Origin of the sequence: Bradyrhizobium sp. Rc2d (genome assembly GCF_900099855.1) — a bacterium.
Classification (GTDB): domain Bacteria; phylum Pseudomonadota; class Alphaproteobacteria; order Rhizobiales; family Xanthobacteraceae; genus Bradyrhizobium.
This window is the reverse complement of record NZ_FNCU01000054.1, coordinates 1-55289: the sequence shown is the minus strand read 5'-3', so window position 1 is coordinate 55289 and position 55289 is coordinate 1. Positions and strand designations below refer to the sequence as shown.

Here is a 55289-nt window from a genome sequence, read left to right as displayed (position 1 = left end):
CATCACCTCGATATTGCGGCACGCCTCACGTTCCAGGCGGCGACTGGATTGCACCCGATTGAGATAACCGTAAATGTAAAGCTTCAGAAGGACTGCCGGATGATAGGAGGGCCGGCCCGTCTCCTTGGCGATCACACGCTCAAACCCCATTCCATGCAGATCGAGCGCCTCGACGAACACGTCGATCACATGGACCGCGTTGTCTTCGCTTACCCAATCCTCCAAACATTCCGGCAAGAGCGTCAGCTGGGATCTGTCCGCACCTTCAACGAAGCGTCCCATCCGTATCCCCCATCAGGAAACGGAGGAATCGTAGCTGACTCGTGGCTTTTCACACAGCCAGGGCCAGAAGCGGCAGTTAATTCGTCCAAGCTTCTCTGACTCTAAGGCATTCCGACTATCATTTACGGAACTTTAGTGCCTTGCGACCCACAACCAGGGGATGTTGGTATGCGGCAGTCTCATACCGGCTATTACTCACCGTCGGTCGTTGGAAAGACGATGGCTCAACATCGCGCGAAATGGCTGATGGTCCTCTGCCTCTTGAGCAGCACTTTAACGGGGTGCGGCAACTCGCTAAGCGAGACAATCCGGTACAGATTGACGTTCAACGTGGCCGTGGATGGCAAACCCGTCAGCGGGTCTGGGATCATTCAGGTCAAACAGTCTGACACGAGAGCCCTCTTTGGATCTATGGGAGGTTTCGGCAACGAGGTGACTGGGGAAGCTGTTACAGTCGATCTCGGCTCCCACGGCGAGTTCTTCGCTCTACTACGCGGTCCGAGAGTTGGCCTTGGCAGGCTCGGCGATCCCGCGTGGTTGCTGTTTCACGCATTTGGTGACCTACTCAAATCGGAGACCGATCCCCTTCCACAAGTGCGACTTTTGAAGGAGCAACGGGCGCGTCGAGTTTTGCATAGCGATGAAACCCCGATGTTGGTCCGCTTTCGTGATCTTGATGAGCCGAAGTCGGTCGAGCAGATTGATCCGGCAAATCTAGCCGCAACTTTCGGCACTGGAATTGTACTTCGTGAAGCCGTCATTGAGGTGACAGAAGACCCAGTGACGGCCGGTATTGAAGCGAAGCTGCCGTGGCTCAAGACCATGAAAACTCAGCTTGACGGCGATCGACTGCATTCGGGAGCTACGCTTGCCAACGAGCTGAATGCCTACGATTTTTATCGAAGATAGCGAATATGGCTGGCGTCCCGCTCGCAATTGAAATCTTGTGGTTAGCCCTTGCGCTCTTGGAAGCATGGTCGGCATTTCATTCAGCGCGACGTGATCCACGCTCCACCGCATTCATGAAAATCGCCTTGGCGGGCCTTCTACTGGCCGCGACTTGCACAGTGCCTTTCTGGCTACGGAGCGATGTAATTGGAGAGGGGGTATTCGCGCACTTTTTGCTCATCGCGTTCTGGACGATGATCACTATTGGCGTGCCTATATGCCCTGGGTTGATGGTCGGCACATTGCTGGCGATGTACAAGAAGCGGTAACCTCCGCTACGGGTCTTGGCCGTGTAGCGTTTTCACACAGCCAGGGTCGCAAGCGGCGGTTGGAGCATTTCGCCGGGCAACACGCCTCGCGGACACGGGCCCCATACACGGCAAGCGATTGCCTGGCCGCCGTTGCGGCTTTTGATTTTACGAAATCTGGTTGACGTGTGGGGCAAAACAGGGGCAGGATGGCATCGTGGGGCGGTGGCCCAGACGTCCATCAACACTTACCGCCTCACAAGTCTTGGTGATGCGGTGCCGGCATGTGACGCGGAGGGCAAGAGAGCTCTATGCCTAGGGGTTTTTCGATTCTGGTGACGCTGCTAACAAGCTTGCTGATCGTTCATGGTTCTCTTTGGATCAGAGGCATCAAGCCATCGCCTCGACCGAGCCTCTTGGAACATCTAACCTGGGAAACTTTTCCAAGAGACGATCAACAACGGCAATATCTGAAGCAACGTTTTTTAACGGGGATCGTGGTGCTTCCAATAGTAGCATTCCTCGTCCACGCGCTGTTTGAACAGCTGGCCGGATAGGATGGGTTGAGCTCTTGCCAAACCCATCGCTCAAATTGGCGGACGCAGAATCTAGATGAGCTCGATCCGATTTGTGAGGATGAAGCTTGATGGGTTTCGCTTCGCTCTACCCATCCTACGAGCTGGCTGCCACAAAGCTTGTCTCCAACGGCCTTGGCAATAAGCACCGCGACGAATAATCTAGCCGCGCTTATACTGAAACAGGCGTTTATTTTATTATTCTGGGGGAGATCTCAATGAAGCTCGCTCACATTTTGGCGTCGATTGCGCTGGTCACAATCGTCGTCGTGAATCCTGTCGCTCTCGCACAAGAGCCTCCGAAGCTGAAAGTGACTCCATTGCAGAAGGAGCCGCTGACGGGGCAATCGGACAAGGAAGTTATCTCCCTGATCGTCGAGTGGCCGCCCGGCTCTGGCACCGGCCTTCATACCCATCCCGGCGACGAATACACGACCGTGCTCGAAGGCGAGGTCATCGGTCGAAAAGAGGGCAGTGAGGCCAAGACTTATACGGCGGGACAATCCTATCACAATGAACCCGGCGTCGTTCACGAGGCAAACAACAAGGGAAGCGTTCCCGCAAAAACATTCAACGTCTTCATGGTTGAGAAGGGAAAACCAGTAACTGAACCAGTGAAGCGGTAACGATTCTCGAATCGCGAACCGACTGCAAGAACGACCCGCGAGTTAGCTTGCGGCTTGGCTTCGAAAACGCGATTTCCGTTCTTGGACCTCTATCGTTGGCACCTCTGCCTTAAGTTGGTCCAAGGGGCTTTCCGAGGTCGCACGCATGAAACGGCGCGAATTCATTACGGCCTTTGGCGCTGCGGCAATGACTTTGCCATTGCCCGCTCGGGCACAGAAATTGGCAATGCCGGTGATCGGCTCTCTCAATCGCCCGAGCCCCGGGTCGGAGACGTTCGGAGAGGCGTTTCGCCGCGGCCTCAAGCAAATGGGATTTGTTGAAGGCCAGAACGTTTCCATCGCGGGTCGTTGGCCCAACGCCAATGAAGAACTACGAGACGCCGCAGCCGACTTGGTTCGTAAGCGCGTCGCTCTGATCTTTACCGCCGACAATGGCGGGGCATTGGCCGCCAAAGCGACGACCTCGGAAATCCCTATCGTGTTCGTGGTGGGCCTCGATCCAGTCGCTATGGGCCTGGCTGCCTCCATCAATCGCCCGGCCGGTAATGCCACTGGGGTTGCGTTCCAGGTGAGCGCGCTGGAGCCGAAGCGGTTCGAATTGCTGCATGCTCTACTACCCCACGCGTCTTTGGTGGGGGTGCTGGTCAATCCGGACAATCCAAATGCGGATGTAACAGGCCTGCGATCAGCCGCATCTTCCTCGGGACTGCAACTGCTTGTTCTGGAGGCGCGAAACCTCCCCGAGCTCGAACAGGCGTTTGCGACATCGGTCGAACGTCGAGCAAACGCGCTGCTTGTAACCTCCGACCGCCTCTTCAATCTTGAACGTCGTCGTGTCGTTGATCTAGCGGCGCTTAGCGCCATACCCACGATGTACCCGTGGCGCGATTTTGCTGACGCCGGCGGCTTGATGAGCTACGGCAACAGTCTGACCGACGCCTTTCGGCAAGGCGGGATCTATGTCGGCCGCATTCTGAAGGGGGACAAGCCGGCCGACCTGCCGATTTGGCAGCCCACCAGATTTGAGTTCGTGATCAACCTCAAGGTCGCAAAGACGCTGGACCTCGAAATCCCGCCCGGTCTGCTGGCGTTTGCGGACGAGGTGATCGAATAAGACTAACGTCCGCTTGGGCCATACCGGACAATGAAATGAGCTAGTCGATGACCGGTGGGCTCGACCCAAATCGCGTAGGATGGATTGAGCCCTTGCGAAACCCATCACCCCAATGGGCGGACGCAGCATCTAGATGAAGCTCGATGGGTTTCAAGCGTCTTGGCGTTTTCGCGCAGCCAAGACCCATAGCGGTCACGCGAAGTCGGAGATAAAACAGCGTTCTGGAAACTGGACATAAAACCAATGGCTTTTTGGACAGCGGGCGCGGTTGGGTTGGTGATCGCCTATCTCCTCGGGTCAGTCCCCACGGGCTATCTGGCGGGGAAACTGCTCAGGGGCATCGACATTCGAGATCATGGCTCCAAGTCCACCGGGGCAACGAATGTCTTGCGGACCCTCGGTAAATGGCCTGCCTTGTTCGTGCTCGTGGGCGATGTGCTGAAGGGCGTGAGTGCCATCATCGCCGCACGTTGGTTCTGTCCTTGGCTTTATGCAGAACTATCCCCGCCGCCGACAGCGTCTGATCTGCAAATCTGGGTGCCATGGGCTGTTTGTCTGGCTGGAATTGCCGTGCTGTTGGGACATAGCCGATCGATCTGGCTGAACTTCACCGGCGGCAAGTCTGCTGCGACCGGGCTCGGTGTGTTGCTGGCGATGTCGTGGCCCGTGGGATTGGGGGCTGCAGCCGTCTTTGGCGTTGTGCTGGCTATGACCCGGATCGTTTCCTTGAGCTCGATGCTCGCGGCGTTGACGGCAATCGTTCTCGTCTGCGCGGTCGAGCACCCATTGCCGTATCGGTTGCTCGTTATCGGAGGCGGCTTTTACGTGATCATCCGCCATCGCGCCAACGTTCAAAGGCTTTTGGCGGGAACGGAGCCGCGTCTGGGTCGAAATGGCCGGGATGCGAAAGCGGAAGCGCAGGTTTAGCAAAGGACCTATTTGGGGCCGCTCGTGGCCCGAAGGCGAAGATCGCGATGGCGCCGGGCACGTCAGCAGCCGGGGCCAGACCGGACGTGGTGGTGACGCGGCCAAATCGACGAAAATGCCCCCAAACGGACCTCAACTATCATCCACCAGGCTCCCGTTTAGGTATCCAGAGCGCACGAACGATTACCGGGACCCCTGCACGGCAACGTAAGAATTGTGAGGAACGGATCGACCTCATCCGACTTTGTCGTCACGTACCCCTTCCGTGGTAGCGCCCTCGGAGCGTTGATTTACCCCCTGCGGACCGGCCCGACCGATCGGGCGATAGGTGCGCAAGTGGATGATCCTCTTCGCAACAAGCTCTTAGCCCTTCTTCCCCGACGGGACCTCGAGTCTGTAAAGGAGAGGTCGTCGGTCGTCGGATATGCCCAAGGCGATGTTGTTCAAAAGGAGGGGCAGGAAATCACGGCCGTTCACTTCCCGCTATCGGGCATGTTCTCGCTTTTGGTCGTGCTGAAAGATGGTCGGACGGCCGAAACGTCCGTCGTCGGGCGGGAAGGCATGATCGGAGCCCGTGTGGGCCTTGGGCCGCCGCGCACGTCCCTCGTTCGCGTCGTCGCCCAGCTACCGGTTCAAGCCTTGAAAATTTCAGCGAAGGAGTTTCGGAACTTGGTGACGCACAGCGCGCCTATGGCGAAGCTGTGTGTCAGGAGTGCTGACGTGTTGCTCGACCAAACCAGGATGACAGCTGCCTGCAATTCGCTGCATGGCGTCGAACAGCGCTTCTGTCGGTGGTTGCTCCACACGGCGGACCGCGCAGAAAGCGATCACTTCGTACTGAAACAGGAGCTACTGTCCGAGATGCTGGGCGTGCACCGCACATACGTCACGGATGTCGCAAACAGGCTGCAAAAACGAGGAGCCATTGCCTATTCGCGGGGAAAACTTCAGATCCTGGATCGCAGCCTCGTGCGAGATTTATCGTGCGAGTGCTATGGCCTTCTCAAGCGAAATAGTTCCTAGCATTTCTTTCGAGCTCGCGAATATTTACGTCGACAACCAGACATAACGGGTATCTACTTCTTCGATCACCGCACCGTCCTTAAGGCAGTTATCGGTGAAGAGAACGCCGGTTGCGCTCCCGCCCCAACTTAAATGGAGCAGCGCCGATGCGACGCCGTTTCAAACAAACCAGCACCCTCGAACAGCGGCTGCTCGAACAGGCAGAGCGTCTGCGCCAGCGGGCCCAAGCCACTCCGCCCGGCGTTGAACGCGAAGGACTTTTGCGTCGTGCGCGCCAAGCCGAGACCGCTTCCCGCGTCAACGACTGGCTTCGCCCAAGGAATTGCGGCCGCCAACCTAGCGCGGAGCAGCAATTCAATATGGTCGGATACCGAGCATTTATTATCGGCGAGGATGGTCACATCTGCGAGGCGCGGGTGATTGAGGCGGCCAGTGATGAAGCCGCTGTCAAGGCCGCACGGCGCTTGATCAACCGCCACGGCATCGAGATATGGCAACTCGGTCGCAAGGTCGCGATCCTTGACGCCGATGATGCAGCGCAAAGCGCTGCCGCCACGCTCCCGCCTGTATGATAGCGAAGCCATGCTCATTCTAATCGACAACCCGGAGCGCCGCGCCGAGCTGATCTCGCGAGTTCGGGCCCGTATCGATTGCGAAATTGAAGAGGTGAGCGAAGCGCTGTGCGAAGGTCGCCCAGCGACCCGCGCCTTACGCTTGCTTGAGACGCTCACGAAAATCCTGGCAGAGCTGGAGGTGCAAAAGTAAGCCGCCTCGGTTGGCGACCTTTTTCATTTCGAACGTCACCTGTTGGCCCTTCGCGACATTGCACTGCCGCGCGATCCCGGTCGCTAACGGGGCATAGGATGTGCAGAAGACTCAGTCGTTCAGAGATGAGCACGCGGCAATAGCCATCCCATGATCTTCTGATACGGATCGCGACGACTGCGGACGAATGCGTTCTCGTTCTGCTGAGCGGCGGCCCTGGCGAATTCAGAAATCCCCTCCATAGACTGCCGTTTATCCTTCGGAAGCTTCGCCCATTGGCGAATGATCTTCCGGCGGGCTTCGCGTTGCTTTTCCCTTACGTCAGGCATCGGGATGCTCCTTGAAGAGGATTTATTCCGGTCGACCTAGTATTGTTTGGGCTCACTAGAACTTCAACGTCCAATCAAGAACTCTTAGCCCCTCTGATCGTGCGGCGCTATACACGGGAGCGAGTCTCATATTGGCTTTGCAGGCCCGCCGGCCTAGAATTGCGGCGATCGCAGGACGGGCGAAATGCAGTATGTTTGCGACGCGCCGAAGGGCAAGACCTGGTTCCGTATCGAGACGGAAGGTGAAGCGATGCATGAGTCGCGCCTGATGGGTCACACAGTTGAGAAATATTTCCGCCGCGAGCGGGAGAAGGCAGTCCAGTCCTGGCGTCCCGAGCGGCCCAACGCGATCGAGCGCGACATCGGCCTCGAGGCCCATATACAGCGAGAGATGCCGCTTTTCCTCACGCTGCGCGACAGTGAGGGCAATGCACTGACGACAGCGATGCTGCCACCCGGTGGCAAGGATCGCGGCGGGTTCCGGATCATCATCGTTGCCGCATCCAATGCCGATCCTTATCCTCAGCAGGACGCGGCTATCGCTGCACTGGGAGCGCATTTCGGTCTCACACTCGATCGCAACCGCTGCTTCCCCTACGGCCGCTAAGGAGCCTGTCAAGTATTGCCGCTTGATTGGAGCGATGTCGGCTCATGTGAAGGGTTTCGGATGCCGGCCGCTTGAGGGACGTCGCCGCGCGCTCGGCGGCCGGCGTCCGAAACCCTCTCACACAAGCGGCGGTCGAAGCGAGCGCGGCCCCGCGTCCGCTCTACCGACAATAGCCGACATCACAACAGGATCAGCGTTGTTCGGCTAAGGGGCCAACAGGCGACATTCGCAAACTGAAAGAGGCCGGCAACTGAAGCGGCCTTAGTATCGCTCCCAAATCCTTCGGCTCGGGCGCTCTTTTGTGAGCGCCGGGGGTCACTCTCTAGTCCGGTACTGCTAATCGCAACGGCGGACCCTGCGGACCGAACCGTCGTCGCGCTCGATCGTGACGGTGCGGCATCCACCGCGATATCCGCGATCATATCCGTAAGCGCGATAAGCGGGTCGATCGTACTCTCGGTAGTAACGCCGCTCCGGGCCCACTCTCACGCCGCCGAGCGGAGTTTCAACGGCAACTTGAGCTGACGCGGGCGCAATGGAGATCGGCGTGGCGATAGCGAAACCAGCAACCGCCAGTACACCGGCCAATAACAGAGTTCTCATACGAGTTCCTCCTGAGTATTGCAGTTGCTTTCCAACATCCCAGGTAGGGCAAGGTTCCTGCACGACATTCATCCAAACGGCGGGCGGCTCAGACTTAGGTCGCCCGCCTCGGATGGAATACGGACAGTGCTGGCCCGCCGCGCATATTCCTGAACCAAACAAATACCGACCGGAATGCCTGTTGAGGGTCAGACTCCGAAGAACTCGCTTTCAGCACAACGAGTCAGCTTTACTTCAATCAGCTGACATCAAGGCGGAGTTTGCAGAGGTCTGCGTCGAGCCAAAGCGGCGGTGCATTTCTGCAGCTACACAAGAGGACGAAAGGTCCGAGCCCCTGGCGGGAATGCCGGCTAAACATTCGCCGCGGTCGGCAAACTGCATTGGCAAAAATCGCGCACATCCTCGGATTCTCAGAAGGGGTGGCGCAAGTTGACGATTCGACCAATCAACTTGATCCCGTCTCTACAGTTGCCCTCGGGATGCCAACTGAGGTGTTTCAGCGGCCGGGGCGCACTGGCTCCTAGACGATCTGAAGCAAGTCAGGTCGAATAGGAACAATTGGTGAACTCCGCCGTTCGTAGCGCACCGGCCGATGAACGTTCCAGGTCAGCCAAGAACGCCGTGCGGCGTGAAGGAGGCACAATGTCGACATGCGAAACCTGCGGCAATGACTATGACAAGTCTTTTCAGGTGGTGATGAACGGCCAGGCGCACACGTTCGACAGCTTCGAGTGCGCAATTCATGCCTTGGCGCCAACGTGCAAGCATTGCGGAACGCGCATCGTGGGACACGGCCTGGAAAAGAGCGGCACCTATTATTGCTGCGACCACTGCGCCCAGAAGGAAGGCGTGACCGACCTCCGCGATCGTGTGTAAAGCCAGGAATAGACTCGGCGGCGTTGCACGCACCTTCCTCGGGAATTTTGGCGCCCACGCGGGGGAGGTGAGATGAAACCGGCTGCCGTTGCCAGCCGCTTTCGCGAGAATAGACGACCGACGAGCCTGCGGTCTCCGCTGGCTTGAGACGATCTCAGTACGAGTTGCGCTATGGCGCCCGCAAATAATCGCCTTGTTACGGTGTTCGGTGGAACGGGGTTTCTCGGCCGCCGCGTTGTTCAACATTTGCTCCGGGCGCCCGAGTTTTTCGTTCGGATTGCATCAAGACATCCCGAACGAGGCAGACAGCTTTTTGGTCACGACGACCCACGCCTCCAATCCGTGAACGTCGATCTACGCGACGAGGGTTCGATAGCCGCTGCTGTTGATGGCGCATACGGCGCCATCAACACTGTCAGCCTCTATGTTGAACACGGACAGGAGACTTTTCATTCCGTGCATGTGGAATCAGCCCGGCGATTGGCGGCCAGAGCACATCGAGCTGGCGTCAAGCGGCTCATCCACGTTTCCGGAATCGGCTCTGATGCCACGTCGCCGTCCCTCTATATTCGCAAGCGTGGCGAAGGCGAACTCGCGGTCCGCGCAGTATTTCCTGAGGCTACGCTGGTTCGCCCGGCGGTCATGTTCGGCCCGGATGACGCGTTTCTCACCATCATCCTCAAGCTGCTCCGCCGATATCCGATCTATCCGATGTTCGGCCGCGGATCGACGCGATTGCAGCCGGCCTATGTTGACGATGTGGCCGACGCGATCACAAGAGCGCTTCTGAACACCGAATCGAACGCAATCACGTATGAATGCGCGGGTCCTCGCATCTACACCTACGAAGAGCTTCTCAGAACCGTCGCGCACGCAGCCGGCCGCAGCCCCATGCTCATTCCAGTACCGTTTGCTGCTTGGCATGTGGCGGGATGGATTTCGGAGCTGCTTCCAAGGCCGCCCATCACACGGAATCAGGTGGAGTTGATGCAGATCGCCAACATCGCGTCGGTGGGAATGCCAGGATTTTCCGAGCTTGGAATCCCGCCGCAATCAGTCGAACAAATTGTACCAACAATGCTACGGGAAAGCTCATAGGATGGGTTGAGTTCTTGCGAAACCCATCGCCCAAATGGGCGGACGCAGAATCTGGTAATGCTTTGTTAGCTCGATCCGATTTGTGAGGAAGAGGTTTGATGGCTTTCGCTTCGCTCTACCCATCCTGCGAGCTGGACTCTGGTAGCTCCAAGGAGTTCTAATGTGTGTCTTGCTCCACATTACCGTGGGAGGAACTCACATGAAAAAGCTCTTGGTGATAGCGGGCTTGGTGGCGTTCTCATTCCCAGCGACCGCGCAAGACACGCCGACGCGGGTCACCCCTGATGCACTTGCGTGGAAGGAGAACCCGAGCTTTCCCAAAGGTGTCCAGCTCGCAACGCTGGTTGGAGACCCAACAAAAGCGGGGGATGTGGTTGTCTTGCGTATCAAATTCCCCCCAAATTTTCAGATGCCGCCGCACACTCATCCCTATTCCGAGGTCGTGACCATCATAAGCGGCGATATTGGGACTAGTCACGGCGCAACGTTCGAGAAGAAGGGCGAGTTGTTAAAGCCAGGCTCATTGTGGGTATATCCGGCAAAGCACCCTCACTACGCCTGGACGGGAAACGAGGAGGCCGTTCTCCAAGTTCAGTTTGTCGGTCCTGGAGGCATCGATTACATCAATCCAGCCGACGATCCGCGCAAGAAGTAAGCGTGGTCCGTACCGTCTTCGTGACTCCCGATCGGATGGAACGAAGCGGTTGGATGTGACCTTGATCCTCGCTACCAAATAGAGGACCATCGCGTTCCTGACCGCTCACGGCAGAATGGGCGAGGAAACGCAGCAATGAACGCAACTCCCGGAGTTGGCCTGGTCGAACGTGCCCGCGCCATCGCGCCGCTGATTGCGAGCGAAGCGAATGAGATCGAGCTCACGCGGCGGCTGACGCCCGCGGTCGTCTCCGCGCTGATCGGGAACGGGCTCTATCGCGCCCTCCTCCCGCAAAGCCTCGGCGGCGCTGAAGCCCCGATCGAGATCTTCATGCAGATGCTGGAGGAGATCGCGAAGGCGGATGCCTCGACCGCCTGGTGCCTCGGCCAGTGCAGCGTCTGCGCGATGATCGCGGCCTCGCTCGACCATGACACCGCGCAGGAGATCTTCAACACGCCGCCCGGCATCCTCGCCTGGGGTGCGATCGCGCATGAGGCACGCGCGGTCGAGGGCGGCTATCGCGTCACGGCGCGGTGGGATTTTGCCTCGGGCTCGCGGCAGGCGAGCTGGCTGGGGGCGCATGTGCGTATCGTCAATGCCGACGGCACGCCACGGAGGAATGCCGACGGGTCACCGGAGGTGCGTACCATTCTGTTTCCGGTCGCGAGCGCCGTGCTGCACGATGTGTGGCAGGCGATCGGGCTCGCGGGCACCGGCACCGATTCCTACGAGGTCAGCGACCTCTTCATTCCCGAGCGCTTTACGGCGTTTCGCGACGTGCCGTTTGCGCTGCGCGAGAAGGGTCCACTCTACAAGGTCGGTACCGGCTCGACCTTCAGCCTTGGCTTTGCCGCGGTCTCGCTCGGCGTCGCGCGCGCCACGCTGGATGCGGCCATCGCACTGGCGCGTGGAAAACATCAGTCACTCGCGACCAGCGCGATGCGCGACAACGGCGCGGTCCAGGGGCTGATCGGCCGCACCGAGGGGGACTTGCGCGCTGCGCGCGCGTATCTCTATGCGACCGCGCATGCGATGTGGCGCGATCTCTGCGCGACCGGCGAGTTCAGTGCGGCGCATCGCAGCGCGGTTCGCTTGGCCGCGACCTGGACCCTCCATCAATCGGCAAAGGTGGTCGACGCCGCCTATCACATGGCCGGCGCAACCGCGGTGTTCCGCAGCAATCCGTTCGAGCGGCGGTTTCGCGATATGCACGCCATCGCGCAGCAGATCCAGGCGCGCGATACGCATTATGAGGATGTGGGGAAGGGGATTTTGGCGGGGGGCTGATGGCAACCGCAACGGCGCTGCGCTCCCTCCCCCACTAGCGGGTCGCGACGAGCTTCGCTCGCGCTGAGAGGGTTGGGGAGAGGGTGTCTCCGCCGTGAGACTCCCCGAGAGGAAAAACCCTCACCCGACGCTTCGCGCCGACCTCTCCCGCAAGCGGGAGAGGTTAGCGGAGAGAGCAGCGCGTCCCTTACATTCCAAAGAGGTGAGCCTCACGCCACCAGCGCAGCGTCCTCGTCCGCGGCGTCGATGCCGCGCTGCGCCGCCAAGAGGCTGATGATCTCCGCATTCGGCCTTGCCTTGCTGAACAGAAAGCCCTGGCCCTCATCGCAGCCCTCGGTGCGGAGACAGCTGAGCTCGGCTTCGGTCTCGACGCCTTCGGCGGTGATGGTGACCCCCAAGCCCTTGCCGAGGCTGACGATGGAGCGGATGATCGCCTGGGCTTCGCGGTTGGCGCCGAGATCGCGCACGAAGGACTGGTCGATCTTGATCTTGTCGAACGGGAAGCTGCGCAGATAGCTGAGGCTGGAATAGCCGGTGCCGAAATCGTCCATCGAGATGCGTACCCCGAGCGTGCGCAGCGCATGCAAGATCGCCAGCACCTGCGTGCTCTTTTCCAGCAGCAGCGTCTCGGTGATCTCGAGCTCGAGCCGCCGCGGCGACAGGCCGGAATGTTTCAGCGCGTCCGTCACCATCGACAGCAGATTGCCGCTGCGGAATTGCAGCGGCGACAGGTTGACGGCGACACGGACGTCGTCCGGCCAGGCCGCCGCATCCAGGCACGCGCGGCGCAGCATCAGGCCGCCGAGCGGGTTGATGAGGCCGGTGTCCTCGGCGACCGGAATGAACTCGGCCGGCGAGACCATGCCGCGCTCGGCATGCGGCCAGCGCACCAGCGCCTCGAACCCGGTGATGCGGCCGCTCTGGAGGTCGATCAGCGGCTGGTAATAGGGGCGCAGCACGTCGTTCTGGATCGCGTCGCGCAGCTCGACCTCGATCTTGCGCCGGCTCTGCGCTTTTGCATCCAGCGCCGCCTCGAAGAAAGCGAAGGTGCCGCGCGAATCGGCCTTGGCGCGCGACAACGCCATGTCGGCGCTCTTGAGCAGCTTTTCGGACTCATCGCCGTCGCCGGGCGCCATGGCAATGCCGATCGATGCGCCGATCACCACGGAATGGCCGTCGAGCAGATAGGGATCGGCGATGGCCTCGAGCAAGCGCTTTGCCAGCATCACGGCGTCCTCGGGACGTGCCAGGCCGCTTTGGACGATGGCGAACTCGTCCGAGTTCAACCGCGCCAGCGCGTCCTCCTCGCGCAAGGTGGAGCGCAGCCGCTTGGCAACGCCGCGGAGCAGCTTGTCGCCGACCGCGTGTCCCAGCGTGTCGTTCACCGCCTTGAAATTGTCCAGCCCCAGCATCAGCAGCGCGACCTTGTCGGTGCTGCGCCGCGAATGCAGCAGCATCTCGTCGACCTGCTGGCGCAGCAAATTGCGGTTCGGCAGGCCAGTCAGCCCGTCGTGCTGGGCCATGAAGGCGAGCCGCGCCTCGGCGCGCTTGCGCTCGGTGATGTCCATCAGCGCGAGCAGCACCGCGGGCCGCTCGGCATAGGTCAGTTCGCGCGAGTAGATCGCAAGGTCGATCAGCGCACCGTCGGCCTTGACGTGCTTCCAGGTGCGCCCGGCCTGCTCCGCGCCGGTTGGATCGATGGTCCAGGGCGGCTCGCTGTCGAAAGCCTGCAAGGAGCGGATCTTCAGCCGCTCGAACTCGGCGCGGCTATAGCCATAATGCGCGATCGCGGCATCGTTGACGCCGAGGATGCGTTCATCGTCCAGCGCGCAGACGATCATGGGCACGGGATTGCCGTCGAACAGCAGGCGGAACGAGGCCTCGCGCTGCTTCAATTCGGTGATGTCGACGCGCAGGCCGACGACGCCGCCGTCATCGGTCAATCGCTCGTCGATCAGGATGACGCGGCCGTCGGCGAGCTTCTGCTCGTGGCGCGCGCCGGGCTGATAGAGCTTTTGCAGCCGTTCGGCGATCCACTCGTCTTCGTGGCCCACAGCCTCGGGATAGTCGCCGCGGGCGACGCCGATACGCAGCGTGTCCTCCAGGCGCGCGCCTTCGACGAACAGATCGGCGGTCTTGCTGTAGATCTCGGCGTATTTCTTGTTCCAGAGCACGTAGCGGCCGTCGGCATCGAGAAACACGATGCCCTGCGGCAGGATGTCGATAGCCTGACGCAGGCGCTCGTGGGATTTGCGCGCTTCCGCGATCGCGGCTTCCGCCTCGGCACGGCTGCGCAAGAGTTCATCGCGGTCGGCAGGCGGATGAGGCGTGCGCGCGAAGCGCGGCTTGCGCGGCTGTCGGCCGGCTTGGGCAAGCACGTTGCGCTTTCGCTTTCTTGTCTTTCGAGACCCCAAACTCAACTTCACTCGTCCCAGTCACGCCCAGTGACCGCAAGCTTGGGGGCAAGTGTCTGAAAAAAAAGTAATCTTGCCCGGCTGCGGCCCGCGCGAGGAGGCCCCTTGCTGCCTGTTTGCGAGGCGCGACTGCGTCGATGGGCGCCGCCAACCTCATCCCGACGCCGCGGTGACGGACCGATCTGGCGCAAAATTACGCGCGCGCTTGAATCATTTCCGAAATCGCGCGCGATTGCATGCGAACCGCGGTTATTCCTCACGTCGCGCACGAATTTTGGTCAATGCAGAACAGGGTTATCGCGCGATTAAGGATCGACCATCGCGCGTGCGACTTTGGGATGACGCGACGGATGTTGGCCGGCCGTGTGATCGATGCATAGCGCTCAATTCTTAACCCTGACGCGGCGTTGGGTTATAAGGATTCGGCATGAGTCCCCGCCGCCTCGCTCCTCTCCTGCTTTTTGTGACATTCCTGGCTGCCGGTAGCGCGCTGGCCCAGGACAAGGGCAGCGTCACCCCGAAACCGCTGCCGCCGCTCGCCAATCCGAACGACCCCTCCCTCGCCGCCAAGGAGCTGTTCGCGCGCAAGCTGCTGCCGTCGAAGGGATCGGCCCATGTCATCGGCTCCTACACCAAGGGCTGCATCGGTGGTGCCATGCAGATGCCGCTCAACGGCGACAATTGGCAGGTGATGCGGCTGTCGCGCAACCGTAACTACGGCCACCCCGACATGATCGCACTGATCAAGCGGCTCGCGGCCAAGGCGCACAAGGACGCCGGCTGGCCCGGCATCCTGGTCGGCGACATCGCCCAGCCGCGCGGCGGGCCCGCGCTGTCAGGCCATGCCAGCCACCAGATCGGTCTCGATGCCGACATCTGGCTGACGCCGATGCCGGACCGCCGGCTCTCGCGCGAGGAACGCGAGGAGATGTCGGCGGTGATGATGGTTCGCCCCGACCGGCTCGACGTCGATCCGAAAGTGTTCACGCCAGGCCATGTGCTGGTGCTGCGCGATGCGGCGCGGGAGCCGGCGGTGCAGCGCATCTTCGTCAACGCCGCGATCAAGAAGGCGTTGTGCCGCGAGGCCAAGGGCGACCGCGCCTGGCTATCGAAGATCCGCCCATGGTGGGGCCACGATTATCACTTCCACATCCGCATGCACTGCCCGGCGGGAGCCGGGGAATGCGAGGGCCAGCCGTCGCAATCCGAGGACGAAGGCTGCAAGGCCTCCGATCTCGCCTATTGGTTCTCGGATGCAGTGCTGCACCCAAAGCCGCCGCCCGAGCCGCCGAAACCGAAGCCGCCAATCACGCTGGCCGACATGCCGGCGGCCTGCAAAGCCGTGCTGCATGCAGCGGATGCGAAGCCGTAGCCTCTCAGCCGTCGTCCTGGCGAAAGCCAGGACCCATTACCCCAGGGAGGAGTTGCGGCGCGAACTGGTCAGTCTTCGCCAAACTGCATCTTGTGGTAATGGGTCCTGGATCGGCGCTCCGCTGGTCCAGGACGACGAACCGGGTTGGTTCGCGCCACCGAAATACGTTACAATACGTCGCCGCGCTGCCGTAAGCGTGCGACACCCGTCGGGACGCGCATCCCGCTCCAGCCGATCCCATCCGCATGCGCGGCGATATCGCCGTGCGCCAGCCACCGCGAGAACTCCATGCGCATCAGTGCACGCAATCAGATCAAGGGCAATGTCGTCGAGGTCACAAAGGGCGCCACGACCTCGCATATCCGCGTTGACATCGGCAACGGCACGATCGTGACGTCCTCGATCACCAACGAAGCCGTCGACGATCTCGGCATAAAGGCCGGCGGCAAGGTCACCGTGGTGATCAAGGCCTCCGACGTCATGATTGCGGTGGATTGATCATGAAATCGTCTCTCCTCATCGCGCTGCTGCTGCTCGGCGCAGCCCCCGCCTTTGCCGAGGAGCCCAGCGGCTGCGACAAGTTCAAATGGCCGATCGAGCGCGACCGCGCTGCGCTCATCGCGCCGGACCGTGCCAAGCTCGTCTCGGGCAGCGAACAGGCGGCGGTGCCGTCATCCGCCATCACGCTGGGGCTGGTCGCGCCCGCGGACGCAAAATTGCCGACGCCGCCTGAGCGCGCGCCCAAGGACGGCACCTTCGCGGGCTTCACCAGCATCAAGACGCCGAAGGCCGGGCTCTACGCGATTAGCCTGTCCACCGGGGCCTGGGTTGACGTGGTCCAGGATGGCCATGTCCTCAAGCCCGTGGCTTTTAGCGGCGCGACCGATTGCGACGGCATCCGCAAGACCATGAAATATCAGCTGTCGGCACAGCCCTTCGTGCTCCAGGTCAGCGGCGCCAAGGACAATTCGGTCTCGATCGCGATCCTGCCGGCGCAATAGCTCGATCCGTAGAGGCAAACGGCCGCCTTTGACCTGAGCCACCAGCCTGCTATCTTCGCGAGCAGCGATATCCCTGCCGGCCGTAAGCCGTCGCAAGGCCCGTGGAACAGCGCGTCCGCCCGTCGCATCAGACCCACCCAACGCCAGATTTGCGCGCCTCACCGCGCGCGAGCTCGCACGGAGCGCTATCCATGTTTCGTATTGCCGCACTTGTCACCGTCTTCGTCATCCTCGCGGGCGCAAGCCCGTCGCCCGCCGCCGAGGACAAGACCATCACCGTGTTCGCGGCCGCTTCGATGAAGAACGCGCTGGACGAGATCGACGCGGCCTACACCGCCAAGACCGGCGTCAAGTTCAGCGTCAGCTATGCCGCAAGCTCGGTGCTGGCCAGGCAGATCGAGCAGGGCGCGCCGGCCGACATATTCGTCTCCGCGGACACCGACTGGATGGATTACGCGGTCGCCAGGAAGACCATCAACGAATCCACCCGCGTCAACCTGCTCGGCAACAGCATCGTGCTGATCGCGCCGAAGGACTCCAAGGTCGACAACGTCACGATCGCGCAAGGCTTCGATCTCGCCAAGCTCGCCGGCGACGGCAGAATCGCGACCGGCGACGTGAAATCCGTGCCGGTCGGCAAATACGCCAAGGCTGCGCTCGAGAAGCTCGGCGCCTGGCAGGCCGCCGAGCCGAAATTCGCCATGGCCGAGAGCGTGCGCGGCGCGCTGACGCTGGTGGCGCGCGGCGAGGCCGTGCTCGGCATCGTCTATGCCACCGACGCCAAGGTCGAGCCGGGCGTGAAGATCGTCGGCACCTTCCCGGCGGATTCGCACCCCCCGATCATCTATCCCGTCGCCGCGACCACGACCGCGAAGGGCGAGAGCAGCGACTATCTCGCCTTCCTGCGCTCGACGGCCGCCAAGACCATTCTGGAAAAATACGGCTTCAAGTTCCTGATCAGCCCCACCACGTGATATCTCTGGCTTGATGTCTGAGATTTCACCCGCCGAATGGACGGCGATCCTGCTTTCGATCAGGGTCGCCATTGTCGCAACGCTGGTGGCGACGCCGTTCGGCATCGCGCTGGCATGGCTGCTCGCGCGGCGCGATTTCTGGGGCAAGTCGCTGCTCGACGCTACCGTGCATCTGCCGTTGGTGCTGCCGCCTGTGGTCACCGGCTATCTGCTGCTGCTCAGCTTCGGCCGCCGCGGCCCCGTCGGTAGTTTCCTCGCCGACCATCTCGGCATCGTGTTCTCTTTCCGCTGGACCGGCGCTGCGCTCGCCTGCGGCGTGATGGCGTTTCCGCTGCTGGTGCGGCCGATGCGGCTGTCGATCGAGGCGATCGACCGCCGGCTCGAGCAGGCCGCCGAGACGCTTGGCGCGGCGCCGTGGAAGGTGTTCTTCACGGTGACGCTGCCGCTCGCGCTGCCCGGCGTGCTCGCCGGCATGGTGCTCGGCTTCGCCAAGGCGATCGGCGAGTTCGGCGCCACCATCACCTTCGTCTCCAACATTCCCGGCGAGACCCAGACGATCTCGTCCGCGATCTATTCGCTGATCCAGACGCCCGACGGCGACGCTGCCGCAGGGCGGCTCGTCATCGTCTCGATCGTGCTCGCGCTCGGGGCACTGATTGCGGCAGAATGGTTCGCCCGCCGCGCCACGGCGCGGCTGCACGGGAATTGACCATGCTGCGCGTCGATGTCGAGAAACAGCTGGGTGAGTTTTCGCTGCACGCGTCCTTCACCAGCGAGGGCCGCGTCATCGGCCTGTTCGGCGCCTCGGGCGCCGGCAAGACCTCGCTGGTCAACATGATCGCGGGCCTGTTGCGGCCCGACCGCGGCAGCATCGTGATCGACGGCGAGACCGTCGACGATACCGCGGCCGGCGTCCATGTGCCGGCCTGGCGCCGCCGCATCGGCTATGTGTTCCAGGACGCGCGGCTGTTTCCGCATCTCAACGTGGCGCAGAATCTCGACTATGGACGGCGGATGAACGGCCTCGCCGCCGATCCGGCCCAGCACAAGCGCATCGTCGATCTCCTCGACATCGGCGCCCTGCTCGGCCGCCGTCCCGGAAAGCTCTCCGGCGGCGAGCGCCAGCGCGTCGCGCTCGGCCGCGCGCTGCTATCGAAGCCGCGCCTCCTGCTGCTCGACGAGCCGCTCGGGGCGCTCGACGAGAGCCGCAAGCTCGAGATCCTGCCCTATCTGGTGCGGCTGCGGGACGAGGCCAACGTGCCGATGGTCTATGTCAGCCACGACGCCGCCGAGCTGCGCCAGCTCGCCACACAGATCGTGATGCTGAAGCAGGGCCGCGTGACGAGTTTTGGCGGGGTGAAGGTGTTGACATGAAGACGTAGCCCGGATGGAGCGCAAGCGTAATCCGGGGCGGTGCAGCGGGTGAGAGCGCACCCGGATTTCGCTTCGCTCCATCCGGGCTACGCGGCTGCATCATTCAGAGCTACCACCCGCGCTCGACGTTGCGCACCTCGCCGGTCCTCGCGTCGACATAGACTTCCATCCAGCGGCCGACACGATCCCGTCCATCAACCTCCCATTCGTCGCCGAGGAAGTTGGTGTGCGAGACCGTCACGACGCCGAGATCTGTCGCGACATCGAGGGCGGCCTGCATCGAGATCTGATCGCCGGTGTCAAAAGCCATCGCCGGTGCGGCAGCGCCGAGCGCAAGGGCCGTGAGAATCGGAAGGATGAACTTTCGCATTGCATACTCCTGTCAGTCCAAGCGGTTACGCGCCTTAGAACGAGCGGCATGGCGGAGTGTTCCGGGTTTCAAGGTCACGAAACCGCGCAAATCTTCGGCGGTTGCGGCGATTTGGTGGCGGTTCCTCTTCGTGGTCGTCCTGGCGAAAGCCAGGACCCATAACCACCAACTGCGGTTTGGCGAGGACTCGTGGTTGCCACTCTCGGCAACAACTTGTTTCTGGGGTAATGGGTCCTGGCTTTCGCCAGGACGACACCCCAAACTAAACCCCCGCCACCGACGCCCATACGTCGGCGAGCTTGCGCCGCAGCGCTTGCGTGCGGGTGAGCGGCGCGGGGGTCTCGTCCTCTTCCGGCAGGCGCAGGCCGACGACGTTGACGCGGCCGCCGGAGATCGAGCGTGCGACCAGCACGATCGTGTCCAGCGCAAGCTCGGCGCCCTCCTTCGGCGCGCGGTCGAGATGGACGTCGAAATAATCGGCCAGCGTCAGCTTGCCGTCGTCCGCGCCGAGCTTCACGCCGTAGATCTCGGCGAGTTCGGCAAGCGTGTGCTCGCCGGAGACCACGAAGTCGCCGAGCAGATGCGGATCGGGCGCCGAGCTCGGCTGCATGTCGACGAAGAAGCGGTCGAGGGCCTCGGCCTTTTCCGGCGGCGCCAGCAGGTAGATGTAATCGCCGGGTGCGACCGGATCGGCCTCCGTCGGCGTCAAAATGTTCTCGTTGCGGATCACCAGCGTCGGCTTGGACCAGGATGGGATCAGGCCGCGGCGAAAATACAGGCTCTTCGGCCGCACCGGATAGCCGACCAGTTGCTGCTCGAGCTGGCCGGGCAGATCCAACTCGACGCGGCGCGGACCGCGCTCGGCGCGCGGCAGCGCCACGTGCAGCTTGCGCGCGGCAGGCGCCAGCGTCCAGCCTTGCAGCAGCAGCGAGATGATGACGACGACGAAAGCGACGTCGAAATAGAGATAGGCCTTGGACAGGCCGACCAGCATCGGAATCGACGCCAGGAAGATCGCGACGGCACCGCGTAAGCCGGTCCAGGCGATGAAGACCTTCTCGCGCCAGTTGAAGCGGAACGGCGCAAGGCACGCGAGCACCGCGAGCGGCCGCGCGACCAGCATCAGCATGAGAGCGACGGCGACTGCCGGCAGCACGCTGGCACCGAGCCGGCTCGGCGAGACCAGGAGGCCGAGCAGCACGAACATCACGATCTGCGCCAGCCAGGTCGCGGCATCCAGGAAGGCCACCACCGAATTATGCGCCCGCGTCGGCCGGTTGCCGATGATGATGCCGGCGAGATAGACCGCGAGGAAGCCTGATGCGTGCATGATCTGCGAGCCGCCGAAGATGACGAGCGCGCCTGTCGTCACGAACGGCGCATGCAGGCCCTGCGGCAGCGCCACCTGATTGAGCGCGATCACGACCAAGCGTCCGCCGATGACGCCGACCACGGCACCCAGCACCGCCTCCTGGACGAATTCGATCAGCACATGGCCGGGCGAGCTCGAGCCCAGCGAGATGTACTCGACCAGCATGAGCGTGAGGAAGATCGCAAACGGATCGTTGGTGCCGGATTCCGCCTCCAGCGTCGCGCCGACGCGCGGGCGCAGGCGCAGGCCCTGGGTGTGCACCAGCAGGAACACCGCGGCGGCGTCGGTCGAAGCGACCACGGCGCCGACCAGCAGCGACTCCGTCCAGTTGAGATCGAGCGCGTATTTCGCGAATGGCGCCGTGATCAGCGCCGTCAGCAGCACGCCGATCGTCGCGAGCACCACGGAGGGCGCGAGCACGGTGCGGATGCTGGCAAAGCGCGTCCGCAAGCCGCCGTCGAACAGGATCAAGGCGAGCGCGACCGAGCCGACCAGATAGGTGGTGCGGACGTCGTCGAACTGGAGTTGCCCGGGGCCGGAATCGCCGGCGAGCATGCCGATCGCAAGGAAGACGAGCAGCAGCGGCGCGCCGAAGCGCAGCGCAAGCAGGCTCGAGAGGATGCCGGCCATGACGAGGACAGCGCCGAGCAATATGGCGAGACTGACGGAGTCGAGGGAGGCCATCCACCTTCCGGGTAAAAATCGCTGGAATTGCATCCTTATCGTCGGCGGACTCGCGCGCCAACCCATTTTCTCCCGCTCGCGGCAATCTGGCCGCATTTTGCGGCCTTAACGCGCATCACTTCGCGGTGTATCGATGGTCCGGCGGTGCCCTTTGTGGAATTCTGCGGCTCCCTCGAATCAATTCCTCCCGCCTGCTTCCCGACGAGACCGACCGATGGACATGGACCTCAAGGATTTCATGGAGTTCGTGCAGACCACCGCGCGCAGCGTCGGGGCGGAAATCTCCTCACCCTGGTTCTACCTGCAGTTCGGTCTCATCCTGACTGCGGCCGGCATCGCCTATGCCGCGGAGGCGGCCATTCGCATCCGCGTCGATATGACGTCGCTGGCGATGCGCTGGCCGCTGCCGCTCCGGCACTTCGTCCGGGTGATGGTCGCCAGCGCCTCGACGGCGGTGTTCACGCTGCTCGTGATCATTTCGCGGGTGGTGATGTACCATGCGACCTGGCCGAGCCGCAGCTATCTGTTGATGGTCGCGGCCAAGCTCGGGCTGGCGTGGCTCGTGATCCGGCTGCTCACCTCGGTGCTGCGCAACGCCTTCATCGTCAAGCTGGTGTCGATCACGGCGTGGTTCGTCGCCGCGCTCTCCATCCTCGGCCAGCTCGATGCGACGGTCGAGCTGCTCGATTCCTTCGCCATCGTGCTCGGCGGCCTGCGGCTGACCCCGCTCTTGGCGCTCAAGGCCGGCGCGCTGCTGCTGATCGCGCTCTGGCTGACCAACATCGCGAGCAATTTTGCCGAGAGCCGGATCAATGCGACCACCGATCTGACGCCCTCGGTGCAGGTGCTGCTGGTGAAAATCATCCGCATCGGGCTGCTTGCGGTTGCGATCGTGATCGCGCTCGGCGCGGTCGGGATCGATCTGTCGGCGCTCGCGGTCTTCTCCGGCGCGGTCGGCGTCGGCATCGGTATCGGCCTGCAGAAGATCGTCGCCAATTTCATCTCGGGGATCATCCTGCTCGCCGACAAGTCGGTGAAGCCCGGCGACCTCGTCACCATCGGCGACAACACCGGGCGCATCAGTGCGATGAAGACGCGCTATATTTCCGTCGCCGCCGGCGACGGCCGCGAATTCCTGGTGCCGAACGAGGATCTGGTGACGCAGAAGGTCGTCAACTGGACCTACACCGACAAGAACACGCTGGTGAAGATCGCCTTCGGCACCAATTACGACGCCGACCCACGCCTGGTCTGCAAGCTCGCCGCCGAGACCGCCGCCGCCCATCCGCGCGCGCAGAAGGGCAAGCCGCCGAATTGCATTTTGACCGAGTTTGCCGAGGCCGGCATGAAGTTCTCGCTGACCCTGTGGCTCGCCGATCCCGACGGCATGGACACCGTCAAGAGCGACGTGATGCTGGCGCTGTGGGACGCCTTCAAGCGCGAGGGCATCCGGGTTCCCTACCCCGTCCGCGAAATCCGCATTCGAGGTGGCGCGCTACCGGTGGAAACCACCGTAGAAGTCCCGAATTAGGCCCGCTTTTGGGTGCAAAGGTCACGCTTGGCTTGCATGAAGGCCCGCAATCATTAAATTAGGGCGTGAAATCAAGCCTTTCCGCCGAACATCGAAATCAGGCCCCGAGCCCGGAAGACAGTTCCCGCATGAGCTACGTCGAAGCCACCGATACCTCCCTGCGCAAGACCGGACAGATCAAGCTGCATGGGCCGGGCGCCTTTGCCGGCATGCGCAAGGCGGGCGCATTGGTGGCCAAGTGCCTCGACGAGCTCACCGACATCGTCGGGCCCGGCGTGCCGACCTCGCGCATCGACGAATTCGTCCGCGACTTCGCCTTCAGCAACAACGCCTATCCGGCGACGCTGATGTATCGCGGCTACCGTTACTCGACCTGCACCTCGCTCAACCACGTGGTCTGCCATGGCATGCCCGGCGACCGCCCGCTGAAGGAGGGCGACATCGTCAACATCGACGTCACCTTCATCGTCGACGGCTGGTACGGCGATTCCAGCCGGATGTATGCGGTCGGCCCGATCGCCCGGAAGGCCGAGCGGCTGATCGAAGTCACCTATGAAGCGATGATGCGCGGCATCGCCGCGGTGAAGCCCGGCGCCACCACCGGCGACATCGGCTACGCCATCCAGAGTTTCGTCGAGCCACAGGGCATGAGCGTGGTGCGCGATTTCTGCGGCCACGGCCTCGGGCGCATGTTCCACGACGAGCCGAACATCATCCATATCGGCCGTCCCGGCGAAGGCGTGCAGCTCAAGCCCGGCATGTTCTTCACCATCGAGCCGATGATCAATCTCGGCAAGCCGCACGTCAAAATCCTCTCCGACGGCTGGACCGCAGTCACCCGCGACCGCTCGCTGTCGGCGCAGTTCGAGCATTCGGTCGGCGTGACGGCGACCGGCGTGGAGATCTTCACGCTGTCGGAGCGGCACGGCGAGAAGCAGATCGGGTGATCGCCGGCACCATCGTAGCGCGATCTTGCCGTCCTCTCGGCCGATGACGATCTCCCGCCAGAGCTAATGGGAGAGAGATGAGTGAACGGATCGACGCGGCGCGGATTCCTGGGGTTTGTATCGGCCAGTGCGGCGGGATTGCTCCAGAGCGGTGCGAAGGCCGCTCCCGCTTCAACGGACGCTGAGCCGGCCTGCATCCTGACGCCGCAGGCGGAGGAAGGGCCGTTCTATGCCGACCCGAAACTCGTTCGGTCCGACATCACGGAGGGCAGGCCCGGTGTGCCACTGACACTGCGGCTGCGCGTGATCGAAGCCGGGCCCTGCACGGCAATCAGGGACGCCCGGGTCGACATCTGGCATTGCGATGCAAGAGGCCTCTATTCGGCGTTTCCCGGCCAGGGCGACGGCCACAACATCGACGCGACCAGCAAGACGTTTTTGCGCGGCACGCAGATGACCGACGAGGCCGGCTGGGTTGCGTTCAATACCATCTATCCCGGCTGGTACGACGGCCGCGCCACGCACATCCATTTCAAGGTATTTTTGGACGACCGCACGGTGCTGACCGGGCAGACTTTCCTGCCGGACGCACTGAACGAGTTCATCTACATCAACGTTCCCGCCTACAAGGACCGCGCCCGGCAGCGCACGATCATCAACGCCAATGACGTCGTGATCGGACGCTCCGATCCCGAGCATCGCGCCTTCTGCGCGGTGAAGGAGGAGCGCGACCGCTACGTTGCGACGCTGACGCTCGGCGTCGACCGCCGCACCGATGCGACCGTCGGGCGCCGCGGACCTCCGCCGGGTCCACCGCCGTCAGGCATGGGCGGATCGATGTTCGGCCGCCCGATCAAGGACAGGCTCGCCGCACTGGTGCCGGGGTTGAAGCCGGGGCGCTAGAGCTGCGTCTCTGACGTCTGGTTCACTCAATGTCATTCCGGGACGTCATTCCGGGGCGCGACGAAGTCGTAAGCCCGGAATCCATTCAGCCGCGTACTCTATGGCCCGATGGATTCCGTGCTCTCTCGCTCCGCTCGGGCCGCGGAATGACGGAATGGACTGTTGGGGTCACAACGCCAGAGCGGCGCCGTGCCGCAATTGACGGTTGCAAAAACGCTGGCCCCCGGCAATGCTGGCGGCCGATGCCCGCCAAGCCAGACCACGACAAGAGCAAGCCTGAGGACACGCCGCATTATCACGGCCACCGCGAGCGGCTGCGCGAGCGCTTCTACAGCGCGGGCGCGGATGCGCTCAGCGACTACGAGCTGCTGGAGATGGCGCTGTTTGCCGCGCTGCCGCGGCGCGACACAAAGCCGCTGGCGAAGACGCTGATCAAGACGTTCGGCTCGTTCGCCGAGGTCGTGCATGCGCCGGTGGCGCGCCTGCGCGAGGTGGACGGCGTCGGCGAGGCCGCGATCCACCAGCTCAAGCTGATCGCAGCGGCGGCGCACCGCGTCGCCAAGGGCGAGGTCAATAGCCGCAACGCGCTGTCGTCCTGGAACGAGGTGATCGACTACTGCCGCACCAGCATGGCCTTCGCCGACAAGGAGCAATTCCGCCTGCTCTTCCTCGACAAGCGCAACCAGCTCATCGCCGACGAGGTGCAGCAGACCGGCACCGTCGACCATACCCCGGTCTATCCCCGCGAAGTGATCAAGCGCGCGCTCGAACTCTCCGCGACTGCGCTGATCCTGGTGCACAACCACCCCTCAGGCGATCCCTCGCCCTCGCAGGCCGACATCCAGATGACCAAGGCGATCATCGACATCGCAAAGCCGCTGGGGATTTCCGTGCACGACCACATCATCGTCGGTCGAAGCGGCCACGCCAGCCTGCGCGGGATGCGGTTGATCTAGAGCGGAATGGCTTTAGCCTGTCTCCGCTTGGGGATTGTCCCATTGCGGAAGCACCCTCTCACCAACCCTCTCCCGCAAGCGGGAGAGGGAGTGCACCTCCATTGTGACCGGCAATGTCATCGAACGGACTGCCATCCTTTCGGCGTCCAGCGGAGCAGCGCTCCCGAAAGCGGCTTCGGCGCACGGGCCACGACGTTCTGGGCGAGCGTACGCAGCGCGTCGAGCGCGGCGCTGCTGTCCTCGCCCGAATAGAGCAGGAGATCGGGCGTCGGAACCGCCACGATCAGAACGCCACCCTGGGCTTGCGCGAGCGGCGCCCAGCTGTCGATCAGCGCAAGCCGGCTTGTCGCGTAGTAATCGCCCTTCAACGTGCCGAACTGTCCCGGCACGGCCGGCTTTGCAGCGGACATGAGCGGCTTCAAGCTGCTGCGTACATTGGCGATGGCGATGTCGAAGACCTGGTCCGATGTCAAGCCGAGCGCAGCACGGTCCTTGTCATTGAATATCCTGACCGTGCGCGGCGAGTCGAGCACCGGGACGATCACCAGCCCCTCCGCGAGCGGACGCGTCGGGATGGTACCGGCAGACTCGAGCTCGCGAAGCGCCTGCCGCATATAGTCGGTCGAGCGCACCACAATTCGGAGAGCTGCTTTGGTCGGAGCGTCCGTTACGTTGCCGGTCGTTGCGACGACCCCACCGACATAGGTCTCGATCTCCTTGGCGCAGCCGCTCGTGTTGGCCTTGCAGAAGGCGTAGATGCGATCGAGGTTGGCTTGCAAGGGACCGATCGAAAGCGTCAGAGGGCCGTTGATCACGACTTGTGTGTTACGAACCACGGCCTTTATCCGTGCCGCCACGAAAGCAGTGAACGCAGGCTCGTCGGTGGGGATTCGTTGCGCAGATGCAGGGCCGGCGGCGAGGAGAGAGCCGCCGACGATCGCAGCGGTCAGCCACCGGCACATGCGAGACCGGATACACATACGCCCCGCTCGGGCCTGTTGCGCCAAAGGGCGGGCATGTCGCGACAGCACGCTTGCAGCGCCCTCAGACCGAGGGGCCCCTGGCCAGAGCAAAGGAAAGCATGATCGCATCCGGCGTCTGCTTGAATTCTCTGGTCACCGTCTCGTGCACGAGGCCGGCAAGGTCGCCCAACGGCTTGGTTTGATAAAGGCCCGGAAACATGACCGTCACCGATGCGAGGCGGCCATTGTGCCAGTTGAAACCGACCTTCGGCCTTACGCCGGTTGACTGCTCGAGATCGCCCTCTACGGCCCGTGCGTACTGCATTCCGTTTTTCAGCGCGCCAAAGGCATCGCAGCCGGACAGGGCAAAGGCGAGGACGATGATGACGATGGCTCTGAACATCGAAAGGACCTGAACGGAATGCACGCTCTACGTTGGATTGCGGCAACCGTATCATGCAACACGCCGATCAGACCACAGAAAAGACGCGGCGGCGCCCAGCCGCCGGAGGCGGGGTGTCGCGGCCGTAGTGGTGGCGGATCGCCGAGCCGGCTGCGGGCTTGCCTACAGAGTGGGGTTACGGTTCGACCCAGCGCTGCACCGCTTCGACTGTGTCGGCGGGCGTGGTGTTGAAGCAGATCGCGGCTTCCGGCGCCAGGCGGTGGACGAGGTTGAGCACCTTCTCGAACAGCAGCAGCCGTTCCTTCGGCTCGCGGAGCCCGGCGCCGATCACGATGCAGTCGAAGCGCTCGTCGCGTAGCGCTGCCGTCACGGCGGCCTCCGCGGTCGCATCGAGATCGATCAGGCAGCTCGTGACCTCGAAGCCGAGGCCGCGCAGGCGCAGGAGCTGGGCCTCGATGTAGCTGCGGACATGTTCGGGCGTGAGCTGCGGGAATGCGCTATAATCCGCATTGCCGGGCTCGATGCCGATCGCGAGGACACGCTTGGCCATGCGGATCTCCCAACGGAATCACCTGTTCTGCTAACCGATTCCCTGCCGGTCCGGTTCCCGTGAGAGCTCGCCGCGTCATCGTTGCGGCAGTGCTGCGCGACCTCGGTCGCCTACTGACGCAGCATGATCAGGGGATCGGCGGTGTCGGGAACGCGCCGCCACTGCGCATTGTCGTCGGCCTCGAACTGCCAGGCCTCGCCCGCCTTCGACATCAGGATGATCTGGCCGCGCTCGAGCCGCCATTGCGTCGGGTTGAACTGTGCGATCGCCGCGTCGCATTTCGGCTTGAGGAAGACCTGGAAATTGTCCGGTCCCGCCTCGGTGTTGGTCAGCGTCAGCCCGCAGACCGGCTGGCCGTTGCCACGCACCATCGACCAATCGCCGATCATCTGGTCCATCGACTTGGCCATCGAGCGCGCGGCGGCGAGATCTTGCAGGATGTAGACGCCCTCGCCCTGACGCAGGCCCTCGAAGATGCCGGCCTCGACCTCGGTGAAGTCGATCACGGCTTCACCGGTCGCATCCTGCAAGCGGACAATGTCGAGACCTCGAACGTTCCAGGCGACGATGTCCTTGGTGAAAGGCAGCGCGGTCTTGCAGGCCGGCTCCAGCTCCAGCTTAAAACCCTGGCCCGCGGCGTCGCCCTTGAGCGTGACGACGCAGGTCTTGCTGCGCTCGGTGGTCGACAGCTCCCACTGCCCGGGCATCTGCTTCTTCAGGGTCGTCGCATCCTGCGCATGCGCGATGCCGATCGCGGCCAAGTAGGCCGCCACGGCGAATGCAACGCCCCGAAGAGCTCTCATCAGCGCCCCCTAAACGGCGTTTCCGCAACCGGCGTCAGCGGCGCCTTGCCGGCGAACCAGGACTTGAGATTGTCGACCACGAGCTGGTCCATCGCGTTGCGTGTCACCACCGAGGCCGAGCCGATATGCGGCAGCAGCACGACGTTCTGCATGGACTTGAGCTCGTCCGGCACGCTCGGCTCGGCCGCGAACACGTCGAGGCCGGCGGCGAGAATGGTGCCGGATTTCAGCGCCTGCACCAGCGCCGGCTCGTCCACCACCGAGCCGCGCGCGACGTTGATGAGCACGCCGCGCGGGCCGAGCGCCTTCAGCACCTCGGCATTGATCATCTTGTTCGTGCTGGCGCCGCCGGGCACGATCACCATCAGCGTGTCCACAGCCTTCGCCATCTCGATCAAATCAGGATAGTGCTTGTAGGAGACGTCCTTGGACGGATTGCGGGAATGGTAGACCACCTGCACCAGCGATGCATCGAGCCGGCGCGCGATGGCCTGGCCGATCCGGCCCATGCCGACGATGCCGACCTTGCGATCGCGCAGCGAGCCGACGCTGAGCGGATAATTCTGCGTCTGCCACAGTCCGGAGCGGACGTAGCGGTCGGCCTTGATGAACTCGCGCAGGGTGGAGATCAGAAGGCCCATCGCGACGTCGGCGACCTCCTCGGTCAGCACGTCGGGCGTGTTGGTGACGATGATGTTGTGCTCGGCCGCGTATTTGGCGTCGATGTGGTCGTAACCGACGCCGAAGCTCGCCACCATCTCGATCTTGGGCAGCTGCGACAGCGAATCCTTGTCGGCGCGCACGGTGTGATAGGTCACGGCGACGCCGCGGATCTTGTCGCGGACCGCCGGCGTCAGCCTCTCGAGGTCACCGCGCGTCTCGGCCTTGTGCACGACGAAATGGTCGGAAAACCCGTTGTCGAGGATCGGCCGCACCGGCCCATAGATCAGAAGGTCGATCTTTTCGGACGAAATCGAACCGGTAGACATCAGCTTTCCTTTCCAAGCGCGCTCTCATGCCAGCGCCGTAAAACGAGGTGCGAAACTAGCGCCAGCACCCCATAGATGACAATCCCGGCGAGCGACAACAAAAGCAGCGCCGCGAACATGCGGGGTATGTTCAATCGATAGCCTGACTCGGTGATCCTGTAGGCGAGCCCGGAGCCGGCACCGGCCGTTCCGGCCGCGATCTCGGCCACGACTGCGCCGATCAGCGACAGGCCGCCGGCGATGCGCAAGCCGCCGAGAATGTAGGGCAGCGCCGCGGGCAGCTTGAGAAAGCGCAGGGTCTGTGGCGGCGAGGCGCCATAGAGCTGGAACAAGCCGGCGAGATTGCGGTCGACCGAGTTGAGTCCGAGCGTGGTGTTGGACAGCACCGGGAAAAAGGCGACGATGAAGGCGCAGACCACCACCGCGGTCTGCTGCTCCAGATAGATCAGAAGCAGCGGCGCAATCGCGATGACAGGCGTCACCTGGAGGACGACGGCATAGGGGAACAGCGAATATTCGACCCATTTCGACTGATTGAACAAGAGCGCCAGCGCGATGCCGCCGACGCTCGCGGCGACAAACCCTTCGAGCGTGGTCAGCAGCGTGGTCGCGAGCGACTGCGACAGCACCGCCCAGTCCTTGATCAGTGTCAGAAAGATGACGGAGGGCGCCGGCAGCACGTAGGGCGGAATGTCCTTGATGCGAACCACCAGTTCCCAGGCGAGGAGGCCGGCCGCGAACACGATGACGGGAAGCACGAAGCGCATCGCACGTTGCGCGCCGGACGGTTTTACGGTGACGGCAGCTTGCGCGTTCATAGCGTCGACTGCCCCACATAGGACGGCGCCAGCGCGGCCGACACTCTTCGGCAATAATCAGAATAGGCCGCTGAGGTGCGAAACTCCTCAGCGCGCGGCTCGATTGTCTCGATACGGAGGTCGGCTTGAATGCGGCCGGGCCGCGCCGTCATCACCACCACGCGCTGCGACAGGTAGACAGATTCGAACACCGAATGGGTGACGAAGATGATGGTCTTGCCGAGGCCGCGCCACAGCGCGAGCAAATCATTGTTGAGGCGGAAGCGCGTGATCTCGTCGAGCGCCGCGAACGGCTCGTCCATCAGCAGGATATCGGGATCGGTGACGAGCGCGCGGGCCAGCGACACCCGCATCTTCATGCCGCCGGAGAGCTCGCGCGGAAAGGCATCGGCGAAATCGGCAAGCCCGACGCTGGCGAGCGCCGCGTCGGCACGCGCGCACGCCTCCGCCTTCGGAACGCGGCCAAGCCTCAGGGGTAGTCGCACGTTGTCGCGCACGCTGGTCCAGGGCATCAGCGTCGGCTCCTGGAACACGAAACCGATGCCGTGGCCCGGCTGCGGCACGCCCTCGTGGCGCGCCACCCGCACGATTCCGGACGAGGGCGTGCTGAGCCCCGCGATCAGCCGCAGTGCGGTCGACTTGCCGCAACCGGACGGGCCCAGCAGCGAGATGAACTCGCCCTTGCGCACCGCGAGGTCGAGCGGGCCGAGCGCCATGACGCCATTGTCATACGTCTTCGTCACGCCGCGCAGGCTGACGGCGAGAGCCGTCAGGCTGGCTTCGACGGTGGATGACGTTGAGCGCTCTACCATCGATCGCAGGCTGTGATGCGGTGGGATCGAGCTGCAACCTGCACCTCTCCCCAACGGGGAGAGGTCGGCGCGCAGCGCCGGGTGAGGGGGCTCAGGTCCCAGGAGAGAGCGTAATCCCTCACCCGCATCGCATCTGACGATGCGATGCGACCTCTCCCTTCGGGAGAGGTGGACGACGCCGACGCACCTTGCTCAAATCTCAGCATGCGTTACGGCTTGTTCGGGCGCAGTTCGACGCCGACGCCCTTGTTGACGAAGCGCAGCGTATAGGATTTGCGGAAATCGAGATCGGGCTTCACCACGCCCGCCTTCACCATTTTGTTGAAGAAGGAAGTGTAGCGCTCGTCGCTCATGGCGCCGATGCCGTTCTTCAGGCTGTCGCCGGAATCGACGATGCCGTGCTCCTTCATCTTGGCGACGGAATAGGCGAGCAGATCGTCGGTCATCTCCGGGTTGAGCTGCTTGATCATGGCATTGCCGGCGGAATTGTCGCGGTAGATGTAATTGTACCAACCGATCATGGAGGCATCGACGAAGCGCTGCACCAGGTCCGGTTTCTTCTCGACGATCTCGCGGCGAGTCTCGATCAGGGTCGAATAGGTGTTGAAGCCGTAATCGGCGAGCAGCAGCACGTTGGGCTTGAAGCCGGCCACCTTCTCGACCGCGAAGGGCTCGGAGGTCACGTAGCCCTGCATGGCGCTCTTGGGATTGGCGATGAACGGCTGCGGATTGAAATTGTAGGGACGGACGTTCTTCTCGCTGAATCCATATTCGGACTTCAGCCACTGGAAGTAGCTGGTCATGCCCTCCTTGGAGACGAATAGCGTCAGCGGCTTGAGATCCTCGATCTTGGCGACCTTGGCGTCGGGCTGCGTCAGCATTACCTGCGGATCCTTCTGGAAAATCGCGGCGATGGTGACGACGGGGACGTTGTTGGCGACCGCATCGAACGACATCAGCGTGTTCGCGGCCATGAAGAAATCGATCTTGCCGGCGATCAGCAGCATCCGGTTATTTTCATTCGGCCCGCCGGGGACGATGGTGACGTCGAGCCCATATTTCTTGTAGGTGCCGTCGGCGACCGCCTGGAAGAAGCCGCCATGCTCGGCCTCGGCGACCCAATTGGTGCCGAAGGTGACCTTGTCGAGCGTCTCGGCCCGCACCGGCACGCTTCCGACCAAAGCGGCCATCAGGCCCGCCGTTAACGCTCGCCGCAGATGAGAAGGGCTCATGAAGGGACTCCGTCGATCGTTGCTGGCCGATGTGAACGCAACGCGATAAAACCGCATGAAGTTCGGGGACGCGAGCCGGCCGGGCCCGCGTCCCCTCATACCCCAAATTACGTGACAAATTCAGGCAAAGAAACCTTCAAGGAAAGCTCAATGATGCCGTCGCGCGACTGGACCGAGAACCGCTGGGCCGATGCGGCCCCGGCCGAGGTCTCGCGCTGGATTGCGGTGCTGCCGCTGGCGGCGACCGAGCAGCATGGCCCGCATCTGCCGCTCGAAACCGACGTGCTGATCGCGAACGCGTATCTGGCGCGCGTGCGCGAGCTGTTGCCCGAAACCGTTCCGGCCAGTTTTCTTCCTATTGAACCAGTTGGCATCTCCACCGAGCATATCGACTATCCGGGCACACAAACGCTGCGGACTGATGTCGCGCTGAAGCGATGGACGGGGATCGGCGAAGACGTCGCCCGTCGCGGCGTGAAGAAGCTCGTCATCATCACCAGCCATGGCGGCAACAGCGCGGCCATGATGCTGGTGGCGCAAGATCTTCGCGCGCACCAAAAACTGTTCGTGGTGACGACGTCATGGTCGCGGCTATCAGGCGCCGACAAACTGTTCCCGGCCGATGAAGTGCGCCACGGCATTCACGGCGGCGCGGTCGAGACCTCGATCATGCTGGCGCGCTATCCCGACCAGGTGCGCATGAATGCGATCGCGGATTTTCCCGCGAGCAGCATCGCGATCGAGCAGCAATATCGCTGGCTGTCGACGCAACGCCCCGCGCCATTCGCCTGGCAGGCGCAGGATCTCAACGCCAGCGGCGCGGTCGGCAACGCGACCTTGGCCGTTGCAGAACAGGGCGAACGCCTGATCGATCAAGGCGCGACGGCCTTTTGCGAGTTGCTGAGCGAGGTCGATAACTTCGACGTGAACAGGCTCGCCAAGGGACCCCTGGGCTAACTTCCCATCCCCCTGGAATTGTTCAGGAAAGCACAGGGCTCGGCGACCGCCTTTCCCGGCTTCGAACCGGACGCGAGGAGCCTCCGTCCAACTGGGCACGCGGGCCACAAGGACCGCCTCAACCCCGGATGGAGTTTCACATGTCGATCAAGACCAAGATTGCCGCCACAGCTCTGGCTGCCCTCGCCGTGACCGGCAGCATCGTGTCCACCACTTCCTCGGCCGAAGCCAAGCAGCCCGGCTGGGTCTGGGGTGTGGGCGCCGGCATCGCCACCGCCGCCGTCGTCGGCTCCGCGATCGCCGCCAGCAATGACCCCTATTACTACGGCTATCACCGCTGCGGCTGGGTCGCCCAGTACAACGCCTTCGGCCAGTACGTCGGCCGCGTTCGTACCTGCTACTGATCTAGGTACCTGAGGCCGATCTCTCGTGGATCCTGCGTCCGACACGGGCGCCTCATCCACCCCGTGTCGTGCCCCCGACCCCGCCCGGCGTTCCCCCGGGCGGGGTCATCTGTTTTGGACTCCGACTTTGTTGCAGTCCCGTCACACACGGGTGCGAACCATCCTCTGCGGCGACGCGCGCCAGTTGCTATTGCGAATTAATCGCAATAAGGTCCGTAGCAAGACGAGGGGCTTGGGACGAAATCGCGCCGGATCGAGATCATCTCGGTCGACCGCGTGAGCACCTAAGACCTGATGACAGGGTCGCCGCAAATCGGCAGGGATGTCGCGGCGGGTGGATACATTCGCGTTTGGGGGCGTGCGTTTTGACGTTGAGAAGTCACCGTTACAGGTACTTGCGGACGGCTGCGGCGATTGCCACCGGCGTGTTGGCTTTGCCCGCCAAAGGTACCGCGGCCGATCTGCCGCTGAAGGCGCCGGCGCTGAGAGCGGTCTATGATTGGACGGGCCTCTATATCGGCGCGCATGCCGGCTATAGCCGGGGTTCGTCGCACTTTGCGCTGAACGACGGCACCGCAGTCAGCGACAGCGGCGTCTTCAGCGGCATGATCGGCGGCGTGCAGGCCGGCTACAATTACCGGCTCAATTCCGGCTGGCTGGTCGGCGTCGAAGGCGATTTTTCGTTTCCCAACTACATTGCCTCGAACTCGATCGTCTCCTTCCTGGCCACCCCCGCCAACACCGTCACCCAGCAATGGGACTACACCGCGAGCCTGCGCGGCCGCGTCGGCTACACCAGCGGCCCGTGGCTCGTCTACGCCACCGGCGGCTTTGCCTGGATGGGCGAGCGCTATTTCGACACGCCGGCCTCCGGCGCCGAAGTCCCGAAAATCCTGAACACGCGGCCCGGCTGGATCGCGGGCGCGGGCATCGAATACGGCTTTGCGCCGCATTGGAGCGCACGGCTCGAATATCTCTACAGCCGCTTCGACGGCGCCAATGTCGCCTTCTCCACGGGCGCCCAATACAGCTCCTCGTCGCTCGACTTCCAGCAGGTCAGGCTCGGTCTCAACCGCAAGGTCGATTGGCCGGGCATGCCGAGCTATGACCCGAAGAGCTCCCTGATCGACACGGAATCCGATCGCTGGGAGATTCACGGCCAGAGCACCTATCTGCCGCAAGGCTATCCGTCGTTCCCCGCGCTCTACACTGGCCCGAACTCGCTCTCGCCCTCGGCGCAGGCCAAAGCGACCTGGAGCAACAGCCTGTTCCTGAACGCACGGCTCTGGGACGGCGGCGAGGTCTATTACAATCCCGAACTCCTCCAGGGATTTGGACTGAACGACACGGTCGGTGCCGCCGGATTCCCGAACGGTGAAGCGCAGAAGTCGAACTTCCCCTATCCGCATTACAACACCTCGCGCCTGTTCGTACGCCAGACATTTGGTTTCGGCGGCGAGCAGGAGGAGTTTGCGAGCAGCCAGTTGCAGCTCGGGCAGAAGGTCGACGTTTCCAGGCTCACCTTGCAGGCCGGCAAGTTCGCGGTGGTCGACGTGTTCGACGGTAATGCCTACGCCAAGGACACCCGCAAGGACTTCATGAACTGGTCGCTATGGGCGCCGGGTGCCTTCGACTATTCCGCCGACAAGGTCGGCCTCACCTATGGCGTCACCGCCGAGCTCAACCAGAAGCAATGGGCGCTGCGCGGCGGCTATTTCCTGATGGTGTCCGAGTCCAATTCGAATCATTTCGACACAAAAGTCGGGGAGCGCGGCCAGTATGTGCTCGAGCTCGAGACGCGCTTCTCGCTGTTCGGCCAGCCCGGCAAGCTCAGAACCATGGGCTGGCTCGACAGCGCCAATATGGGCAGCTTCCGCGAAACGCTGGACAATCCCGCGCTCAATCTCGACATCGCGCAAACCCGGCGCGGCCGCCTGAAGTATGGATATGTGCTCAACCTGGAGCAGGCGATCACGGACGACGTCGGGCTGTTTGGCCGCTGGAGCTGGAACGACGGCCGTTTCGAAACGCTGGTCTTCACCGACATTCATCGGAGCCTGTCCGCCGGATTGTCGATCAAGGGCACGACATGGGGCCGGCCTGACGACGTGATCGGCATCGGCGGCGCCGTCAACGCGATTTCGCAGGACTATCGCGACTTCCTCGCCGCCGGCGGCCTCGGCGTGCTCATCGGCGACGGCGCGCTCAACTACCGCAACGAGCGCATCCTCGAGACCTATTACGCCTACGCCGTGAACAAGAATCTCACCCTCACCGCCGACTACCAGCTCATCGTCAACCCCGCCTACAACGCCGACCGTGGGCCGGTGTCGGTGTTTTCAGGGCGGCTGCACGGGGAGTTCTGAGCGCGGCAAGAGTGGTGAAATCAGATCTTTGCGGCCGTTTCACCTCTCCCGCTTGCGGGAGAGGTCGGCGCGAAGCGCCGGGTGAGGGCTTTCCCCTCTTGGGGATAGTCCCATTGTGGAAACACCCTCTCCCCGACCCTCTCCCGCAAGCGGGAGAGGGAGTGCACCTTTGCAGCAATCAACTCTGATATCGCGACGCTCTACGCCGCCCGGATCGCGTCCAGGAATTTTCCGACTTCGAGCTTGAGACGGCTGCTCTCGCCGGACAGCGATTTCGCAGACGCAAGCACGTTGGCGGAGGCTGATCCGGTCTGGCTGGCGCCGCGCTGCACGTCGACGATGCTGGCGGAGACCTGCTGGGTGCCGCGGGCCGCCTGCTGCACGTTGCGGGAGATATCCCGCGTCGCCGCGCCCTGCTCCTCGACCGCCGCGGCGATCGCGGAAGCAATCTCGGACATGCGGGCGATGGTGTCGCCGATAGCCTTGATGGCGCCGACCGAATCCTCGGTCGCGGTCTGAATGCCAGTGATCTGCTGGCTGATCTCGCCGGTGGCCTTGGCGGTCTGCTCGGCCAGTGCCTTGACCTCGGAGGCGACCACGGCGAAACCGCGTCCGGTCTCGCCAGCCCGGGCCGCCTCGATGGTGGCGTTGAGGGCGAGAAGATTGGTCTCGCCCGCGATCTGGCTGATGAGCTCGACCACGTCCCCGATCCGCCCCGCGGCCTTGGCGAGTTCGCCGACATAATCGTTGGTGCGCCCGGCCTGCTGCACCGCCTCGCCGGCGATGCGCGCGGAATCCTGAACCTGCCGGCTGACCTCGTCCACCGACGAAGCCATTTCCTCCGCCGCCGCGGCAACGGTCTGCACGTTGGTCGAGGCCTGCTCGGAGGCGGCCGCGACGGTCGCGGTGACCTTTTCCGATTGATCGGCCGTGTTCGTCAGCGTTCCCGCCGAGACTTCCAGCTCCGACGATGCCGACGACACGGTGTTGATCACATCGCCGATCATGGCCTCGAACTCGCGCGCGATCTGATCCATGCGCTGGCTGCGCTGAAGCTTCGCCTCGGCTTCGACCGCGGCGGCCTCGTCGGCGGCTTTCTTGGCGACGAGTGAATCCTTGAAGTGCCGGAGCGAGCCCGCGACCTGACCGATCTCGTCGTTGCGGCCGCTCGCGGGAATCTCGACCTCGTGCTGTCCGGCGGCGAGCGTTCCGATCACGTCTGCGAGCCGGCCGAGCGGCGTCACCACGCGGCTGCGCAGCATCACGGTCACACCAGCGAGCGTGCCGAGCAATGCCAGCACCGCGACGGCCGCAAGCGCCAGCATCGCCAGCGCACCATCACGAGAGGACGAGGCGCGCTCGGCCGCTTCGGCCAGCGCCGCGTCGCGCACGCCGTAGAACATCTGGATGGCCGGTACGATGACCTTCGCCAGCTCATCGCTGTCGATTCCATATTTACCATCGCTGCGCGCAGCGGCCATCTCCTTGTCCACGGCAGCCGCTGCTTTTCCGAAATAAGATTCCGTTGCCGCCTTCAGCTCGGTGGCGATCCGCGGCGGATTCCCGAGCTGGTCGATGCCGGCCTCGATGCGCTCGCGGTCGGCTTCCACACGCCCCTGCATGCGATCCATCAGCGAGAATTCGGCCGACGTGAGCGGGCGACGCGCGGACAGCGCGGGGGACAGCGTGGCCGCACGGCTGCCGGCGGCAACGCGCAGATCCTGCGCCGTCCGCGCCAGGCTCAACAGCGCCGCAAGCGAGGAATCGGCATTGATGACCTTCGCCTCGAGCCGGTTCATGATCGGCTCGATACTGGCGAGGACCTCGGCGACTCCGGGCAGGAAGCCCTTGATCGCAGAGCTATCGCGCGCCGCCAGAGGAAGGCCCATCGCGCGATCGGCCGCGGTGTAGATCTCCTTCAACCGCCGCGTGGCACGGTCGAGGTTCTCGACCATCCCTGTACCGTCATCGAGCACAATGATGGCTCGCCTTGCGCCTTCGAATGCGGCATCGGCGGCTTTCCCCGCCTTCGCGGCATTATCGATCTGGGCCTGTGTGGCTGCGGCTTCCTGGAAGATCGGTCCAATGTAGGGGGCGCGAAGGCCGGCGACCTGCTGGCTGACCATCAGGGTCGCCGCAAAAGCGTCGACGGTCTTGATCGCGTCGGAGCGGTTCGTGAAGATGCGTGTCTGGGGTATGAGCACCTCGGCGCCGAGGATGACTGCAAAAACCGTCACCGTCAGCATCGACAGCGCGAAAAGCTTCCCGATCCGCATCCTGGTCCCCGAATACATTCTGCAAATTGTCGGAAACCTAGCTGGCGGCCACTAAGAGCCCGTTAAGTAACGCCCCGTAGTTCCGCGGAGTGCCATCTCGTCGCGGACCTGTCGGAAGCCGTCGATCACGGGTTCCCCGTGGTACCCGGATGCGACAGAATGGTCGGCATTTCCTCCCGGAATACCTATATCAATACGCGTGCCCTCATCCGGCGACACTGGCTTACTCTCGGAACGTCAATGCTCTCGATCGAACTCGTCATCGTCGTCGTCCTGATCGTCATCAACGGCCTGTTGTCCATGTCCGAGCTGGCCGTGGTGTCGTCCCGCCCGGCGCGGCTGTCGCTGCTCGCGGCCAAGGGCGTCCGTGGCGCCGAGCGGGCGCTGACCCTGGCGGCCGATCCCGGCAAATTCCTCTCGACGGTGCAGATCGGCATCACGCTGGTCGGCGTGCTCTCCGGCGCATTCTCGGGCGCGACGCTCGGGCAGCGGCTGACGCAATGGCTGGTCGAGCTCGGCATGTCATCAGGCATTGCCGACATCGTCGGCGTCGGCCTCGTCGTCACGCTCATCACCTACGCCACCCTGATCGTCGGCGAGCTGGTGCCGAAGCAGGTGGCGCTGCGCGATCCCGAGAGCATCGCGGTCAGGGTCGCGCCCGCGATGCACGTGCTGGCGCGGATCTCGCTGCCGCTCGTGTTCCTGCTCGATGTCTCCGGCAAGCTGATCCTCACGCTGCTCGGCCGCGGCGGCAGCGCCGAGGAAAAGGTCTCGGAGGACGAGATCCATCATCTTGTCCGCGAGGCCGAGAGCGCAGGCGTGCTCGAGCCCGGCGAGAAGGAGATGATTGCCGGCGTGATGCGGCTCGGCGACCGCCCGGTCGGCGCCGTCATGACGCCGCGCACCGAGGTCGACGAGATCGACCTGAACGATGATCCGGAGACCATTCACGAGATCATCGCAAAGAGCCCGCATTCGCGCTTCCCCGTCTCGGACGGCGATCGCGACAAGCCGATCGGTGTGCTCCAGGCCAAGGACCTGCTGATCGCTTATATGAACCAGCGCGCGCCGGATCTGCGCGCACTGGTGCGCGAGGCGCCGGGCATTCCGGCCTCGGCGGATGCCCGCGACGTGCTGACCATCCTGAAAGCTGCGCCGGTCCACGTCGGCTTCGTCTACGACGAATACGGCGCCTTCGAAGGCATGGTGACGGCCGCAGATATCCTCGAGTCGATCGTCGGCGCCTTTCATTCCGAGGAAGGGCCGCCCGAGCCGGCCTTCGTCAGGCGCGACGACGACTCGCTCCTGATCTCCGGCTGGATGCCGGTCGACGAGTTCGGCGAGCTGCTCGGCATCGAGCTGCCGCCGCACCGCTACAACACGGTGGCGGGCCTCGTGCTGCAACAGTTCAGCATGCTGCCCAATGTCGGCGACGCCTTCGACTTCGCCGGCTGGCACATCGAGGTGGTGGATCTGGATGGACGACGGATCGACAAGATTTTGGCGAGCCGGCTGGGCGAGCAGGCGGCGGCGTGAGGCGCGCGCTCGCTAATATCTTCAGTCGTGTCCCCGCACGGGCGAACTTTGTGGCACCGCTTCCCTTCTCCCCTTGTGGGAGAAGGTGGCGCGAAGCGCCGGATGAGGGGTTCTTTCCGCACAGTTAATCGTAAGAGGAGTGCTCGCGGAGACACCCCCTCACCCGTCTCGCCGCTACTCGGCGAGCCACCCTCTCCCACAGGGGGAGAGGGTACATCCTCACCCGAACCTCACCCCGATCCGCTTTTCCTTGCGCCAGACCACGGTGCAGGACAGATGCTTTCCGTCGGCGTGGACGAACAGGGTGAAACGGTCGGGGATGCCGACCGGGCTGGTAACGTCGAGGGCTGCGCCGGTATCGGACAGGTTGCGGACGGTGCAGTCGATCGCGCCGCCGCCGAACTCGATGGTTCCGGCCTTCAGCACGCGATGTCTCGCCTTGTCGCGCCGTTCGTCCATGGGGCCAATCTACACCCAAAGCTGAACCAAGCGTTAAACGCAGCCCCTCCCGCAATGAATTATGCGCCGGAGCCGGCGGCAGAGCCGCGCTCACAGCGCGGGCTGGAACGTCTCCGGCCGCGCCATCCGCCAGCCGTCGCGGAACCGCGGATCTTCCGTGCCTTCGAGCAACTCGCCGGGGCGCAGCGCCGGATAGAGCTGTGCGAAGGATTGCACCTGGGTCGTCGACGTCCGTTGGCTGAAATGGATCGGGCGCAGCTGCTGCGGATGCTCGAGGCCGGCAGCGGCGATCAGCTCGGTCAGCGAGTGCAGCGTCGCATGGTGGTAATTCTGAACGCGGTCGATCTTGAGCGGCACGTAGAGCGCGCGCGCACGCGTCGGGTCCTGCGTCGCGACGCCGGTCGGGCAACGGTCGGTGTGGCAGCTCAGCGACTGGATGCAGCCGAGCGAGAACATGAAGCCGCGCGCCGAATTGCACCAGTCGGCGCCAATCGCCATGGCGCGCGCCATGTCGAAGGCGGTGGCGATCTTGCCGGATGCGCCGATCTTGATGCGGTCGCGCGCATTGATGCCGACCAGCGCGTTGTGGACGAAATTGACGCCCTCGCGCATCGGCATGCCCAGATGATCCATGAATTCCAGCGGCGCCGCGCCAGTGCCGCCCTCATTGCCGTCGACGACGATGAAGTCGGGATAGGTGCCGGTCTCCCTCATCGCCTTGCAGATCGCCAGGAATTCCCAGGGATGGCCGATGCACAGCTTGAAGCCGGCCGGCTTGCCGCCGGACAGGCGGCGCATCTCGGCGATGAACTGCATCATGCCAACCGGTGTGGAGAAGGCGCGGTGCGAGGCCGGCGAGATGCAATCCTCTCCCATCGCGACACCGCGGATCTTGGAAATCTCTTCCGAGACTTTTGCGGCCGGCAGCACGCCGCCATGGCCCGGCTTGGCACCTTGGCTGATCTTGAGCTCGACCATCTTGATCTGGTCTTCGCCGGCGACGCGCGCGAACGCCTCGGGGTCGAAGGAGCCGTCGAGGTGGCGGCAGCCGAAATAGCCGGAGCCGATCTCCCAGATGATGTCGCCGCCCATCTCGCGGTGATAAGGGCTGACGCCGCCCTCGCCGGTGTCATGCGCGAAGCCGCCTTTCTTCGCGCCCGCATTGAGCGCACGCACAGCGTTCGGGCTGAGCGCACCGAAGCTCATCGCCGAGATGTTGAACACCGAGGCCGAATACGGTTTTGCGCAATCCGGCCCACCGATGACGACACGGAATTTTTCCCTGGCATGCATCTTCGGCGAGACCGAGTGATGCATCCACTCATAGCCCTCGCGATAGACGTCCTCCTGGGTGCCGAACGGCCGCTTGTCGAGCTCCATCTTGGCGCGCTGATAGACCACCGCGCGGGTGTCGCGCGAGAACGGCATGCCGTCCTTCTCGCTCTCGAAGAAGTATTGCCGCATCTCGGGGCGGATTTCTTCCAGGAGGAAGCGGATATGCGCCGAGATCGGATAGTTGCGCAGCACCGCGTGGCTCTTCTGCAGGAGATCGCGGACGCCGAGCAGGGTCAGCGCGGCGAAGATCAGGATCGGGACCAGCAGGATGTCGAAGATCTTGCGGTCGGCGATACCGACGCCGATCAAGAGCGCGGTGACGACCGCGCAGATCGTCAGCACGATGAAGCGCGGCGAGAACGGAAGCAGCAGGGTTTCCATGACCCCCTCTTCCGCCAGTGGCAGGCGTTTCGGAGCTTCTTGCGTCTTGTTGTCCTCGGCCACGATCACGTCCTCTCGCCAGCATGAGCGCTACGATACGCCTGTGCCTGTCATACGGATATGACGCGGCCCTTGTTTCAGGCTAGCGAATTCGGCTGAGACAAATCAATCAGCCCGATGGGCGGGCTTTTGCAGTGCAGCAGGAAGATGGGAGAGAAAGGGACGGTCAGCCGGGCAAGACGCTTCACCCACCGCCGTCGTCCTGGCGAAAGCCAGGACCCATAACCCCTAAGCGGGGTTGTTGCGAAGACTGACAACGACCAGCCTTCGCCAAACTTCACTCGGTGGGTATGGGTCCTGGCTCCCGTGCGCAATTGCGCACAAGGCCAGGACGACAACCGAGAGCGCACAAAGAGCGGGCTTACCGCTCGACGAACGCCTTCTCGATCACGAAATGGCCGGGCTTGTTGCCGGAGCCCTCGACGAAGTCGCGGCCTTCGAACATCAGCTTCAGCTCTTCGAGCATCGCCGGGCTGCCGCACATCATGACGCGGTCGGTTGCGATGTCGAGCGGGCCCTGGCCGATGTCGTTGAAGATCTGCTCGGAATTGATGAGGTCGGTGATGCGGCCGCGGTTGCGGAACGGCTCGCGGGTCACGGTCGGATAGTAGACCAGCTTGTCCGCGAGCAACTCGCCGAACACCTCGTCCTCACGCAAATTCGCGACGAGCTTCTCGCCATAGGCGAGCTCGGAGACCTGACGGCAGCCATGGACCAGCACGATCGACTCGAACTGATCGTAGACCTCGGGGTCCTTGATCAGGCTCGCGAACGGCGCAAGGCCGGTTCCAGTCGAGAGCAGCATCAGCCGCTTGCCGGGAAGGAGATTGTCGGTGATCAGCGTGCCCGTCGCCTTGCGGCCGACCAGGATGGTGTCGCCTTCCTTGATCTTCTGCAGGCGCGAGGTCAGCGGACCGTCCTGAACCTTGATCGAGAAGAACTCGAGCTGCTCCTCGTGATTGGCGCTCGCCATGCTGTAGGCGCGCAGCAGTGGGCGGCCGTCGACCTCGAGGCCGATCATGGCGAACTGGCCGTTCTGGAAGCGGAAGCCGGTGTCGCGCGTGGCGCGGAAGCTGAACAGCGTGTCGGTCCAGTGGTGGACGGAAAGAACCTTCTCTCGGTAAAACGCGCTCATGATTTTCGATATTCCGAATATATTGCGGTTTTCGGGCAAAAGCATTGCCCGGCCCCTCACAGCGGGGCGGGCACCATCTGCCATGGCGGAGGATTTCGCGTGTGTGATCTACGCCATTGAGACCAATAATCAACCTCGTTTCGGAAGCAATTGATGCCGATCAAACCGGCATTTGGGCTGAATTGGGCGCATCATTAATGAATTTGCTGCCGAGCGCGCGCGGCGGGCAATTTCTTTTCCCTTGGGGGCTCGACGGCAGCACTTAATTTCCATCGCGCTAACGAGAATTTCATTAAGAATAGCTCTGATTTTCACCCCGGGTTGGCGCCGTTTCCCGCATTTTTGCGGCTTTTGGCGACAGGAACGACTGAATCACATGGCAAGCGGCGAGCGGATCTTTGTCCAGGCGATCAGGCGCTATTGCGCACAGCATGGCATCACGGTCGATGTCCGCGCCAGTGGCTGGCTGATCGCGATGCGCCGAGGCGAAACGCGCCGCTTCGCTTTCGGCTACGACATCGGCCTCAACAGCGCCATCGCGCATCGTCTCGCCAACGACAAATCGGCCACGGCCGAAGTGCTGGCGCTTGCGGGCGTGCCCTGCATTCCCCATCACCTCTTCCTCAACCCGAAGCTGGGCAAGCATGTTGTTGGCCCTACCTGGCGAGAGGCAATGCTCGAGCTGCTTCGCGACCATCCGCAAGGCGTGGTGGTGAAGCCGAACGAGGGGACATCGGGGCGCGCGGTGTTCAAGGTGACGACGGAGGCGGAACTCGACCACGCGGTTGGTGAAGTTTTCTCGATGAGCGCCGGACTCGTGATCTCGCCCTATGTCGCGATCGAGGAGGAGGTCCGTGTGGTGCTGCTCGATGATGTACCTCTCATCGTCTACAGCAAGCAGCGCGGCACAGATTGGCGACACAATCTCGATGCCGGCGCAAAGCCGGTGTTGCTGGAGGACGGCGAGGTTCGCGCGGCTTGCGTGAGACTCGCGGTCGATGCTGCGCACGCCATCGGCATCGCCTTCGCATCGATCGACGTGGTCCGCATCAATGGCACCTGGCGCGTGCTCGAGATCAATTCCGGCGTGATGATGGAAGCGCTGGGCAAGCTGCATCCGGAGCTGGTGCAGGCAACGTATGACGCGGCGCTGGACCGGGTGTTTGGCCAGAACTAGCGGCCGCGAGCTTGGCCCACCCTCCCCTGGAGGGGGAGGGTCGGCTCGCAGCGCGCCAGCGATGCGAGACGGGGTGGGGTGACGGTCTCTCCACCTTACACACCGCCGGGTGGAGGGATCACCCCACCCCGCTCGCGCTTTGCGCGATCGACCCTCCCCCTCCAGGGGAGGGTAAGAAGAGAAGCCGCTAATTATTCGCGCTCGGCGAATCGTCCATGGCCTTGAAGGCTTCCTCCAGCTGCAGCGAGATCGGCACGTTCAGCCGTTCGCCGGTGGGAAGCCTTGCAGTGAACCATTTGTTGTAGAGCGGAACGAGGTCGCGGTTGGAGCCGAGCTTGCGGAAGGCGCGTTCGACCACGGCGGCGAGTTGCGGTTCGCCCTTCCTGAACATGATGCCGTAGGGGTCGTAGGACAGATAGTCCCCGACCACGCGAAAATACTCTTGCGCCTTGTGACGCGCGATCAGGCCGTAGAGCAGGATGTCGTCGGTCGCGAACGCATCCGCCTTGCCGTCGGCCACCATCCGGAACGACTGCTCGTGATCCGGCGCGGTCACGATGTTAAGGCCGAGCGAGAACTTTTTGTCGACGGCGTGCATCGCCTGCTCGTTGGTCGTGCCCTTGGTCACGACGACGGTCTTGCCCTTCAGATCCGCGACACCGGAAACGGCCGCTCCCTTCGGCACCATCAGCTTGCTGCCGGCGACGAATATCAGCGGCGAGAACGCGACGCGCTTGCCACGCTCGGCATTGGCGGTGGTCGAGCCGCATTCGAGGTCGATCTTGTTCTGAAGCACGGCCTCGATGCGATCGTCCGAGGTCACCTTGACGTAGTCGATTCTGAGATTGGGATCGTCGACCTCGACGCCGATCTCCTCGACGATGGCCTCGCACAGCTCGAGGCTGTAGCCGATCGGGCGCCCCGCCTGGTCGAGGAAGGAGAATGGCGGCGAGCTCTCGCGATAGCCGAGCCGCACGGTGTGCGCCGTCTTGATGGCCGACAGCGTCGGGCTGAGCCCTTCGCTGCCGCCGGTCTGTGCGACCGCTGTGGTCGCGAGCAGCGATGCTGCTGCGACCCACAGGACGCCGCCGATCACTGACCTCGCCAGTGCCTGGCCCATGGCTCGCTCCTATCCATGGCCGGCCATCGCAGGCACTTCGCCCGGAACCATGTCCTCAGGCACGAGATCGCCCGGTTCAAGCGCATGCTCGGGCCCGAGCTCGCCTTCCCATTTCGCAACCACCGATGTCGCAAGCGTGTTGCCGATCACGTTGGTGGCGCTGCGACCCATGTCGAGGAAGGTGTCGATTCCCATGATCATCAAGAGGCCCGCCTCGGGGATGTTGAACTGCGCCAGCGTCGAGGCGATCACGACGAGGGAGGCGCGCGGCACGCCGGCGACTCCCTTGGAGGTGATCATCAGCGTCGCCAGCATCGCGAGCTGGGTGCCGAGCGGCATGTCGATGTGGTAGCTCTGCGCGATGAAGATGCTCGCGAAGGTGCAGTACATCATCGTGCCGTCGAGGTTGAAGGAATAGCCGAGCGGCAGCACGAAGCTCGAGATCCGCGACGAGGCGCCGAAGCGGTTGAGGCCCTCCAGCGTCTTCGGATAGGCCGCCTCCGAGCTCGCCGTCGAGAACGCGATCATCAGCGGCTCGCGGATCAGCTTCAGCAGATGGCTGTAGCGCGGCCCGATCACGATGAAGCCAACGATGACCAGGATGGTCCACAGGATCGCCAGCGAGAAATAGAAGCCGCCCATGAAGACGACGAGCTTCCACAGCACGGCAAGCCCGTTCTTGGCGACCGTCGCGGTGATCGCGGCCCACACTGCGAGCGGCGCGAACAGCATCACATAGCTTGTCACCTTCAGCATGATGTGGCCGACGTCGTCGATCAGCGCTAGAATCGATTTGGAACGTTCAGGCATCGCGCCCATCGCCACCGAGAAGAACACGGCGAAGATCACGATCTGGAGGATCTCGTTCTGCGCCATCGCGTCCGCAATCGAGGTCGGGATTAGATGGGTCAAGAATTTCTCGATCGAGAAGGCCGAGACCGGCAGGCCGGTCGATTGGCCTGCCGCGGGCAGCGTGCCGGGGAAGTTGGCGCCGGGCTGCAGCAGATTGACCATCACGAGGCCGAGCAGCAGCGAGACGAAGGAGGCACTGACGAACCAGCCCATGGTCTTGGCGAAGATGCGGCCGAGCTTGGAGCCCGAGCCCATATGAGCGATGCCGCCGACCAGGGTCGCGAACACCAGCGGCGCGATGATCATCTTGATCAAGCGCAGGAACATCATGGCGATCAGGTTGATGGAGGACGCCCAATCGGCGCGCGTGTCGGGCAGGAAATTGTAGATCGCCGAACCCATGATGATGCCGAGCACCATCGCCGCCAGAATGTATTGCGTGAACCTGTTGGACATCGCTTACCCCCACGTACACCGGCGCTTCATGATGTCGCAGATATCACAGCGACGCAACACGCTTTGCGTGTGGTCGCGTTGGCCGGATGTTCCCGTTGTGAAATGGGGCGCGGCGATCTAGCTTTCATGCAGCGCACAACAGATGCGGCTTGCACGTTTTCTTGGCTGCGGTTGCATCAATAATTGCCAAACAATCGAGGAGGGGAACGCCATGAGCGGCAACATCAATCGTCAGATTCTCCTGGTGGAAAAGCCGAGCGGCAAGCTCGGCCCCGAGCATTTCAAGATGGTGGAGAGCGCACTGCCGGAGCCGAAGGACGGCGAGGCCCTGCTGCGCGTGTGCTACATCTCGCTCGACGCCGCCAACCGTGCCTGGATGCACGGCGCGACTTATCGCTCCGCCGTCGAGGCCAACAGCGTGATGGCCGGCGGCGCCATCGCCGAGGTCGTCAGCTCGAAGGCGCCGGCGCTCGCACCCGGAGACATAGTGTTCGGCGATACCGGCTGGCAGGAATATGCCGCGGTGCCTGCGAAGCACCTCACCAAGATGCCGAAGCTCGAACCGATGACGCATCTGCTCAGCGTGTTCGGCATCGCCGGCCTCACCGCCTATTTCGGCCTGCTGGAGATCGGTAAGCCAAGAGAGGGCGAGACGGTCGTTGTCTCCGCGGCCGCGGGCTCGGTCGGCTCGATCGTCGGACAGATCGCCAAGATCAGGGGATGCCGCGTGATCGGCATCGCCGGCGGCACGGACAAGTGCAACTGGCTGACCTCAGAGCTCGGCTTCGATGCGGCCGTCGACTACAAGGACGGCGCAGTGTTCAAGGCGTTGCGGGCAGCCGCGCCCAAAGGCATCGACGTCTATTTCGACAATGTCGGCGGCGACATTCTGGAAGCCTGCCTGCCGCAGATGAACAATTACGGCCGCATCGCCTGCTGTGGCGCGATCTCGCAATATGACGGCGCGCCTGCCGCCCATGGCCCGCGCGGCGTACCCGGCCTGATCGTGGTGAAGCGGCTCGTCATGCAGGGCTTCATCGTGATGGACTACATGAAGGACAGCCAGCGCGCGCTCGCCGACCTCCAGGGCTGGGTCAAATCCGGCAAGCTGAAGGTGCAGGAGGACATCATCGATGGCCTCGAGAACACACCGAAGGCGCTGATCGGATTGCTCGCGGGCGAAAACCGCGGCAAGCGGATGGTCAGGCTCTGACGCCGTATCGTTTGAGCATGATCTTTTTCGGAAGAAAGGCTGCAGACTTTGCGCTAGCGCGGCCCGTCGGATCCGGATCATGCTCTCGCTGCGGCGCAATTGCGCCGGCATAATTGACTTGCGGGAGAGGTCAAAGCGGCGAATGATGCCGCTCGCGAGGCATTACCCGCGACGATTGCGATTGCATCACATTTTCAGAATCGTCGGCGTCACCGACGGGGCAGGAAATACTCAGATGTTCAACACGTTGAAACATGCATCAACGCGCCAGGCGTTGCTGGCGGCGGCGTTCTTCGCAACTGCAACAAGCGCATTCGCGCAAACGCCGACCGAGGCGCAAAAGAGCGCCATCCGCTCGGCATGCCGCTCGGACTTCATGGCGCATTGCGCGAGCGTGACGCCCGGCGGGGTGGAAGCGTATCAATGCCTGGCGAAGAACATGCCCAGCCTGTCATCGGGATGCCAGACCGCGGTTCGCGCGGTCGAACCTGCTGCGGCTCCGAAGACCGAAGCTGCGCCCGCTGCGCCGAAGACGGAGGCCGCACCCAAAGCGGCAGCGGCGCCTGCCACGCCGAAGGCTGACTCCGCTCCCGCTGCGAAGCCGGCCGCCGCGCCGGCGCCGAAGGCTGCTGCCGCTACGCAGCCGAGCAGCGCACAGGTTGCGGCGGTCAAGAGCGCGTGCCGCGCCGATTATCCCAAGGTCTGCGCCAGCGTGCCACCCGGCGGCGCCGCCGCGCTCGAATGCCTGGAGAAGAACAAGGCCAAGGTCTCGCCGGCCTGCGAAAAGGCCGTGAGCGCCGCAGCCGGCGGTGGCGCGGCTGCAATGGCAGCGCCCGCGGGTGCGGCTCCCGCGGCAGCAGCGCCCGCGGCCGCACCAGCGGCGATCGTTTTACGCCCGCTGCGGCCGCGCGAAGAGCTGTTCATCGTCAGGTCGGCCTGCGGCGCCGATATCCGCTCGCTCTGCGCCGGCGTCGCGCCCGGCGGCGGCCGCATCGTTCAATGCATCTCCAGCAATGCTGCCTCGCTATCGCCGGCGTGCAAGGACGTGCTCGCCCCGTTCGCAGCGCGATGAGGCGGCGCACGATCGCGCGCCAAGGCACGGGGCAATGATTGGCGGCGTGCGCAAGTGAATTCCCGCACGCCTGCAACGACAAATCTTTTGCAAGGATCCGATTTCGATCACGACCAGACCGGGAGGACAACATGCGTTCATTGCTGCTCGTCGCTTCTGCACTCCTCGCCTTCGCGGCCACCATGACGTTCGAGGCCACCGACGCCAATGCGGTGGTCTGCGCCCGCGGCGTGTATCGCGCCGGCTGCGCCGGGCCGAACGCGGCCGTCGTGGTCCGCAAGCCGGTTCCGGCCGTCCGCTGCACCAGGGTGCTGGTGAACGGGGTCTACGTGAAGCGCTGCGTCTGACGGTGCCGATGGCCAAGCCCGCGTGGTTTGGCTATGCTTGCGCGCGAAACTGCTTCGGACACGCGCCAAACGCGCGGTCCGAGAGCGAGCTTCGGCGCGCCACGCTTTGCCGATAATTCTGCTGGCGCCGGACGCCGGAGCACATTAGTCTACCCCTAGATAGTAAGTATACTGTCAATTAGGGAGGCAGACGTTGCGGATCGCCGTGATTGGCGGGGGGCCCGGTGGGCTCTACTTCGCCTATCTCTGGAAGAAGCGTCACCCCGAGGATCAGGTCGACCTGTTCGAACAGAACCCGGCCGACGCGACCTGGGGCTTTGGCGTCGTGTTCTCGGACCAGGCCCTGGAATTCCTGCGCGCCGACGACCCCGAAACGGTCGATGCGATCGCGCCACATATGGAGAGCTGGGAGAACATCACGCTGAACCTGCACGGCGACAGCGTCGCCATCGACGGGGTCGGCTTCTCCTCGATCGGACGGCTCGAGCTGCTCAAGTTCCTGCAGCAGCGCGCCCTTGATGCCGGCGTCACCCCGCGCTTCGACACCCAGATCCATGCGATCGACCAGCTCAACGGCCACGATTTGATCGTCGCCGCCGACGGGCTCAACTCGCTGGTGCGCCGGGCCTATGAGGGCGATTTCGGCACCTCGCTGTCCTACTCCTCCAACAAGTTCGTCTGGTACGGCACCTCGAAACGCTTCGACACGCTGTCGCAGACTTTCGTGAAGACCGACCGCGGCGCCTTCAACGCCCATCACTACCGCTACTCGCCCACCATGAGCACCTTCCTGGTCGAATGCGATCACGCGACATGGCACGCCTATGGCTTCGCCTACAAGGACGTCGAGCAGTCCAAGGGCATTTGCGAGGAGGTGTTTGCCGATACGCTTGGCGGCCATTGCCTCATCTCCAACAAATCGGTCTGGCGTAACTTTCCCTGGGTCTGGAACGAGTACTGGTCGTTCAAGAACATGGTGCTGCTCGGCGATGCCCTGCACTCGGCGCATTTCTCGATCGGCTCGGGCACGCGGCTCGCGATCGAAGACGCCATCGCGCTGGTCAAGGCGCTGGAATCGGATGCGCATCTGGCGACCGCGCTGCACCGCTACCAGGCCGCGCGCAAGCCGGTGGTGCAAAAGCTCGTCAACGCCGCGCGCACCTCGGCCTTCTGGTACGAGCATTTTGCCGAGCACATGCAGCTCGATCTGATGGATTTCGCCTACAGCTACATCACCCGGTCCGGCCGCATCGACGATTCCCGGCTGCGGGCGATGTCCCCAGCCTTCATGGCGCGTTACGAGGTCGCCAAGAACGGCGGAGGTGCGGCATGAGCAACGTGATTCGCGACCAGGTGCCCGCGGACAGCGCGGGCGCACGCGAGATCGGCTTTGCCGTTCCGCAAATCTATAACGCCAGCCGCGTGCTGTTCGACAATCTCGACAAAGGACGCGGCGACAAGCTCGCGCTGATCGGTCCGGCGGGCATGCGGACCTATGCCGAGCTCTGCGCGGAGGCCTGCCGCTGGGGCAACGGCCTCGTATCGCTTGGTCTCCAGCGCGGCGACCGCGTGCTGTTGTTCCTCGACGACACGCCGGCCTATCCAGCCGTCTTCTTCGGCGCAGTGCGCGCCGGCTTCGTGCCGCTCCTGATCAACACGCTGACGCCACCGGACCTCTTGCAATTCTATCTCGCCGATTCCGGCGCTGCCGTTGCAGTCGCCGATGCCGAGTTCTGCGCGCGCTTCAATGCGGAGGCCTGCAAGGACACCGCCCTGCGCACGCTGATCGTCGTCAACGGCGCGGTCGGCGATCACGCCGCGCCTTCGGCGCTGGCGGCGGCGAGCTGGCTTGCGCAATTCCCGACTGAGCTCGCCGAAGCGGACACCGATCGCAACGAGATGGCGTTCTGGATGTACTCCTCGGGCTCGACGGGCCGGCCCAAGGGCATCGTGCATCTCCAGCACGACATGGCCTATAGCGAGGCCGCCTTTGCGCAGAGCGTATTGAAGCTGACGTCTAACGACATCTGCTTCTCGGTGCCAAAAATCTTCTTCGCCTACGGTTTTGGCAATTCCGTCACCTTCCCGTTCTCGGCGGGCGCGGCAACACTGCTGCTGCCGGGCCAGCCGAAGCCCGCGGCGATCTTCTCCGTGATCACGCAGTACAAGCCGACGGTCTTCTTCGGCCTGCCGACGCTCTACACGTCGCTGACCAAGGCCGAAGGTGCCGAGAAGACCGACTTCTCGTCGTTGCGCATGTCGCTCTCCGCGGCCGAGGTGCTCTCCGCCGAAGTCTTCAACGGCTGGAAGACGCTCACGGGCCTCGAGATCGTCGAGGGCCTCGGCTCGACGGAGGTGCTGCACATCTATCTCTCCAACCGTCCCGAGCAGAAGAAGCTCGGCGCCGCCGGCCTGCGCGTGCCCGGCTATGAGGTCGCGCTGCGTGACAAGGACGGCCGCGACGTCGGTGACAACGAGGAAGGCATCTTGTGGGTGCGCGGTGATTCCAACACGCCGCTCTACTGGAACCGGCCGGACAAATCCGCCGAGACCATCCGCGACGGCGGCTGGATCTACACCGGCGACCGCTTCGTCCGCGATACCGACGGCTTCCACTTCTTCCGCGGCCGCGCCGATGATCTCATCAAGATCTCCGGCCAGTGGGTCTATCCGCTCGAGGTCGAGCTGTGCCTCGCCGATCACCCGGATATCCGCGAATGTGCGGTGTTCGCGGCCGAACTGCCGGACCGGCGCATGACGCTGAAGGCGGTGGTGGTGATGAACAACCGCACCACTGATCAGAGCGAGACGACGCGCAAGCTCCAGGACTATGTGAAGGGTAAGCTATTGCCCTACAAATATCCGCGCGAGGTGATCTTCATCGACGAACTACCGAAGACGGGCACGGGGAAGATTGACCGGCAGGCGCTGCTGAGGCTGTAGCCACCGCTGTCATCGCCCGGCTTGCCGCCTTCGCTGAAGCTTCGGCGGCCAAGCACCCTTGTGGCCCCGGCGTAGCCTTGGCGGAGCCGGGACCGGGCGATCCAGTACGCCGAGACGGTCGTGATTGAACCGAGACGCCGCGGCGTACTGGATTCCCCGCCTTCGCGGGGAATGACAGTTGAGATTGAGGCGACAGCGTCGCTCCACAATTGGAGCCAGTCACCCGCCCTTGCCCAGATGCTCCAGCGCGTCCTCTGCGCGCAGCGGCACCCGTGACGCCTCGTTGTTGAGGTCGACCAATTGCACCAGCAGCCCCAGCAGCGCCTTGCGCTCAGTAGGCTTGAGCGGCTCGAGCATGCGCGCCTGGGCGCGCTCGACGGCGGGGATGATCTCGCGCAGGATCGCGGCGCCGGATTTGGTCAAATAGAGCAGCTTGATCCGCTTGTCCTCGGGCGCCGGCTTGCGCTCGATATAGTCCTTGGCCTGAAGCCGCTCGATCACGCTGCCGAGCGTGGAGCGGTCAAAGGCGATCACCGCCGAGAGCCGCGTCGCGTCGATGCCGGGATGGGTGTGGATCGCGATCAGCGCCGCATATTGCACCGGCGTCAGGTCGAACGCCTTGCACTCCTCCATGAAGATCGAGACCGCGATCTGCTGCATGCGCCGGAACAGATAGCCCGGCGCAGCATAGACCGCGTCCATCGTGATCGGAGGAAGAGGCTTACTCGGCATCGGCCTGCTTCTCCGGGGCGGCATCGGCAAATGCGGCTAGCGCCTTGGCGGCGGCTTCTGCCTTCAGCAGGCGCGGATAGGCCGACACATCGACGCCAAAGCGACGGGCATTGGCGAGCTGCGGCACCAGGCAGAGATCGGCGAGCGTCGGCGCATCGCCGAAGCAGAACGGCCCAGGCTCGTCCTTGATCAGCGTCTCGCAGGCCGACAGCCCCTCGCGGTTGACCCACGCCGCCCACTCCTGGACCTTTTCCTCGGGCAGGCCTAGCTCGCGCAGCCGCGCCAGCACTTTCAGGTTCTGCACCGGATGGGTGTCGCAGGCGATCGCCAGCGCGAAGGCGCGCACCTTGGCGCGGCGCAGCGGATCCTTCGGCAGCAGCGGCGGATTGGGGTGCATTTCGTCGAGCCATTCAATGATCGCAACCGATTGGGTCAGCACTACACCCGCATCGCTCTCCAGCGCCGGCACCAGACCTTGCGGATTGATGGCGAGATAGGCAGGCGCGCACTGCTCGCCCTTGCGCAGATGATGCGGCAAATGCTCGGCACCGAGGCCCTTGAGGTTCAGCGCGATCCGCACCCGATAGGCGGCGCTGGAGCGGAAATAGCCGTGCAGCTTCATCGGAACCCTCCCGTTTTCCCGTTGCTTGTACGTCGTTCGTCACGTTGACGCTAGCCAGATCGTCAGTATACTGTCAATCAACAAGACGATCGGGAGCAGCAACCATGGAAGCCGTGACCAAGACGCCGGAACGCGAGGCGTTCTACAAGAAGATCGACGGCGAAAATCTCACCGCGCTGTGGACGGTGATGAGCGATTTGATCACGCCGGAGCCGAAGAGCGCCTGCCGGCCGCATCTCTGGAAGTTCGATGTCATCCGCGACTACATGACGGAAGCCGGCAAGCTGATCACCGCCAAGGAAGCCGAGCGGCGCGTGCTGGTGCTGGAGAACCCGGGCCTGCGCGGACAGTCGAAGATCACGACGTCGCTCTATGCCGGCGTGCAGATGGTGGTGCCCGGCGACGTCGCACCCGCCCATCGTCACAGCCAATCCGCGCTGCGCTTCGTGCTCGAAGGCAAGGGCGCCCACACCGCTGTCGATGGCGAGCGCACCGCGATGGAGCGAGGGGACTTCATCATCACGCCGTCGATGACCTGGCACGATCATTCCAACGAGACCAGCGAGCCGATGTTCTGGCTCGACGGTCTCGACATCCCGCTCGTGCAATTCTTCGACTGCTCCTTTGCGGAAGGCTCCAAGGAAGACCAGCAGAAGATCACCAAGCCGGCCGGCGATAGCTTTGCCCGCTACGGCCACAATCTGTTGCCGGTCGACGTGAAGCGGAGCTCGAAGACCTCGCCGATCTTCAGCTATCCCTATGCCTACACCCGCGAGGCCCTGGAGAAAGCCCGCGTAAGCCAGGAATGGGACGCCTGCCACGGCCTGAAGCTGAAGTTCAGCAATCCCGAGACCGGCGAGTTCGCGATGCCGACCATCGGCACCTTCATCCAGCTCTTGCCAAAGGGTTTCAAGACCGCGCGCTATCGCGCGACCGATGCGACGGTGTTTTGCCCGATCGAGGGCAAGGGGCGCAGCCGGATCGGCGACACCGTTTTCGAATGGGGCCCGCGCGATCTGTTCGTGGTGCCGAGCTGGCACTGGGTCACGCACGAGGCGGATGAGGACGCCGTGCTGTTCAGCTTCTCGGACCGGCCGGTGCAGCAGAAGCTGGATCTTTTCCGGGAAGATCGCGGGAATGTGTGAGGCAGGCTGCTAGCCAAGTACTCGGTGTCGTCCCGGCCTAGCGCGCAATTGCGCGCGGGGGGCCGGGACCCATAACCACAGGAAGTAGTTTGGCGAAGACTTGTAGTTATCTTCGTCGGTACAAGAACCGCTGTTCCTTGTTAGATCACGAGGTATGGGTCCCGGCCCCCGTGCGCAATTGCGCACTAGGCCGGGACGACGATGGAAATTTTGGCGCGCGTCTCCATCCACATCGTCATGTATGGACGGCCCCCTCTCGGCAAGGGCTTTT

Annotated in this window: 54 protein-coding genes; 33 read left to right on the top strand and 21 right to left on the bottom strand. The window is 63.3% G+C overall.

Annotation, left to right across the window (positions count from 1 at the left end; all coding sequences use genetic code 11):
• On the bottom strand, positions 1 to 282 hold a 282-nt coding region (locus BLV07_RS38950; protein WP_143035638.1), incomplete at its 3' end, for a transposase.
• Between the two features lie 219 nt (positions 283 to 501).
• Here BLV07_RS38950 and BLV07_RS38945 point away from each other — a divergent pair.
• The 7 genes from BLV07_RS38945 (at position 502) to BLV07_RS38910 (ending at position 6508) form a co-directional block, all read left to right on the top strand.
• Positions 502 to 1191, top strand: a complete 690-nt coding sequence (locus tag BLV07_RS38945) for a hypothetical protein (protein ID WP_143035637.1) — start codon at positions 502 to 504, stop codon at positions 1189 to 1191.
• A gap of 1080 nt (positions 1192 to 2271) precedes the next feature.
• On the top strand, positions 2272 to 2679 hold the full coding sequence (locus tag BLV07_RS38935) for a cupin domain-containing protein (protein WP_091896927.1): 408 nt from the start codon (positions 2272 to 2274) through the stop codon (positions 2677 to 2679).
• A 145-nt stretch (positions 2680 to 2824) separates the two neighbouring features.
• Entirely contained in the window at positions 2825 to 3793 is a 969-nt protein-coding gene (locus BLV07_RS38930) for an ABC transporter substrate-binding protein (protein ID WP_091896925.1), read from the top strand.
• A 243-nt stretch (positions 3794 to 4036) separates the two neighbouring features.
• Positions 4037 to 4720 carry a glycerol-3-phosphate 1-O-acyltransferase PlsY gene (gene plsY, locus BLV07_RS38925; RefSeq protein WP_091896923.1) on the top strand — a complete coding sequence of 228 codons (684 nt, stop codon included), beginning with the start codon at positions 4037 to 4039 and terminating at the stop codon, positions 4718 to 4720.
• Between the two features lie 336 nt (positions 4721 to 5056).
• On the top strand, positions 5057 to 5743 hold the full coding sequence (locus BLV07_RS38920; protein WP_143035636.1) for a Crp/Fnr family transcriptional regulator: 687 nt from the start codon (positions 5057 to 5059) through the stop codon (positions 5741 to 5743).
• A gap of 146 nt (positions 5744 to 5889) precedes the next feature.
• A complete protein-coding gene (locus BLV07_RS50180) occupies positions 5890 to 6315 on the top strand; it encodes a hypothetical protein (RefSeq protein ID WP_091896918.1) in 426 nt (141 codons plus the stop codon).
• Between the two features lie 10 nt (positions 6316 to 6325).
• Positions 6326 to 6508 carry a hypothetical protein gene (locus tag BLV07_RS38910; RefSeq protein ID WP_091896915.1) on the top strand — a complete coding sequence of 61 codons (183 nt, stop codon included), beginning with the start codon at positions 6326 to 6328 and terminating at the stop codon, positions 6506 to 6508.
• A 119-nt stretch (positions 6509 to 6627) separates the two neighbouring features.
• On the opposite strand, the gene BLV07_RS38905 is transcribed toward BLV07_RS38910, so the two are convergent.
• The gene (locus BLV07_RS38905) at positions 6628 to 6837 is read right to left on the bottom strand and encodes a hypothetical protein (protein WP_091896912.1); all 210 of its coding nucleotides are present in this window, start codon (positions 6835 to 6837) and stop codon (positions 6628 to 6630) included.
• Between the two features lie 184 nt (positions 6838 to 7021).
• On the opposite strand from BLV07_RS38905, the gene BLV07_RS38900 reads away from it, so the two are divergent.
• The 5 genes from BLV07_RS38900 to BLV07_RS38880 all read left to right on the top strand — a co-directional run bounded on the left by BLV07_RS38900 (position 7022) and on the right by BLV07_RS38880 (position 11963).
• Positions 7022 to 7444 carry a hypothetical protein gene (locus BLV07_RS38900; RefSeq protein WP_091896910.1) on the top strand — a complete coding sequence of 141 codons (423 nt, stop codon included), beginning with the start codon at positions 7022 to 7024 and terminating at the stop codon, positions 7442 to 7444.
• A 1245-nt stretch (positions 7445 to 8689) separates the two neighbouring features.
• Entirely contained in the window at positions 8690 to 8923 is a 234-nt protein-coding gene (locus BLV07_RS38895; RefSeq protein WP_091896907.1) for a metallothionein, read from the top strand.
• A 171-nt stretch (positions 8924 to 9094) separates the two neighbouring features.
• Positions 9095 to 10021: a complex I NDUFA9 subunit family protein gene (locus tag BLV07_RS38890; protein WP_091896904.1), complete on the top strand. Its 927-nt coding sequence runs from the start codon at positions 9095 to 9097 to the stop codon at positions 10019 to 10021.
• Between the two features lie 199 nt (positions 10022 to 10220).
• Positions 10221 to 10676: a cupin domain-containing protein gene (locus BLV07_RS38885; protein WP_091896901.1), complete on the top strand. Its 456-nt coding sequence runs from the start codon at positions 10221 to 10223 to the stop codon at positions 10674 to 10676.
• A 135-nt stretch (positions 10677 to 10811) separates the two neighbouring features.
• Entirely contained in the window at positions 10812 to 11963 is a 1152-nt protein-coding gene (locus tag BLV07_RS38880) for an acyl-CoA dehydrogenase family protein (protein WP_091896898.1), read from the top strand.
• A gap of 209 nt (positions 11964 to 12172) precedes the next feature.
• On the opposite strand, the gene BLV07_RS38870 is transcribed toward BLV07_RS38880, so the two are convergent.
• A complete protein-coding gene (locus BLV07_RS38870; RefSeq protein WP_091896891.1) occupies positions 12173 to 14341 on the bottom strand; it encodes a putative bifunctional diguanylate cyclase/phosphodiesterase in 2169 nt (722 codons plus the stop codon).
• Between the two features lie 463 nt (positions 14342 to 14804).
• On the opposite strand from BLV07_RS38870, the gene mepA reads away from it, so the two are divergent.
• The 6 genes from mepA (at position 14805) to modC (ending at position 19098) form a co-directional block, all read left to right on the top strand.
• A complete protein-coding gene (gene mepA / locus BLV07_RS38865; RefSeq protein ID WP_091896884.1) occupies positions 14805 to 15749 on the top strand; it encodes a penicillin-insensitive murein endopeptidase in 945 nt (314 codons plus the stop codon).
• Between the two features lie 288 nt (positions 15750 to 16037).
• Complete coding sequence (locus BLV07_RS38860; RefSeq protein ID WP_091896881.1) at positions 16038 to 16247, top strand: TOBE domain-containing protein; 210 nt, start codon at positions 16038 to 16040, stop codon at positions 16245 to 16247.
• A gap of 2 nt (positions 16248 to 16249) precedes the next feature.
• Positions 16250 to 16750 (top strand): hypothetical protein, encoded by a 501-nt coding sequence (locus BLV07_RS38855; protein WP_091896878.1) that lies wholly within the window; start codon positions 16250 to 16252, stop codon positions 16748 to 16750.
• A 191-nt stretch (positions 16751 to 16941) separates the two neighbouring features.
• Positions 16942 to 17724 carry a molybdate ABC transporter substrate-binding protein gene (gene modA / locus BLV07_RS38850; RefSeq protein WP_091896875.1) on the top strand — a complete coding sequence of 261 codons (783 nt, stop codon included), beginning with the start codon at positions 16942 to 16944 and terminating at the stop codon, positions 17722 to 17724.
• A gap of 13 nt (positions 17725 to 17737) precedes the next feature.
• Positions 17738 to 18433, top strand: a complete 696-nt coding sequence (gene modB / locus BLV07_RS38845; RefSeq protein ID WP_091896872.1) for a molybdate ABC transporter permease subunit — start codon at positions 17738 to 17740, stop codon at positions 18431 to 18433.
• Positions 18434 to 18435: 2 nt separating this feature from the next.
• Positions 18436 to 19098 (top strand): molybdenum ABC transporter ATP-binding protein, encoded by a 663-nt coding sequence (modC, locus tag BLV07_RS38840; RefSeq protein WP_091896869.1) that lies wholly within the window; start codon positions 18436 to 18438, stop codon positions 19096 to 19098.
• Between the two features lie 109 nt (positions 19099 to 19207).
• Here modC and BLV07_RS38835 read toward each other — a convergent pair whose 3' ends face one another.
• On the bottom strand, positions 19208 to 19468 hold the full coding sequence (locus BLV07_RS38835) for a PepSY domain-containing protein (protein WP_091896866.1): 261 nt from the start codon (positions 19466 to 19468) through the stop codon (positions 19208 to 19210).
• Between the two features lie 262 nt (positions 19469 to 19730).
• Positions 19731 to 21524 carry a potassium/proton antiporter gene (locus BLV07_RS38825; protein ID WP_091896859.1) on the bottom strand — a complete coding sequence of 598 codons (1794 nt, stop codon included), beginning with the start codon at positions 21522 to 21524 and terminating at the stop codon, positions 19731 to 19733.
• A gap of 214 nt (positions 21525 to 21738) precedes the next feature.
• On the opposite strand from BLV07_RS38825, the gene BLV07_RS38820 reads away from it, so the two are divergent.
• From BLV07_RS38820 to radC, 4 genes are all read left to right on the top strand, one after another.
• Positions 21739 to 23055, top strand: a complete 1317-nt coding sequence (locus BLV07_RS38820; protein WP_128936964.1) for a mechanosensitive ion channel family protein — start codon at positions 21739 to 21741, stop codon at positions 23053 to 23055.
• 128 nt (positions 23056 to 23183) lie between these two features.
• A complete protein-coding gene (map, locus tag BLV07_RS38815) occupies positions 23184 to 24002 on the top strand; it encodes a type I methionyl aminopeptidase (protein ID WP_091896856.1) in 819 nt (272 codons plus the stop codon).
• 81 nt (positions 24003 to 24083) lie between these two features.
• Positions 24084 to 24905 (top strand): intradiol ring-cleavage dioxygenase, encoded by an 822-nt coding sequence (locus BLV07_RS38810; RefSeq protein ID WP_091896853.1) that lies wholly within the window; start codon positions 24084 to 24086, stop codon positions 24903 to 24905.
• Between the two features lie 242 nt (positions 24906 to 25147).
• On the top strand, positions 25148 to 25861 hold the full coding sequence (radC, locus tag BLV07_RS38805) for a RadC family protein (protein ID WP_091896850.1): 714 nt from the start codon (positions 25148 to 25150) through the stop codon (positions 25859 to 25861).
• A 116-nt stretch (positions 25862 to 25977) separates the two neighbouring features.
• Here the strand turns inward: radC and BLV07_RS38800 are convergent, their stop codons facing one another.
• From BLV07_RS38800 to BLV07_RS38765, 8 genes are all read right to left on the bottom strand, one after another.
• On the bottom strand, positions 25978 to 26697 hold the full coding sequence (locus tag BLV07_RS38800) for a DUF1444 domain-containing protein (RefSeq protein ID WP_244551366.1): 720 nt from the start codon (positions 26695 to 26697) through the stop codon (positions 25978 to 25980).
• A 208-nt stretch (positions 26698 to 26905) separates the two neighbouring features.
• Positions 26906 to 27226, bottom strand: coding sequence for a hypothetical protein (locus tag BLV07_RS38795; RefSeq protein WP_091896844.1), 321 nt, complete (start codon positions 27224 to 27226; stop codon positions 26906 to 26908).
• 175 nt (positions 27227 to 27401) lie between these two features.
• Positions 27402 to 27776 (bottom strand): hypothetical protein, encoded by a 375-nt coding sequence (locus BLV07_RS38790; protein WP_091896841.1) that lies wholly within the window; start codon positions 27774 to 27776, stop codon positions 27402 to 27404.
• A 110-nt stretch (positions 27777 to 27886) separates the two neighbouring features.
• Entirely contained in the window at positions 27887 to 28579 is a 693-nt protein-coding gene (locus BLV07_RS38785) for an AprI/Inh family metalloprotease inhibitor (RefSeq protein ID WP_091896838.1), read from the bottom strand.
• A complete protein-coding gene (locus BLV07_RS38780; RefSeq protein WP_091896835.1) occupies positions 28579 to 29568 on the bottom strand; it encodes a 2-hydroxyacid dehydrogenase in 990 nt (329 codons plus the stop codon). Before BLV07_RS38780 ends, BLV07_RS38785 begins: the two co-directional genes overlap by 1 nt.
• Positions 29568 to 30386 (bottom strand): ABC transporter permease, encoded by an 819-nt coding sequence (locus BLV07_RS38775; RefSeq protein WP_091896832.1) that lies wholly within the window; start codon positions 30384 to 30386, stop codon positions 29568 to 29570. Before BLV07_RS38775 ends, BLV07_RS38780 begins: the two co-directional genes overlap by 1 nt.
• A complete protein-coding gene (locus tag BLV07_RS38770) occupies positions 30383 to 31198 on the bottom strand; it encodes an ABC transporter ATP-binding protein (RefSeq protein ID WP_091896828.1) in 816 nt (271 codons plus the stop codon). The genes BLV07_RS38775 and BLV07_RS38770 overlap by 4 nt, the downstream gene beginning before the upstream one ends.
• 209 nt (positions 31199 to 31407) lie before the next feature.
• Positions 31408 to 32430 (bottom strand): ABC transporter substrate-binding protein, encoded by a 1023-nt coding sequence (locus BLV07_RS38765; RefSeq protein ID WP_091896825.1) that lies wholly within the window; start codon positions 32428 to 32430, stop codon positions 31408 to 31410.
• A gap of 150 nt (positions 32431 to 32580) precedes the next feature.
• On the opposite strand from BLV07_RS38765, the gene BLV07_RS38760 reads away from it, so the two are divergent.
• The 3 genes from BLV07_RS38760 (at position 32581) to BLV07_RS38750 (ending at position 36157) form a co-directional block, all read left to right on the top strand.
• Positions 32581 to 33387 carry a creatininase family protein gene (locus tag BLV07_RS38760; RefSeq protein ID WP_091896822.1) on the top strand — a complete coding sequence of 269 codons (807 nt, stop codon included), beginning with the start codon at positions 32581 to 32583 and terminating at the stop codon, positions 33385 to 33387.
• Positions 33388 to 33527: 140 nt separating this feature from the next.
• A complete protein-coding gene (locus BLV07_RS38755) occupies positions 33528 to 33791 on the top strand; it encodes a hypothetical protein (protein ID WP_176946051.1) in 264 nt (87 codons plus the stop codon).
• A gap of 395 nt (positions 33792 to 34186) precedes the next feature.
• The gene (locus BLV07_RS38750; protein WP_091896815.1) at positions 34187 to 36157 is read left to right on the top strand and encodes a carbohydrate porin; all 1971 of its coding nucleotides are present in this window, start codon (positions 34187 to 34189) and stop codon (positions 36155 to 36157) included.
• 200 nt (positions 36158 to 36357) lie between these two features.
• On the opposite strand, the gene BLV07_RS38745 is transcribed toward BLV07_RS38750, so the two are convergent.
• On the bottom strand, positions 36358 to 38433 hold the full coding sequence (locus BLV07_RS38745; RefSeq protein WP_091896811.1) for a methyl-accepting chemotaxis protein: 2076 nt from the start codon (positions 38431 to 38433) through the stop codon (positions 36358 to 36360).
• A gap of 240 nt (positions 38434 to 38673) precedes the next feature.
• Between BLV07_RS38745 and BLV07_RS38740 the strand changes: the two genes are divergently transcribed.
• Positions 38674 to 39969 carry a hemolysin family protein gene (locus BLV07_RS38740; RefSeq protein ID WP_091896808.1) on the top strand — a complete coding sequence of 432 codons (1296 nt, stop codon included), beginning with the start codon at positions 38674 to 38676 and terminating at the stop codon, positions 39967 to 39969.
• Positions 39970 to 40188: 219 nt separating this feature from the next.
• On the opposite strand, the gene BLV07_RS38735 is transcribed toward BLV07_RS38740, so the two are convergent.
• The 3 genes from BLV07_RS38735 to BLV07_RS38725 form a co-directional block, all read right to left on the bottom strand.
• Positions 40189 to 40428 (bottom strand): PilZ domain-containing protein, encoded by a 240-nt coding sequence (locus BLV07_RS38735; RefSeq protein WP_091896804.1) that lies wholly within the window; start codon positions 40426 to 40428, stop codon positions 40189 to 40191.
• Positions 40429 to 40518: 90 nt separating this feature from the next.
• Positions 40519 to 42207 (bottom strand): FMN-binding glutamate synthase family protein, encoded by a 1689-nt coding sequence (locus tag BLV07_RS38730; protein WP_176946050.1) that lies wholly within the window; start codon positions 42205 to 42207, stop codon positions 40519 to 40521.
• A gap of 358 nt (positions 42208 to 42565) precedes the next feature.
• The gene (locus tag BLV07_RS38725; RefSeq protein ID WP_091896801.1) at positions 42566 to 43339 is read right to left on the bottom strand and encodes a ferredoxin--NADP reductase; all 774 of its coding nucleotides are present in this window, start codon (positions 43337 to 43339) and stop codon (positions 42566 to 42568) included.
• Between the two features lie 376 nt (positions 43340 to 43715).
• Between BLV07_RS38725 and BLV07_RS38720 the strand changes: the two genes are divergently transcribed.
• Complete coding sequence (locus BLV07_RS38720) at positions 43716 to 44516, top strand: ATP-grasp domain-containing protein (RefSeq protein WP_091896798.1); 801 nt, start codon at positions 43716 to 43718, stop codon at positions 44514 to 44516.
• 187 nt (positions 44517 to 44703) lie between these two features.
• Here the strand turns inward: BLV07_RS38720 and BLV07_RS38715 are convergent, their stop codons facing one another.
• Positions 44704 to 45636, bottom strand: a complete 933-nt coding sequence (locus BLV07_RS38715; protein ID WP_091896795.1) for an amino acid ABC transporter substrate-binding protein — start codon at positions 45634 to 45636, stop codon at positions 44704 to 44706.
• Between the two features lie 9 nt (positions 45637 to 45645).
• Positions 45646 to 46944, bottom strand: coding sequence for a dicarboxylate/amino acid:cation symporter (locus BLV07_RS38710; protein WP_091896792.1), 1299 nt, complete (start codon positions 46942 to 46944; stop codon positions 45646 to 45648).
• 211 nt (positions 46945 to 47155) lie between these two features.
• Between BLV07_RS38710 and BLV07_RS38705 the strand changes: the two genes are divergently transcribed.
• The 5 genes from BLV07_RS38705 (at position 47156) to BLV07_RS38685 (ending at position 52519) form a co-directional block, all read left to right on the top strand.
• Positions 47156 to 48157, top strand: coding sequence for an NADP-dependent oxidoreductase (locus BLV07_RS38705; RefSeq protein WP_091896790.1), 1002 nt, complete (start codon positions 47156 to 47158; stop codon positions 48155 to 48157).
• 235 nt (positions 48158 to 48392) lie between these two features.
• Positions 48393 to 49229, top strand: a complete 837-nt coding sequence (locus BLV07_RS38700) for a cysteine rich repeat-containing protein (protein WP_091896787.1) — start codon at positions 48393 to 48395, stop codon at positions 49227 to 49229.
• 131 nt (positions 49230 to 49360) lie between these two features.
• On the top strand, positions 49361 to 49576 hold the full coding sequence (locus BLV07_RS38695; RefSeq protein ID WP_018316432.1) for a hypothetical protein: 216 nt from the start codon (positions 49361 to 49363) through the stop codon (positions 49574 to 49576).
• Positions 49577 to 49769: 193 nt separating this feature from the next.
• Positions 49770 to 50909, top strand: coding sequence for an FAD-dependent monooxygenase (locus BLV07_RS38690; RefSeq protein ID WP_176946049.1), 1140 nt, complete (start codon positions 49770 to 49772; stop codon positions 50907 to 50909).
• Complete coding sequence (locus tag BLV07_RS38685) at positions 50906 to 52519, top strand: benzoate-CoA ligase family protein (RefSeq protein ID WP_091896784.1); 1614 nt, start codon at positions 50906 to 50908, stop codon at positions 52517 to 52519. The genes BLV07_RS38690 and BLV07_RS38685 overlap by 4 nt, the downstream gene beginning before the upstream one ends.
• Positions 52520 to 52738: 219 nt before the next feature.
• Here the strand turns inward: BLV07_RS38685 and BLV07_RS38680 are convergent, their stop codons facing one another.
• Positions 52739 to 53251 (bottom strand): MarR family winged helix-turn-helix transcriptional regulator, encoded by a 513-nt coding sequence (locus BLV07_RS38680; RefSeq protein ID WP_164934761.1) that lies wholly within the window; start codon positions 53249 to 53251, stop codon positions 52739 to 52741.
• Positions 53241 to 53873 (bottom strand): maleylacetoacetate isomerase, encoded by a 633-nt coding sequence (gene maiA, locus BLV07_RS38675; RefSeq protein WP_091896778.1) that lies wholly within the window; start codon positions 53871 to 53873, stop codon positions 53241 to 53243. Before maiA ends, BLV07_RS38680 begins: the two co-directional genes overlap by 11 nt.
• Positions 53874 to 53977: 104 nt before the next feature.
• Here maiA and gtdA point away from each other — a divergent pair, with 104 nt between their 5' ends.
• Positions 53978 to 55018 (top strand): gentisate 1,2-dioxygenase, encoded by a 1041-nt coding sequence (gene gtdA / locus BLV07_RS38670; RefSeq protein ID WP_091896775.1) that lies wholly within the window; start codon positions 53978 to 53980, stop codon positions 55016 to 55018.
• Positions 55019 to 55289 lie beyond the last annotated feature (271 nt).

What these genes read in the sequence shown, in the direction of transcription:
- BLV07_RS38945 (WP_143035637.1), top strand. Translation starts at nt 502, where the DNA reads ATGGCTCAACATCGCGCGAAATGGCTGATGGTCCTCTGCCTCTTGAGC.
- BLV07_RS38935 (WP_091896927.1), top strand. Translation starts at nt 2,272, where the DNA reads ATGAAGCTCGCTCACATTTTGGCGTCGATTGCGCTGGTCACAATCGTC.
- BLV07_RS38930 (WP_091896925.1), top strand. Translation starts at nt 2,825, where the DNA reads ATGAAACGGCGCGAATTCATTACGGCCTTTGGCGCTGCGGCAATGACT.
- plsY (WP_091896923.1), top strand. Translation starts at nt 4,037, where the DNA reads ATGGCTTTTTGGACAGCGGGCGCGGTTGGGTTGGTGATCGCCTATCTC.
- BLV07_RS50180 (WP_091896918.1), top strand. Translation starts at nt 5,890, where the DNA reads ATGCGACGCCGTTTCAAACAAACCAGCACCCTCGAACAGCGGCTGCTC.
- BLV07_RS38910 (WP_091896915.1), top strand. Translation starts at nt 6,326, where the DNA reads ATGCTCATTCTAATCGACAACCCGGAGCGCCGCGCCGAGCTGATCTCG.
- BLV07_RS38905 (WP_091896912.1), bottom strand. Translation starts at nt 6,837, where the DNA reads ATGCCTGACGTAAGGGAAAAGCAACGCGAAGCCCGCCGGAAGATCATT.
- BLV07_RS38900 (WP_091896910.1), top strand. Translation starts at nt 7,022, where the DNA reads ATGCAGTATGTTTGCGACGCGCCGAAGGGCAAGACCTGGTTCCGTATC.
- BLV07_RS38895 (WP_091896907.1), top strand. Translation starts at nt 8,690, where the DNA reads ATGTCGACATGCGAAACCTGCGGCAATGACTATGACAAGTCTTTTCAG.
- BLV07_RS38890 (WP_091896904.1), top strand. Translation starts at nt 9,095, where the DNA reads ATGGCGCCCGCAAATAATCGCCTTGTTACGGTGTTCGGTGGAACGGGG.
- BLV07_RS38885 (WP_091896901.1), top strand. Translation starts at nt 10,221, where the DNA reads ATGAAAAAGCTCTTGGTGATAGCGGGCTTGGTGGCGTTCTCATTCCCA.
- BLV07_RS38880 (WP_091896898.1), top strand. Translation starts at nt 10,812, where the DNA reads ATGAACGCAACTCCCGGAGTTGGCCTGGTCGAACGTGCCCGCGCCATC.
- mepA (WP_091896884.1), top strand. Translation starts at nt 14,805, where the DNA reads ATGAGTCCCCGCCGCCTCGCTCCTCTCCTGCTTTTTGTGACATTCCTG.
- BLV07_RS38860 (WP_091896881.1), top strand. Translation starts at nt 16,038, where the DNA reads ATGCGCATCAGTGCACGCAATCAGATCAAGGGCAATGTCGTCGAGGTC.
- BLV07_RS38855 (WP_091896878.1), top strand. Translation starts at nt 16,250, where the DNA reads ATGAAATCGTCTCTCCTCATCGCGCTGCTGCTGCTCGGCGCAGCCCCC.
- modA (WP_091896875.1), top strand. Translation starts at nt 16,942, where the DNA reads ATGTTTCGTATTGCCGCACTTGTCACCGTCTTCGTCATCCTCGCGGGC.
- modB (WP_091896872.1), top strand. Translation starts at nt 17,738, where the DNA reads ATGTCTGAGATTTCACCCGCCGAATGGACGGCGATCCTGCTTTCGATC.
- modC (WP_091896869.1), top strand. Translation starts at nt 18,436, where the DNA reads ATGCTGCGCGTCGATGTCGAGAAACAGCTGGGTGAGTTTTCGCTGCAC.
- BLV07_RS38835 (WP_091896866.1), bottom strand. Translation starts at nt 19,468, where the DNA reads ATGCGAAAGTTCATCCTTCCGATTCTCACGGCCCTTGCGCTCGGCGCT.
- BLV07_RS38825 (WP_091896859.1), bottom strand. Translation starts at nt 21,524, where the DNA reads ATGGCCTCCCTCGACTCCGTCAGTCTCGCCATATTGCTCGGCGCTGTC.
- BLV07_RS38820 (WP_128936964.1), top strand. Translation starts at nt 21,739, where the DNA reads ATGGACATGGACCTCAAGGATTTCATGGAGTTCGTGCAGACCACCGCG.
- map (WP_091896856.1), top strand. Translation starts at nt 23,184, where the DNA reads ATGAGCTACGTCGAAGCCACCGATACCTCCCTGCGCAAGACCGGACAG.
- radC (WP_091896850.1), top strand. Translation starts at nt 25,148, where the DNA reads ATGCCCGCCAAGCCAGACCACGACAAGAGCAAGCCTGAGGACACGCCG.
- BLV07_RS38795 (WP_091896844.1), bottom strand. Translation starts at nt 27,226, where the DNA reads ATGTTCAGAGCCATCGTCATCATCGTCCTCGCCTTTGCCCTGTCCGGC.
- BLV07_RS38790 (WP_091896841.1), bottom strand. Translation starts at nt 27,776, where the DNA reads ATGGCCAAGCGTGTCCTCGCGATCGGCATCGAGCCCGGCAATGCGGAT.
- BLV07_RS38785 (WP_091896838.1), bottom strand. Translation starts at nt 28,579, where the DNA reads ATGAGAGCTCTTCGGGGCGTTGCATTCGCCGTGGCGGCCTACTTGGCC.
- BLV07_RS38780 (WP_091896835.1), bottom strand. Translation starts at nt 29,568, where the DNA reads ATGTCTACCGGTTCGATTTCGTCCGAAAAGATCGACCTTCTGATCTAT.
- BLV07_RS38775 (WP_091896832.1), bottom strand. Translation starts at nt 30,386, where the DNA reads ATGAACGCGCAAGCTGCCGTCACCGTAAAACCGTCCGGCGCGCAACGT.
- BLV07_RS38770 (WP_091896828.1), bottom strand. Translation starts at nt 31,198, where the DNA reads ATGGTAGAGCGCTCAACGTCATCCACCGTCGAAGCCAGCCTGACGGCT.
- BLV07_RS38765 (WP_091896825.1), bottom strand. Translation starts at nt 32,430, where the DNA reads ATGAGCCCTTCTCATCTGCGGCGAGCGTTAACGGCGGGCCTGATGGCC.
- BLV07_RS38760 (WP_091896822.1), top strand. Translation starts at nt 32,581, where the DNA reads ATGATGCCGTCGCGCGACTGGACCGAGAACCGCTGGGCCGATGCGGCC.
- BLV07_RS38755 (WP_176946051.1), top strand. Translation starts at nt 33,528, where the DNA reads ATGTCGATCAAGACCAAGATTGCCGCCACAGCTCTGGCTGCCCTCGCC.
- BLV07_RS38745 (WP_091896811.1), bottom strand. Translation starts at nt 38,433, where the DNA reads ATGCGGATCGGGAAGCTTTTCGCGCTGTCGATGCTGACGGTGACGGTT.
- BLV07_RS38740 (WP_091896808.1), top strand. Translation starts at nt 38,674, where the DNA reads ATGCTCTCGATCGAACTCGTCATCGTCGTCGTCCTGATCGTCATCAAC.
- BLV07_RS38735 (WP_091896804.1), bottom strand. Translation starts at nt 40,428, where the DNA reads ATGGACGAACGGCGCGACAAGGCGAGACATCGCGTGCTGAAGGCCGGA.
- BLV07_RS38725 (WP_091896801.1), bottom strand. Translation starts at nt 43,339, where the DNA reads ATGAGCGCGTTTTACCGAGAGAAGGTTCTTTCCGTCCACCACTGGACC.
- BLV07_RS38720 (WP_091896798.1), top strand. Translation starts at nt 43,716, where the DNA reads ATGGCAAGCGGCGAGCGGATCTTTGTCCAGGCGATCAGGCGCTATTGC.
- BLV07_RS38715 (WP_091896795.1), bottom strand. Translation starts at nt 45,636, where the DNA reads ATGGGCCAGGCACTGGCGAGGTCAGTGATCGGCGGCGTCCTGTGGGTC.
- BLV07_RS38710 (WP_091896792.1), bottom strand. Translation starts at nt 46,944, where the DNA reads ATGTCCAACAGGTTCACGCAATACATTCTGGCGGCGATGGTGCTCGGC.
- BLV07_RS38705 (WP_091896790.1), top strand. Translation starts at nt 47,156, where the DNA reads ATGAGCGGCAACATCAATCGTCAGATTCTCCTGGTGGAAAAGCCGAGC.
- BLV07_RS38700 (WP_091896787.1), top strand. Translation starts at nt 48,393, where the DNA reads ATGTTCAACACGTTGAAACATGCATCAACGCGCCAGGCGTTGCTGGCG.
- BLV07_RS38695 (WP_018316432.1), top strand. Translation starts at nt 49,361, where the DNA reads ATGCGTTCATTGCTGCTCGTCGCTTCTGCACTCCTCGCCTTCGCGGCC.
- BLV07_RS38685 (WP_091896784.1), top strand. Translation starts at nt 50,906, where the DNA reads ATGAGCAACGTGATTCGCGACCAGGTGCCCGCGGACAGCGCGGGCGCA.
- BLV07_RS38680 (WP_164934761.1), bottom strand. Translation starts at nt 53,251, where the DNA reads ATGCCGAGTAAGCCTCTTCCTCCGATCACGATGGACGCGGTCTATGCT.
- maiA (WP_091896778.1), bottom strand. Translation starts at nt 53,873, where the DNA reads ATGAAGCTGCACGGCTATTTCCGCTCCAGCGCCGCCTATCGGGTGCGG.
- gtdA (WP_091896775.1), top strand. Translation starts at nt 53,978, where the DNA reads ATGGAAGCCGTGACCAAGACGCCGGAACGCGAGGCGTTCTACAAGAAG.